Origin of the sequence: Streptomyces gottesmaniae (assembly GCF_031845845.1) — a bacterium.
Classification (GTDB): Bacteria; Actinomycetota; Actinomycetes; order Streptomycetales; family Streptomycetaceae; genus Streptomyces; species Streptomyces akebiae.
Genome location: NZ_JAVRFJ010000019.1, coordinates 1 through 56,628, shown reverse-complemented (window position 1 = coordinate 56,628; position 56,628 = coordinate 1). Strand labels below are relative to the sequence as shown.

The 56,628-nt window shown below is 69.7% G+C and carries 50 protein-coding genes and 1 pseudogene (1 of these 51 only partly in view); 29 read left to right on the top strand and 22 right to left on the bottom strand.

Annotated features, from left to right (window positions below):
* The 3 genes from pulA to RM704_RS22085 form a co-directional block, all read right to left on the bottom strand.
* A protein-coding gene (gene pulA, locus RM704_RS22095; RefSeq protein ID WP_033527439.1) for a pullulanase-type alpha-1,6-glucosidase crosses the window boundary here: on the bottom strand, window positions 1-5,210 show its 5' portion. It extends 217 nt beyond the left edge of the window; 5,210 of the gene's 5,427 nt are visible here — the first part of the coding sequence; it begins with the start codon at window positions 5,208-5,210; its stop codon lies off the left edge, out of view.
* A gap of 162 nt (window positions 5,211-5,372) precedes the next feature.
* Entirely contained in the window at window positions 5,373-6,755 is a 1,383-nt protein-coding gene (locus RM704_RS22090) for an alpha-amylase (protein WP_033527438.1), read from the bottom strand.
* 227 nt (window positions 6,756-6,982) lie between these two features.
* Entirely contained in the window at window positions 6,983-7,357 is a 375-nt protein-coding gene (locus tag RM704_RS22085) for an aldo/keto reductase (protein WP_438828941.1), read from the bottom strand.
* Between RM704_RS22085 and RM704_RS22080 the strand changes: the two genes are divergently transcribed.
* Window positions 7,331-7,795 (top strand): response regulator transcription factor, encoded by a 465-nt coding sequence (locus RM704_RS22080; RefSeq protein WP_052146027.1) that lies wholly within the window; start codon window positions 7,331-7,333, stop codon window positions 7,793-7,795. The two genes, RM704_RS22085 and RM704_RS22080, sit on opposite strands and share 27 nt — an antisense overlap.
* A 44-nt stretch (window positions 7,796-7,839) precedes the next feature.
* Here RM704_RS22080 and RM704_RS22075 read toward each other — a convergent pair whose 3' ends face one another.
* The 5 genes from RM704_RS22075 to RM704_RS22055 form a co-directional block, all read right to left on the bottom strand.
* On the bottom strand, window positions 7,840-8,094 hold the full coding sequence (locus RM704_RS22075; RefSeq protein ID WP_157856696.1) for a hypothetical protein: 255 nt from the start codon (window positions 8,092-8,094) through the stop codon (window positions 7,840-7,842).
* A gap of 160 nt (window positions 8,095-8,254) precedes the next feature.
* Entirely contained in the window at window positions 8,255-9,931 is a 1,677-nt protein-coding gene (locus tag RM704_RS22070; protein ID WP_033527436.1) for a glycoside hydrolase family 13 protein, read from the bottom strand.
* Between the two features lie 119 nt (window positions 9,932-10,050).
* Entirely contained in the window at window positions 10,051-10,974 is a 924-nt protein-coding gene (locus RM704_RS22065) for a sugar ABC transporter permease (RefSeq protein ID WP_033527435.1), read from the bottom strand.
* A gap of 13 nt (window positions 10,975-10,987) precedes the next feature.
* A complete protein-coding gene (locus tag RM704_RS22060; RefSeq protein ID WP_033527434.1) occupies window positions 10,988-11,992 on the bottom strand; it encodes a carbohydrate ABC transporter permease in 1,005 nt (334 codons plus the stop codon).
* Window positions 11,993-12,131: 139 nt separating this feature from the next.
* Complete coding sequence (locus RM704_RS22055; RefSeq protein WP_033527433.1) at window positions 12,132-13,403, bottom strand: extracellular solute-binding protein; 1,272 nt, start codon at window positions 13,401-13,403, stop codon at window positions 12,132-12,134.
* 466 nt (window positions 13,404-13,869) lie between these two features.
* Between RM704_RS22055 and RM704_RS22050 the strand changes: the two genes are divergently transcribed.
* Together RM704_RS22050 and RM704_RS22045 are read left to right on the top strand one after the other, a co-directional pair.
* Window positions 13,870-14,904 carry a LacI family DNA-binding transcriptional regulator gene (locus RM704_RS22050; protein WP_033527432.1) on the top strand — a complete coding sequence of 345 codons (1,035 nt, stop codon included), beginning with the start codon at window positions 13,870-13,872 and terminating at the stop codon, window positions 14,902-14,904.
* 132 nt (window positions 14,905-15,036) lie between these two features.
* Window positions 15,037-15,900 (top strand): phosphatase PAP2 family protein, encoded by an 864-nt coding sequence (locus tag RM704_RS22045; RefSeq protein ID WP_033527513.1) that lies wholly within the window; start codon window positions 15,037-15,039, stop codon window positions 15,898-15,900.
* Here the strand turns inward: RM704_RS22045 and RM704_RS22040 are convergent.
* Complete coding sequence (locus RM704_RS22040) at window positions 15,890-16,786, bottom strand: LysR family transcriptional regulator (protein ID WP_033527431.1); 897 nt, start codon at window positions 16,784-16,786, stop codon at window positions 15,890-15,892. The two genes, RM704_RS22045 and RM704_RS22040, sit on opposite strands and share 11 nt — an antisense overlap.
* Window positions 16,787-16,858: 72 nt before the next feature.
* Between RM704_RS22040 and RM704_RS22035 the strand changes: the two genes are divergently transcribed.
* Window positions 16,859-17,833: a DMT family transporter gene (locus RM704_RS22035; protein ID WP_052146037.1), complete on the top strand. Its 975-nt coding sequence runs from the start codon at window positions 16,859-16,861 to the stop codon at window positions 17,831-17,833.
* A 23-nt stretch (window positions 17,834-17,856) separates the two neighbouring features.
* Here RM704_RS22035 and RM704_RS22030 read toward each other — a convergent pair whose 3' ends face one another.
* Window positions 17,857-20,859: a bifunctional [glutamine synthetase] adenylyltransferase/[glutamine synthetase]-adenylyl-L-tyrosine phosphorylase gene (locus RM704_RS22030; RefSeq protein ID WP_033527430.1), complete on the bottom strand. Its 3,003-nt coding sequence runs from the start codon at window positions 20,857-20,859 to the stop codon at window positions 17,857-17,859.
* Window positions 20,860-21,199: 340 nt separating this feature from the next.
* On the opposite strand from RM704_RS22030, the gene RM704_RS22025 reads away from it, so the two are divergent.
* The 5 genes from RM704_RS22025 to RM704_RS22005 all read left to right on the top strand — a co-directional run bounded on the left by RM704_RS22025 (window position 21,200) and on the right by RM704_RS22005 (window position 24,024).
* On the top strand, window positions 21,200-21,643 hold the full coding sequence (locus tag RM704_RS22025) for a hypothetical protein (RefSeq protein WP_107072290.1): 444 nt from the start codon (window positions 21,200-21,202) through the stop codon (window positions 21,641-21,643).
* 117 nt (window positions 21,644-21,760) lie between these two features.
* Complete coding sequence (locus RM704_RS22020) at window positions 21,761-22,276, top strand: pyridoxamine 5'-phosphate oxidase family protein (protein ID WP_033527429.1); 516 nt, start codon at window positions 21,761-21,763, stop codon at window positions 22,274-22,276.
* Between the two features lie 36 nt (window positions 22,277-22,312).
* Window positions 22,313-22,756: a VOC family protein gene (locus tag RM704_RS22015; protein ID WP_033527428.1), complete on the top strand. Its 444-nt coding sequence runs from the start codon at window positions 22,313-22,315 to the stop codon at window positions 22,754-22,756.
* Between the two features lie 63 nt (window positions 22,757-22,819).
* On the top strand, window positions 22,820-23,383 hold the full coding sequence (locus RM704_RS22010) for a DUF4291 domain-containing protein (protein ID WP_033527510.1): 564 nt from the start codon (window positions 22,820-22,822) through the stop codon (window positions 23,381-23,383).
* Window positions 23,384-23,460: 77 nt separating this feature from the next.
* Window positions 23,461-24,024 (top strand): dihydrofolate reductase family protein, encoded by a 564-nt coding sequence (locus tag RM704_RS22005; protein ID WP_033527427.1) that lies wholly within the window; start codon window positions 23,461-23,463, stop codon window positions 24,022-24,024.
* Window positions 24,025-24,108: 84 nt separating this feature from the next.
* Here RM704_RS22005 and RM704_RS45615 read toward each other — a convergent pair.
* The 5 genes and pseudogenes from RM704_RS45615 to RM704_RS21985 all read right to left on the bottom strand — a co-directional run.
* Window positions 24,109-24,195: pseudogene (locus RM704_RS45615) on the bottom strand (glutamine synthetase); the annotation flags it as partial.
* A 218-nt stretch (window positions 24,196-24,413) separates the two neighbouring features.
* Window positions 24,414-25,568 carry a helix-turn-helix domain-containing protein gene (locus tag RM704_RS22000; protein WP_157856695.1) on the bottom strand — a complete coding sequence of 385 codons (1,155 nt, stop codon included), beginning with the start codon at window positions 25,566-25,568 and terminating at the stop codon, window positions 24,414-24,416.
* Between the two features lie 562 nt (window positions 25,569-26,130).
* Complete coding sequence (locus RM704_RS21995) at window positions 26,131-27,069, bottom strand: SUMF1/EgtB/PvdO family nonheme iron enzyme (protein ID WP_052146026.1); 939 nt, start codon at window positions 27,067-27,069, stop codon at window positions 26,131-26,133.
* A gap of 49 nt (window positions 27,070-27,118) precedes the next feature.
* A complete protein-coding gene (locus tag RM704_RS21990) occupies window positions 27,119-27,904 on the bottom strand; it encodes an aminotransferase class IV family protein (RefSeq protein ID WP_033527425.1) in 786 nt (261 codons plus the stop codon).
* 153 nt (window positions 27,905-28,057) lie between these two features.
* Window positions 28,058-28,441, bottom strand: coding sequence for a GntR family transcriptional regulator (locus tag RM704_RS21985; protein ID WP_033527424.1), 384 nt, complete (start codon window positions 28,439-28,441; stop codon window positions 28,058-28,060).
* A 525-nt stretch (window positions 28,442-28,966) separates the two neighbouring features.
* Here RM704_RS21985 and RM704_RS21980 point away from each other — a divergent pair.
* The 13 genes from RM704_RS21980 (at window position 28,967) to RM704_RS21920 (ending at window position 39,127) form a co-directional block, all read left to right on the top strand.
* Window positions 28,967-29,236, top strand: a complete 270-nt coding sequence (locus RM704_RS21980) for a DUF6284 family protein (protein ID WP_033527423.1) — start codon at window positions 28,967-28,969, stop codon at window positions 29,234-29,236.
* Window positions 29,233-29,685, top strand: coding sequence for a Pycsar system effector family protein (locus RM704_RS21975; RefSeq protein ID WP_033527422.1), 453 nt, complete (start codon window positions 29,233-29,235; stop codon window positions 29,683-29,685). Before RM704_RS21980 ends, RM704_RS21975 begins: the two co-directional genes overlap by 4 nt.
* Complete coding sequence (locus RM704_RS21970) at window positions 29,682-30,566, top strand: hypothetical protein (protein WP_033527421.1); 885 nt, start codon at window positions 29,682-29,684, stop codon at window positions 30,564-30,566. Before RM704_RS21975 ends, RM704_RS21970 begins: the two co-directional genes overlap by 4 nt.
* A complete protein-coding gene (locus RM704_RS21965; RefSeq protein ID WP_033527420.1) occupies window positions 30,566-30,961 on the top strand; it encodes an RRQRL motif-containing zinc-binding protein in 396 nt (131 codons plus the stop codon). The genes RM704_RS21970 and RM704_RS21965 overlap by 1 nt, the downstream gene beginning before the upstream one ends.
* Window positions 30,958-31,131, top strand: coding sequence for a hypothetical protein (locus RM704_RS21960; RefSeq protein WP_192829659.1), 174 nt, complete (start codon window positions 30,958-30,960; stop codon window positions 31,129-31,131). Before RM704_RS21965 ends, RM704_RS21960 begins: the two co-directional genes overlap by 4 nt.
* A 2-nt stretch (window positions 31,132-31,133) precedes the next feature.
* Window positions 31,134-31,451: a hypothetical protein gene (locus RM704_RS21955; RefSeq protein WP_033527419.1), complete on the top strand. Its 318-nt coding sequence runs from the start codon at window positions 31,134-31,136 to the stop codon at window positions 31,449-31,451.
* 113 nt (window positions 31,452-31,564) lie between these two features.
* Window positions 31,565-33,682, top strand: coding sequence for an FtsK/SpoIIIE domain-containing protein (locus tag RM704_RS21950; RefSeq protein WP_033527418.1), 2,118 nt, complete (start codon window positions 31,565-31,567; stop codon window positions 33,680-33,682).
* Window positions 33,683-33,889: 207 nt separating this feature from the next.
* Window positions 33,890-34,348: a hypothetical protein gene (locus RM704_RS21945; protein ID WP_033527417.1), complete on the top strand. Its 459-nt coding sequence runs from the start codon at window positions 33,890-33,892 to the stop codon at window positions 34,346-34,348.
* Between the two features lie 15 nt (window positions 34,349-34,363).
* The gene (locus RM704_RS21940) at window positions 34,364-34,654 is read left to right on the top strand and encodes a hypothetical protein (RefSeq protein WP_033527416.1); all 291 of its coding nucleotides are present in this window, start codon (window positions 34,364-34,366) and stop codon (window positions 34,652-34,654) included.
* Between the two features lie 90 nt (window positions 34,655-34,744).
* Window positions 34,745-35,590 (top strand): bifunctional DNA primase/polymerase, encoded by an 846-nt coding sequence (locus tag RM704_RS21935; RefSeq protein ID WP_033527415.1) that lies wholly within the window; start codon window positions 34,745-34,747, stop codon window positions 35,588-35,590.
* A 3-nt stretch (window positions 35,591-35,593) separates the two neighbouring features.
* Window positions 35,594-37,069 carry an AICE element replication initiation protein gene (locus RM704_RS21930; RefSeq protein ID WP_033527414.1) on the top strand — a complete coding sequence of 492 codons (1,476 nt, stop codon included), beginning with the start codon at window positions 35,594-35,596 and terminating at the stop codon, window positions 37,067-37,069.
* 468 nt (window positions 37,070-37,537) lie between these two features.
* The gene (locus tag RM704_RS21925) at window positions 37,538-37,780 is read left to right on the top strand and encodes a helix-turn-helix transcriptional regulator (RefSeq protein ID WP_033527413.1); all 243 of its coding nucleotides are present in this window, start codon (window positions 37,538-37,540) and stop codon (window positions 37,778-37,780) included.
* A gap of 78 nt (window positions 37,781-37,858) precedes the next feature.
* The gene (locus tag RM704_RS21920; RefSeq protein ID WP_033527412.1) at window positions 37,859-39,127 is read left to right on the top strand and encodes a tyrosine-type recombinase/integrase; all 1,269 of its coding nucleotides are present in this window, start codon (window positions 37,859-37,861) and stop codon (window positions 39,125-39,127) included.
* 75 nt (window positions 39,128-39,202) lie between these two features.
* Here RM704_RS21920 and glnA2 read toward each other — a convergent pair whose 3' ends face one another.
* The gene (gene glnA2 / locus RM704_RS21915) at window positions 39,203-40,564 is read right to left on the bottom strand and encodes a gamma-glutamylpolyamine synthetase GlnA2 (protein WP_033527411.1); all 1,362 of its coding nucleotides are present in this window, start codon (window positions 40,562-40,564) and stop codon (window positions 39,203-39,205) included.
* A gap of 406 nt (window positions 40,565-40,970) precedes the next feature.
* On the opposite strand from glnA2, the gene RM704_RS21910 reads away from it, so the two are divergent.
* From RM704_RS21910 to RM704_RS21900, 3 genes are all read left to right on the top strand, one after another.
* A complete protein-coding gene (locus RM704_RS21910; protein WP_033527410.1) occupies window positions 40,971-41,636 on the top strand; it encodes a thioredoxin-like domain-containing protein in 666 nt (221 codons plus the stop codon).
* A gap of 27 nt (window positions 41,637-41,663) precedes the next feature.
* Complete coding sequence (locus tag RM704_RS21905) at window positions 41,664-42,284, top strand: DUF305 domain-containing protein (protein ID WP_033527409.1); 621 nt, start codon at window positions 41,664-41,666, stop codon at window positions 42,282-42,284.
* 119 nt (window positions 42,285-42,403) lie between these two features.
* Window positions 42,404-44,182 carry an NAD+ synthase gene (locus RM704_RS21900; RefSeq protein WP_033527408.1) on the top strand — a complete coding sequence of 593 codons (1,779 nt, stop codon included), beginning with the start codon at window positions 42,404-42,406 and terminating at the stop codon, window positions 44,180-44,182.
* Between the two features lie 91 nt (window positions 44,183-44,273).
* On the opposite strand, the gene RM704_RS21895 is transcribed toward RM704_RS21900, so the two are convergent.
* Window positions 44,274-44,816: a GNAT family N-acetyltransferase gene (locus tag RM704_RS21895; RefSeq protein WP_033527509.1), complete on the bottom strand. Its 543-nt coding sequence runs from the start codon at window positions 44,814-44,816 to the stop codon at window positions 44,274-44,276.
* Window positions 44,817-45,119: 303 nt separating this feature from the next.
* Here RM704_RS21895 and RM704_RS21890 point away from each other — a divergent pair, with 303 nt between their 5' ends.
* The gene (locus tag RM704_RS21890; RefSeq protein WP_033527407.1) at window positions 45,120-45,515 is read left to right on the top strand and encodes a hypothetical protein; all 396 of its coding nucleotides are present in this window, start codon (window positions 45,120-45,122) and stop codon (window positions 45,513-45,515) included.
* A gap of 146 nt (window positions 45,516-45,661) precedes the next feature.
* On the opposite strand, the gene RM704_RS21885 is transcribed toward RM704_RS21890, so the two are convergent.
* The 4 genes from RM704_RS21885 to RM704_RS21870 form a co-directional block, all read right to left on the bottom strand.
* Entirely contained in the window at window positions 45,662-46,891 is a 1,230-nt protein-coding gene (locus RM704_RS21885) for an MFS transporter (RefSeq protein WP_033527406.1), read from the bottom strand.
* 190 nt (window positions 46,892-47,081) lie between these two features.
* Window positions 47,082-48,131 carry an endonuclease/exonuclease/phosphatase family protein gene (locus tag RM704_RS21880; protein ID WP_033527405.1) on the bottom strand — a complete coding sequence of 350 codons (1,050 nt, stop codon included), beginning with the start codon at window positions 48,129-48,131 and terminating at the stop codon, window positions 47,082-47,084.
* Window positions 48,132-48,340: 209 nt separating this feature from the next.
* Window positions 48,341-48,973, bottom strand: a complete 633-nt coding sequence (locus RM704_RS21875; protein WP_033527404.1) for a TetR/AcrR family transcriptional regulator — start codon at window positions 48,971-48,973, stop codon at window positions 48,341-48,343.
* 59 nt (window positions 48,974-49,032) lie between these two features.
* Complete coding sequence (locus RM704_RS21870) at window positions 49,033-50,610, bottom strand: MFS transporter (RefSeq protein WP_033527403.1); 1,578 nt, start codon at window positions 50,608-50,610, stop codon at window positions 49,033-49,035.
* Between the two features lie 190 nt (window positions 50,611-50,800).
* Between RM704_RS21870 and panB the strand changes: the two genes are divergently transcribed.
* From panB to RM704_RS21855, 3 genes are all read left to right on the top strand, one after another.
* Window positions 50,801-51,667: a 3-methyl-2-oxobutanoate hydroxymethyltransferase gene (gene panB / locus RM704_RS21865; RefSeq protein ID WP_033527402.1), complete on the top strand. Its 867-nt coding sequence runs from the start codon at window positions 50,801-50,803 to the stop codon at window positions 51,665-51,667.
* Between the two features lie 363 nt (window positions 51,668-52,030).
* Window positions 52,031-53,056 carry an ATP-binding cassette domain-containing protein gene (locus tag RM704_RS21860; protein WP_033527401.1) on the top strand — a complete coding sequence of 342 codons (1,026 nt, stop codon included), beginning with the start codon at window positions 52,031-52,033 and terminating at the stop codon, window positions 53,054-53,056.
* A complete protein-coding gene (locus RM704_RS21855) occupies window positions 53,053-53,871 on the top strand; it encodes an ABC transporter permease (RefSeq protein WP_033527400.1) in 819 nt (272 codons plus the stop codon). Before RM704_RS21860 ends, RM704_RS21855 begins: the two co-directional genes overlap by 4 nt.
* A gap of 2 nt (window positions 53,872-53,873) precedes the next feature.
* Here the strand turns inward: RM704_RS21855 and RM704_RS21850 are convergent.
* Window positions 53,874-56,628, bottom strand: a 2,755-nt coding sequence (locus RM704_RS21850; protein WP_438828940.1) for an ATP-binding protein, incomplete at its 5' end; no start/stop codon positions are given.

Sequence of the window (56,628 nt, the reverse complement as noted above, 5' to 3'; positions counted from 1 at the left end):
ATCACGCCCGGGGTCTCGTCCTTCCCCGACAGCGGGAAGGACAGCTTCGACTGGACCTGTCCGGCCGTGTCGAGGGAGAAGACGTCCTCCGTCGTACGGATCCGCAGCAGGTCACGGTACGCGGCCGAGGTGGCCTCGATCTGCTCGCAGCCGACCTTCACCGAGGTCAACAGGGGCTTCGCGTAGGGCCACTTGGACCGGTTGTCGGCCGCGAGGGGCAGGCCGCGCCCGAAGCCGTTGCCGCCGCGGCAGTCCCAGTGGATCGCGTTGAACCAGTCCCCGCTGTCGTAGGAGTTGCGGTCGAGGGACTTGGACCGCAGCAGGTCGGTGCCCGCCTGGGAGAGCGCGGGGCCCTGCGACAGGACGGCCGTCGCCATGGCGAGGACCTGCATCCGGGCCCGGTCGGCCGCGTTCGTCGAGGCGGGCAGTTTGAAGGCGAGCGCGTCGAACAGCGACTCGTTGTCATGGGCGTCGACATAGGCGAGGGCGTCGCCGGGGGCGTCCGCGTAGCCGGCGGCTGCCCCGTTGTAGTCGACCTCGGAGCCCTTGACCTCCTTGCCGTCGGTGTCGGTGAAGCGGTAGTTCGCGAGGTTGCCGCTCAGGCCGACCTTGATGAGGTCCTGGTAGTGCAGCAGCCGGGCCTTCTGCTCGGCCGGAGTGCCGTTCTCCTCCGAGGAGTTGGGCTCGGTGTGCAGACCGGAGGCGAAGCCCTGGACGCCCGGGTCCTCGTCGAAGGGGCCGCCGCCGCGCACCGCGTCCCGGGCCCGGTCGGAGAAGGTCGCGATGCCCGTCCCGGCCATGTTCTTCTGGGTGGCCTGGACGAAGCGCGCGTCGTCGGCGACCTCGCCGAAGTTCCAGCCCTCCCCGTAGAGGATGATCCGCTTCCCGTCGACGCCGTCCTTCTCCGGTGTCAGGGCGTCGAGGGCCTTGCGGACGGCCAGGATGTTGGCCTTCGGGTGGTGGCCCATCAGGTCGAAGCGGAACCCGTCGACCTTGTACTGCTTGGCCCAGGTGACCATCGAGTCGACGACCAGCTTGCCCATCATGGTGTTCTCGGGCGCGGTGTTGGCGCAGCAGGTGGAGGTGGCGACCGAACCGTCGGCGAGGAGCCGGTGGTAGTAACCGGGGACCACCTTGTCGAGGACGCTCTTGTCGGCCTGGCCGCTGGCCGGGGTGTGGTTGTAGACCACGTCCAGCACGACGCCGAGACCGTCGTCGTTGAGCGCCTTCACCATTTTGCGGAACTCGACCGTGCGCCGCGTCCCGTCCGGGTCGGTGGCGTACGAGCCCTCCGGGACGGTGTAGTGGTACGGGTCGTAGCCCCAGTTGAAGCCGTCCTTCGCGGCGGCCTTCGCGACGCACTCCTGCTGCTGGTCGGAGTCGGCGGCGTAGGAGCCGAGGTCGCAGTCGACGGTCGCCTGGTCGGCCTTCTTCTCGGGGATGGTGGCGATGTCGGCGACGGGGAGGAGGTGCACGTACGAGGTGCCCGCCGCCGCCAGCTTCCGCAGGTGCTTCGAGCCGTCGCTGTCCCGGTCGGTGAAGGCGAGGTAGGTGCCCTTGTCCTTCGCCGGCACGGTGCTGTCACCGATCGAGAAGTCCCGGACGTGCAGTTCCTGGATCTGCGCGTCCTTCAGCGGGACGGCCTTCGGCTTGGTGTACGACGACCAGCCGCTCGGCGCCAGGGCCCTGTCCGCCAGGTCGACGACGAGGCTGCGCTCGGAGTCGGCGGTCAGGGCGACGGAGTACGGGTCGGTGACCTTGTTGGTGACGATCTCGCGGACGCTGGGCGCCCACACCTTCACGACGTACCGGTAGGGCTTGTTCTTCCAGGACTTCTCGCCGGTGACGGACCAGACGCCGGTGGTGTCGTCCCGCTTCATGGCGATCCGCTGGCCGTCGAGGTCGAGGGAGACCCGCTGTGCGGTGGGCGCCCAGACGGCGAGCGTGGGGCGGCCGTCGCGGAAGGTCGGGCCCAGGTCCGCCTCGGACGCGTCGTACAGATCGTCGAGCACGCCGGCGATCTGCACGCCCGTCGCCGCGAGCACCGCGCCGTTCGCCGCGCGCTGGGAGGCGACGAGCTGGCCGCGCAGGGCCTCACGGACCCGGTCGCGGTCGCGGGGGTCGACGGTCCACGCGGTGGACGACTTCAGGTGCGGGAACCTCGCCTTCTGGGCGTCGGTGAGAGCCGACTTGGTCAGCCGCAGCCACCGCTCGTCGGTGCTGGTCAGCGCGCCGTCCTTCGCCGTGATGGAGCCGGTGCGCGAGTACAGCAGCTGGGTGGAGGCGGCCGTGTCGACGCCGCCCCAGGCCACGGTGTTCCGGTCGATCCAGACGGCCTTGGAGGTGGTGAGGTCGAGGGCGGCGGCGGCACCGGCCGGCTGCGGGAGCAGGTACTTCTCCTGCCCGCCGAGCAGCCACACCTCGTGCCCGTCGGCTCTGAGGTCGAGGGCCTGGTCGGCGGAGAGGTCCTTCTCGTCGCCCTTGTGGACGATGTAGCTGAGGCTGGTGGCCCCGTCGGTGAGGGGCACCTCGAAGACGGCGCCGTAGGCGTCGGTCCGCACCGGCTCCAGGGGCTTGGACCAGTCGGTGGGGTTCGCGGCTCCGGACCAGACGTGCAGGCCCCAGCCGTCGTGGTTCCCGTCGGCGCGGTGGTAGTGCAGGACGGCCTTGGACGTGTCCGGCTGCGGGTAGTCGGCCGTGGGCCTCTCCGTGAGCACGGCCTCCTTGCCCTGCTCGACCCAGATCTCGCCCGTTCTGGTGACGTCGATCGAGCGGTCGACGGAGACGTCCTTGGTGCCGTCCTTGTCGATGACGAGATAACTGACGTTCGAGGCCCCGGGCTTGAGCTTGACGTAGGCGAAGGCGCCGTACGCGTCCCGCCCGACGAAGTCGTGGCCGTCGGGCCAGGTGGTCCCCTCGCCCTCGGCGATGTCACCCCAGGCGTACAGCCGCCAGTCGGTGTAGTCGTCGTCCGCGCGCTTGTAGTGGACGATGGCGTAGTCGCGCGAGGAGGCGGTGGGGACCTCGGGGGCGGGCGGGGTGCCCGTGGTGGAGGTCGCGGTGGCGCTCGACGTACGTCCGGTTCGGTCGATCACCACTGCTTTGTACCGCAGGGCGGTTCCGGCGGGTACGTCCTCGCCGAGCGTCTGGGTGACCTTGTACGGGGCGTGGTCGGCGGAGCCGAGGGTCTTCCACCTGCCGTTGCCGACCTGGGCGGCGAAGACGACCCGGTTGAGCTGTCCGCCGTCCACTTCGGCGCCGATCTCGACCGTGCCGGTGGCACCGGCGGCCGGGGCCTTCAGCGTGAGGGACGGCTCCGTCGCGGGCTTCGCGAGGGGGCCGGCGGCCTTGAGGACGATCGCCGAGCCGGCCGGGACGGTGACGGTGACCTTCTTGTCCGTGCCGCTCGTCACCTTGTCGTCGGTCCCGTAGAGACCCTTGAAGGTCATGCCGGCCGAACCGGTCGCGAAGCCGGCCGACTTGGCCTCGCTCGCGTTGTTGAAGGCGACGACGTACTCGGTGCCGGTCCGGACGTCGGTCCGCGAGAAGGCGTAGACACCCGCCCCGTCGGCCGCGTACCGCTCGGTCTGGACGCCGTCGGCGAGGGCCGGGTGGGCCTTGCGGAGCTTGGCGAGCGCACTGATCCGCCGGTAGAGCGGCGCGCTCGTGTCGTACGCGTCCGTGGCGTGCGTACGGTCCGTGCCGAGCAGGTCGTCGTCCAGGTAGTCGGCGGTCTTCGAGGCGAACATCGTCTGGCGGGCGTCCTTGTCGCCGCCCGCGCCGGTGAAGCCCTGCTCGTCGCCGTAGTAGACGACCGGGTTGCCCCGGCTGAGGAACATCAGCTCGTTGGCGAGCCTGTCCTTGGCGAGCAGTTCGGCGTCGGAGGCCTTCGGGTCGTCCTGCTTGAGGAAGGTCCCGATGCGGCCCATGTCATGGTTGCCGAGGAAGGTGACCTGCTCGTACGCGTTGGCCTTGTCGGTCGTGTACCTGTAGTCGTCCCCGAAGACCGAGGCCAGCTTCTTCGCGCTGCCGCCCTGGGAGGCGTACGAGCGTGCCGCGTCCTGGAAGGGGAAGTCGAGGGTGGAGTCGAGGCGGCCCCGGGTGACGTACGGGGAGGTCACGGAGGTGTCGGCGGAGTAGACCTCGCCGAACATGAAGAAGTCGTCGCGGCCCTTCTTCGCGGCGTACGCGTCGAGCGCGGTGGCCCACCGCGTCCAGAACTCCATGTCGACGTGTTTCACGGTGTCGATCCGGAAGCCGTCGATGTCGAAATCCCTGACCCACTTCTCGTAGATCTTCTCCATGCCGGAGACGACCTCGGGGCGCTCGGTCCACAGGTCGTCCAGCCCCACGAAGTCGCCATGGGTGGCTGACTCGCCGGCCCAGGTGGAGTCGCCCCGGTTGTGGTACATCGTCGGGTCGTTGAGCCAGGAGGGGACCTTGGCGTTCTTCTTCGCGGCCGGGACCACGGGGGTGCGGGGGAAGGAGTCCCGGTCGACGGACGGAAAGCCGCTGCCCCCGCCCGCGTGGTCGGTGTCGTCGAAGGGCTTGCCGTCCTTCGTCAGATAGGGGAAGGCGCCCTTGGAGAGGTAGTCGTATGACTTCTCCTCGTTGTCGACGACATCGGCGGTGTGGTTGGTGATGACGTCGAAGAAGACCTTCATGCCCTTGGCGTGGGCCTTGGAGATCAGGGTCTCCAGGTCCTTGTTGGTGCCGAAGTGCGGGTCGACCTGGGTGAAGTCGGTGATCCAGTAACCGTGGTAGCCGGCGGAGGCGTTCTCACCGGTGCCCTGGACGGGCTGGTTCTTGAAGATCGGCGCCAGCCAGATGGAGGTGGTTCCCAGGCCCTTGATGTAGTCGAGCCGCTTGGTGAGGCCCTTGAGGTCGCCACCTTGGTAGAAGCCCTTGTCGGTGGGGTCGTGGCCGGTGGCGAGGCGCGAGCCGGTCAGACCGCCCTTGTCGTTCGCCCTGTCTCCGTTGGCGAAACGGTCCGGCAGGACGAAGTAGAACTGCTCGCGGGTGAGGTCGTGACGGGCGGCGGTCTTCGCCAGCTTCGCGTCGGACGGCGGTGCGGGCGCAGTGGCGGCCCCCGCGGAGAAGGGCTGGACGAGCGCTGCGGTCAGCGCGGTCACGGTGACCGCGCCGATTACGGCGGTCCGGCCGGCGTGGGCGGTTGGGCGCCTCGACGGCGTCGGCCATCTCGGTATCACAGATGGGCTCCTTGCGATGACGGCTCTGGTGGGTCCGACCCCGCGCGACCGTATCGCCGCCGTAAGCTTTTCAGCAAGAGGCTTGAAAGTAACGGAAACTGCTTTCAGGTGGCGCGGGGCGAGGTGAGGTGCCCGGCGCGCGTCCACGCGCCGGGCGGTGGCTCAGCAGCTGGTCCTGCCGACGTAGATCGCCAGGGCGGTGTGGGGGCCGAGGGCCGCGGTGAGCCGACCGGAGTCGTTCACGGTGACCGTCGTGTTGTTCTGCACGTTGCAGTAGGTGCCGGCCGCGAGGGAGGTCTGGTACGTGCGGCTGAGGCTGCCCGACTCGTGGTTGATGGCCACGAAACCCTTGCCGCCACGCCCGAAGGCGATCGCGTCGCCCCCGTTGTCCCACCAGTCGGTGACGGCCTCACCGCGGGTGGCGTTGCGGAAGGGGACCATGCGCATGATCTCCGGCCAGGCGTGCTGGCACTTCCACCCGTTCTGCCAGCAGGCGTTGACCGTACCGCCGTTGGGTGGGCCCGCGTCGTGGTCGGTGAACTCGTACCCGGAGTTGATGTCGGGCGCGCCGTACGGGTAGGCCAGCATGAAGACGTTGGCCAGCGTGTAGGTGGCGTTGTCCTTGTAGCTGAGGGTGGAGCCGTTGCGCTCGGTGTCGTGGTTGTCGACGAAGACCCCGGCGACGGAGCTGTTCAGGTAGCCCCAGCCCTCGCCGTAGTTCTTGAGGTAGGCGAGGTTCTCGTTGTGGAAGACCCGCTTGAGGTCGAAGGCGTACCGGAACTCCTGCACGTCCCCGTTGCCGGTGTACTCGCTCGGCTTCACGGCCTCCCCGGCGCCGTGGATGGCCTCCTGCTTCCAGTACACGGAGGGGTTGGTGAGCCGCGACTTGATGTGGGCGAGGTCGGCGGCGGGGATGTGCTTGGCGGCGTCGATCCGGAACCCGTCGACGCCGTACCCGAGCAGGCTGTTCATGTACCCGGCGACGGCCGACCGCACGTACTCCTCACCGGTGTCCAGGTCCGCGAGCCCGACGAGTTCGCAGTTCTGGACGTTGGCGCGGTTGCCGTAGTCGCCGATGGTGGCGGTGCAGTCGTCGAAGTCGAAGGAGGAGTAGAGGCCGGGGTAGGTGTACTTCGTGTACGACGAGCCGCCTGTTCCGGTGCCGCTCCCGGCGGACATGTGATTGACGACGGTGTCGACCACGACCTTGACGCCGGCCGCGTGACACGTGTCGACCATGTTCTTGAAGGCGGTGGCGTTGCCGAGCCGTCCGGCGATCCTGTAGCTGACGGGCTGGTACGACGTCCACCACTGCGAGCCCTGTATGTGCTCGGCGGGCGGTGAGACCTGGACGTAGCCGTACCCGTTCGGGCCGAGTGTGTTGGTGCACTCCTTGGCGACGGAGGCGAAGTTCCACTCGAACAGGACGGCGGTCACGTCCTTGGTGCCGGGCGGCGAGGCGTACGCGGTTCCCGTGGGCACCGCGAGCGCGATCGACGCGCCGGCCGCGAGAGCGAGCGCACCGGAGAGGGTTCTGCTGGCCATGTGTGGGGTCCTTCTCCGTTGAAGGGTTCCGAGGGGGAGTTTCTGGGCCGTGGAGGGGCCCGCTTGCGGCAGGAGCGTTGCGGATTCTTGCTGCAAGATGGCTGAAAACTTTCAGCCGAGAGGAAAGTACGAGTCGCTTGTCAAACGGTCAACCCTCCGGACACAGCTTCTTCACGCGCGCGAAATCTCTTCACAGGCAAGGGTGTTGAGGGAACACGATCTTCGACTCAGGCGAGGACGGACAGATCCTCGTCGGTGAGGGTGATCGACCCGGCGGCGGTGTTCTCCTCCAGGTGGGCGAGAGAGCCGGTGCCGGGGATGGCGAGGGTGTGGGGGGAGGTGGCCAGGAGCCAGGCCAGGGCGATCTGCGGGACGGTGGCGCCGTGGCGTGCCGCGACCTCGGTGACGCGTTCGTCGCCGGTGAGGTCGGTGATGCCACCGCCCAGGGGGAAGAACGGCACGAAGGCGATGGACGCGTCCTCGCAGGCGGCCAGCAGGTCGGTGTCGTCGCGCTCGGCGGCGTGGAAGTGGTTCTGGATCGCCGCGACGGGGGCGATGGCACGGGCCTCGGTGAGATGGCCGACGCGCTGGCCGACGAGCACGACCGCGCCCATCTCCGGGAACTCACCGAGAGGGGCGCGGAGGTGAGGATCGCCGCGACCGCCCTTCCGCACGAGACGATCGTCATCGACCGACGGGTCGCGATCCTCGCCGGGCTGGACTCCCCCGCAGGCCGCGAGTACACCCTGACCACCGCCCCCGCCCTGGTCGGCGGCGTGTACGCCCTCTTCGAAGCCGCCTGGGAGACGGCCACCGTCCTCAAGGCCTTCCTCCACGGCGACCGGCCCCGCCTCGACCGCGAGAGCCGGCGGGTCCTGCGGGCCCTCGGCTCGGGCGCCACCGACGAGACCGCCGCCCGCGAACTCGGTATGTCCGTACGCACCTACCGCCGCCGCGTCGCCTCCCTGCTCCACGCCCTGGAAGCGGGCTCACGCTTCCAGGCGGGGGTGCGGGCGGGTGAACTCGGGCTGAGCGGCTGAGATCTCACCGGCCGTCCCGCCCGAGGGCGAGGAGGTGCTCGGCCTCAGGCGGGGAACTCTTCGCGCGGAGCGCCGCCGGGGTGGGGCGGCGGATCCGGGTCGGGGCCGGGCGTGTGCGGCACCGCCCTGGCCGTATGCGGTGGGGTGAACTGGGCGTTGTGCTCGTCCGCGCCCCGGTCGGCGTCGTCCTTGCTGTCGAACAGCAGGATGACGGCGACTCCTTCCTCCGGGCAGTGCACGTCCCACGTGCTAGCGGAGAGCGGCTCCGCCGGGGCTCGCTGCTCGCTGGGTCTCGTCATGGCGGGCACACCTCCCTGCCGAGCGCGACTCCCTTGTCCGGCCGGGGAAGCGGGCCCGCCACCGGGAACACGGCACGCACCGGGGACCCGGCACGGACCGGAGCAGTGGACCCCCGGACGCCGACCGCGTACGCACCACGGTCGGCGTCCCGCGGGAGCGTCAGCCCGTCGTCCACCAAACCGTCGTGTCCCCCGGCAGCTTCGCCTCGTCGTCGGCCACCGTCAGCTCACCGCTGGCGACCAGGACGCGACCGTACGCGGGGATCCGGACCGCCTCGCTCGTGGTGTTGGCGACGCACACGAAGTCGCCCCGGCGGAAGGCCAGCACGCCGGCGGGGGCCTTCAGCCACTCCACCGAGTCGCCCGCGCCGAGGGCGCGCTGTTCACGGCGGACCGCCAGGGCCGTGCGGTACAGCTCCAGGGTCGAGCCCGCCTCGCCCGTCTGGGCCTCGATGCTGAGGTCGCCCCACTCGGCGGGCTGCGGCAGCCAGGAGCCGCCGGGGCCGAAGCCGTACGACGAGCCGTCGCGGGTCCACGGGATCGGGACGCGGCAGCCGTCGCGGAAGCCGTCCTGGCCGGCGCCCCGGAAGTACGCGGGGTCCTGGCGGACCTCGTCCGGGAGGTCGACGACGTCGGGGAGGCCCAGTTCCTCACCCTGGTAGACGTAGGCCGAGCCGGGCAGCGCCAGCATCAGGAGCGAGGCGGCGCGGGCGCGGCGCAGGCCCAGCGCGCGGTCGCCCGCGAGGCGGATCTGCGTGCCGAGGCCCGGCTCGTTGGCGAAGCGTGTCGCGTGCCTCGTCACGTCGTGGTTCGACAGCACCCACGTCGCGGGGGCGTTCACCGGACGCATCGCGTCCAGCGTGCGGTCGATGACGACCTTCAGCTCGGCCGCGTCCCAGTCCGTGCCCAGGTACTGGAAGTTGAAGGCCTGGTGGAGTTCGTCCGGGCGGACGTAGTTCGCGGTGCGTTCGACGGTGGGGGTCCACGCCTCCGCCACGAAGATGCGCTGACCGGCGTACTCGTCCAGCACCAGGCGCCATTCGCGGTAGATCGCGTGGACGCCGTCCTGGTCGAAGAAGGGCATGACATCGTTGCCCAGCAGCTTCAGCTGGTCGTGGGCGCCGAGGTCCGGGAGGCCGTCCGCCTTGACCAGGCCGTGGGCGACGTCGATACGGAAGCCGTCGACGCCCATGTCCAGCCAGAAGCGGAGGATGGAGCGGAACTCGTCGCCGACCGCCGGGTGGTCCCAGTTGAAGTCGGGCTGCTCCGGGGCGAAGAGGTGGAGGTACCACTCGCCCGGGGTGCCGTCCGGCTCCGTCACCCGCGTCCAGGCCGGGCCGCCGAAGATGGACTCCCAGTCGTTCGGGGGGAGTTCGCCGTGCGCGCCCTTGCCGGTGCGGAAGTGGTAGCGGTCGCGCAACGGCGAACCAGGACCCTCCGCGACGGCCCGCTTGAACCACTCGTGCTGGTCGGAGGAGTGGTTCGGGACCAGGTCGACGATGATGCGCAGGCCCAGCTCGTGGGCGTCGCGGATCAGGGCGTCCGCGTCCAGCAGCGTCCCGAACATCGGGTCCACCGCGCGGTAGTCGGCGACGTCGTACCCGGCGTCGGCCTGCGGGGAGGCGTAGAAGGGGCTCAGCCACACGGCGTCGATGCCGAGGTCGCGCAGGTAGGGAAGTCGGGAACGTACACCCTCCAGGTCGCCCATGCCGTCGCCGTTGCTGTCGGCGAAGCTGCGCGGGTAGACCTGGTAGATCACCGCGTCGCGCCACCAGTCGCTGCGCTCAGCCTTGGCGGGGGTTGCGGTGGGGGTGACGGTGGAGTGCTGATGGCTCATGACGTCCTTGATACGTGACGGGTCGTCCGGGCAGAGGCAGGGAGAGGTTGACGAGGCGGCCGCGGTGACAGCGGGGTCGGATGGACACCGCGACCGCCTCGGGTTCCGGGGAGGGGGCGTCACCCCTTGGTGCCGCCCGCGGTCAGGCCGGTCACCAGGTTCTTCTGCACGAGGTAGAAGAACGCGGAGACGGGGATCGCGACCAGCACGGCGGTGGCCGCCATCAGGTTGCGCTGGGCGTCGTGTTCGCTGACGAAGCTCTGCAGACCGACGGCGAAGGTGTACTTCGTGTCGGACAGCATGAACGTCGAGGCGAAGGCGACCTCCCCGAACGCGGTGATGAAGCTGTAGAACGCGGCGACCGCGAGTCCCGGCTTGGCGAGCGGCAGGATCAGCCGTGCGAAGGTACCGAAGGGGCTGAGCCCGTCGACGCGTCCGGCCTCGTCGATCTCGAAGGGGATCGTGTCGAAGTAGCCCTTGAGCAGCCAGGCGCAGTACGGCACGGCCGTCGAGCAGTAGACGAGGATGAGGCCGAGGTAGCTGTCGACGAGCCGCAGTTCCGACAGGATCTCGTACATCGGCACCATCAGGACGGCCACCGGGAACATCTGCGTGACCAGCAGCACCCACATGAACTTCCGGTAGCCCGGGAAGCGCATGCGGGAGACGGCGTAACCGGTGGTCGCCGCGATCAGCACCCCGATGACGGTGGTGCCGAGCGAGACGACGAGGGTGCTGACCAGCCAGTCGAAGAACGGTGTCTCCTGAAGCACGTGCGAGTAGTTGGCAAAGGTCATTTTGCCGAAGATGCGCCCGGGATGCAGGTAATCGTCCTTGTCCGGTCCGAGGGACAGGAAGACCAGCCAGGCGATCGGGAAGAGCGCGGCCAGGCTCGCCACTATGAGGATGGCGTGGGAGGCGAGCGAGCCGGCGAGGCTGTTCTCGCCGCGTCGGCGGGTGCGGGGCGCCGAAGGGGTCTGCGGGGCCTGCCGGTCCCCGGCGCCCGTGGTGCCGCCGGTCGTCGTGGGCGTCGTGGTGCTCATGGGGGCTCCTGCCTCAGATCGCGAGCTGCTGCTCATCGCGGTTCAGCCAGCGGCGGTAGAAGGAGGTGAAGACGATCAGGATGGCCAGCAGCAGGATGCCGTAGGCCGCCGACTGCGCGAAGTCACGCGGCTGCTGCCCGAAGCCGAGGTAGTAGGCCCAGGTCACGAGGATCTGCGCCTCGGGCGCGGTGTCGCCGAACAGCAGGAAGATGACCGCGAACTGGTTGAACGTCCAGATGACGCCGAGCAGGACGACGGTGGAGCTGACCGAGCGCAGACCTGGCAGGGTGACGTAGCGGAAGCGCTGCCAGGCGCTCGCGCCGTCCATCTCCGCCGCCTCGTACAGCGTGGAGTCGATGGACTGCAGCCCGCCGAGCAGCGAGACCATCATGAACGGCACACCGCACCAGGTGTTGACCATGATCGCGGCGAACCGCTGCCAGAAGGTGTCCTCCAGCCACAGCGGGGCCGGCAGGTGCAGTGCTTCGAGGCCGGCGTTGATCACACCGCCGTCGGCGAGCATGAAACGCCAGCCGAACACGGTGACGAAGGTCGGCACGGCCCACGGCAGGACCAGGATCAGCCGGTAGAAGGTGCGGCCGCGCAGCTTCTGGTTGAGCAGCAGCGCGAGACCGAGCCCGATGACGTAGTGCAGGGCGACGCAGAGGGCCGTCCAGACGATCGTCCAGATGAAGTGCGACCAGAAGCGGTCGTACGACGTCGGACCCCACAGGATGTCGGCGTAGTTGTCGAAGCCGATGAACTCGTAGGTGGCCTCGATGTGGTTGGCGCCGATCGTGCGCGCCGAGTTGAGGCTGTTGGCGTTGGTGAGCGTGAGGTAGAGGCCGCGCGCCAGCGGATACAGCACCAGGACGCCGAGCACGACGACCACCGGGGCGATCATCGCGTACGCGTACCAGTACCGCTGGTACGACTGCTTCAGACGCGACAGCGGGCCCGGGCGCCCGCCCGGTTCACCTCGGCGCTTGCCGGTCGCTCGGTCGATGGCGACTGTCATCGTTCGACACCTTCTGGAAGATCACTGGAAGATCGGGGGCTGGGCTGCTCGGGGGCCGGGCCGCTCGGCGGCCCGGCCGGCGGCCGCCGCGTCCGGCCCCGGCCGGAGCCGGGGTGAGGGACACGGCGGCCACCCGGGATCACTTGCTGTAGTCCGGGACCAGCTTGGCGATCGCGGTCTCCGCGTTGCCCAGGCCCTTGTCCAGGGACTCCTTGCCACCGGCGATCGCGAGCAGCTCGGTCTCCAGCGGGCCCCACAGGGAGCTGTACTCGGGCAGCTCGGGGCGCGGCTGGGCGGCGGCCAGCACGGTCTGGTAGCCGGCGATGCCCGGGTCGGCCTTCACCTCGGCGGTGTAGGCGTCGTCGCGCGTGGGCAGCGTGGAGTTCTTCAGGGCGATGGTCTCCTGGGACTTCGCCGAGGTCATGAAGTTGACGAACTTCAGCGACGCCTCCTGGTGCGCCTTGTCCGAGCCGGCGTACACGGAGAGGTTGTGGCCGCCGGTCGGGGCGCCCGCCTTGCCCGTGGAGCCGGCCGGGACGGTGGCGATGCCCAGGTTGGCCTTGTCCTTGAACGCCGAGCCCTTGTAGAAGTTCGTGATCTCCCACGGGCCCTGGACGATCGAGGCGACCTTGCCGTTGACGAAGGCGTCCTGGATGTGGGCGTAGGCGTCGGCGGTGGTGTCCGCCTTGTGCAGGCCCTTGCCGTCGAAGAGGTCCAGCCAGGTGCCGTACGCCTTCTTCGCCTCGGCGGAGGCCACGGTGATCTTCTTGGCGGCGACGTCGACGGTGTCGGTGCCCTCGCCGTAGAGGAAGGACTGGGCGTAGTAGGCCTGGGTGGAGCCCCAGTAGCCGTCGACGCCGGTCTTCTCCTTGATCGTGGCGGCGGCCTTCTTCAGGTCGTCCCAGCTCTTCGGGGCCTCGGTGATGCCGGCCTTCTCGAAGAGCTCCTTGTTGTAGACCAGCGCGAGGGTGTCGGTGACGAACGGAACGCCGTAGGTCTTGCCGTCGTACTGGGCCTGCTTGATCAGGCTGGGCTGGAACTTGTCCTGGTCCTTCAGGGCCTCGGTGCCGTCCAGCGGCAGGAAGAAGCCCTTCTTCGCGAAGGCGGGGGTCCAGCCGACCTCGGAGCGCAGGATGTCCGGCGCGCCCGTGGCGCCGGCGGCGGTGTCGAACTTGTTCTGCGCCTGGTCGAACGGCACGTTGACGTACTTGACCTTGATGTCCTTGTTGGCGGCCTCGAACTCCTTGACCAAGGCCTTGTACGTCGGCGCCTCATTGGTGGCGTTGGAGGTGTCCCACCAGGTGATGGTGACCGGACCGTCGGCCGAGTCGCCGCTGTCACTTCCGCCGCAGGCCGTCGCCGTGAGGGCGATCGACGCCACCAACGCGGTGGCCGCTATGCCACGCCGCATGAGATCTCCTTGAGGGTGAAAGCCCGTGTGCTGGGCGGAGGGCCCCGTCCGCCGCTCCTGCCGAGTTCCGGCCGCGCCATCGCCGCCGCCGGGCGAGGCCGAACGTAACAGCGTTGTAAGCGCGACGAAAGACCTTGCTGCAAAAAATTGCAACGGAGGGGGATGGTTACCGGCCCGTGACCTGTGCTCGACATGGCCGAAACCTGATATCAGGGCCGCTCAGCGGGGGTTCACGGGGCTGTGCAAGACTCTGCAAGCTCTTGCCACCACTGGTGGTGGCGGCCATCATCACCCTGTCAGCGCCTTGCGAAGGTCACCCCTTCCGCACTCGGGGCGCCCCCACGGACACCGACCAGAATCACGAGGGACCGCGATGACGCAGCAGCCCGCAGTGGGCCGCATCCCCGCCCGCCCCCGACGCCGGGCCGGTGTGCAAGCGCAGGTCCGGCCGGTACAGTCCAGTGCTGTGACCACACGGCTTGCCGACATCGCAGCCCAGGCGGGGGTCAGTGAGGCGACTGTCAGCCGCGTCCTGAACGGGAAGCCGGGCGTCGCCGCGACCACTCGCCAGTCCGTTCTGGCCGCCCTCGACGTGCTGGGCTACGAGCGGCCGGTCCGGCTGCGGCAGCGCAGCGCCGGCCTGGTGGGCCTCATCACCCCGGAGCTGGAGAACCCCATATTCCCGGCCCTGGCCCAGGTCATCGGCCAGGCGCTGACCCGGCAGGGGTACACCCCGGTGCTCGCCACCCAGACCCCCGGCGGATCGACGGAGGACGAGCTGACGGAGATGCTCGTCGACCGGGGGGTCGCCGGCATCATCTTCGTCTCCGGTCTGCACGCCGACACTTCGGCCGACATGCAGCGCTACGAGCAACTGCGCGCCCAGGGCGTGCCGTTCGTCCTCGTCGACGGTTTCTCGCCGAAGGTCCAGGCCCCCTTCATCTCGCCGGACGACCGGGCGGCGATGTCCCTGGCGGTGACGCATCTGGTGTCGCTGGGGCACACCCGGATAGGTCTGGCGCTGGGCCCCAAGCGCTTCGTGCCGGTGCAGCGCAAGATCGAGGGCTTCGTCCGCACGATGCAGGACCAGTTGGGGCTGGCGGCCGCGGCCGTGGAGTCGGAACTCGTCCAGCACTCCCTCTACACCCTGGAGGGCGGCCAGGCGGCGGCCCTGGCGCTCATCGACCGGGACTGCACGGCGGTGGTGTGCGCGAGCGACATGATGGCGCTGGGCGCGATCCGGGCGGCCCGGCAGCGGGGCCTGGAGGTCCCGGACGACGTCTCGGTCGTCGGCTTCGACGACTCCCCCCTGATCGCCTTCACCGACCCTCCGCTGACGACCGTCCGCAAGCCGGTCCCGGCGATGGGGCAGGCGGCGGTGCGTACGTTGCTGGAGGAGATCGGCGGGACCCCGGCGCCGCACAGCGAGTTCGTGTTCATGCCGGAACTGGTGGTGCGGGGGTCGACCGCCTCGGCGCCCGGGGACCGGTCTCGTACCTGAGACGGAGAGATGGGGGAACGATGCGGTACGTACGGAGGAGAAGGCCCTCAGCGCCACCCCGACGGATGTGCGTGATGAACCCGACCAGAGGATGATCGGTGGGGTACCGCTTTTCTGGCAGACTCTGTGCCCATGGGTGAAACGACCGTGACGACACTGGAGGAAGGCCGGGAGCAGGCCGCTCCGCGGTCCGTCACGGACGCGCCGGAGCAGAGGTATCTGCACCGGCTGAGGGTTCCGCGCAGGCCCCGCCTCTGGTTCGAGATCCTGCTGATCGCGGTGAGTTACTGGACGTACTCCCTGATCCGCAACGCGGTCCCGGAGCAGAAGACGCAGGCGCTGCGGAACGCCGACTGGATCTGGAAGGTGGAGCACCACCTCGGGATCGCGGTCGAGGAGACGATCAATCACTCCGTGAACTCGGTCACATGGCTGATCGTCGGCATGAACTACTACTACGCGACCCTGCACTTCGTCGTCACGCTCGGTGTCCTCGTGTGGATCTACCGTAGTCATCCGGGTCGTTACGCGGCGACGCGACTGGTCCTGTTCGCCACCACCGCCGTGGCCCTGGTCGGCTACTACTTCTACCCGCTGGCCCCACCCCGTCTGATGACCGGCGAGAACTTCATCGACACCGTCGTCGTCCACCAGACCTGGGGTTCGATGGCCTCGGGCGACCTGAAGAACATGTCGAACCAGTACGCGGCGATGCCGTCCATGCACATCGGCTGGTCGCTGTGGTGCGGGTTGACGATCTTCGCGCTGGCGTCGGTGCCGTGGGTGCGCGTGCTGGGCCTGCTCTATCCCACGCTGACGCTCGTCGTGATCGTCGCCACCGCCAACCACTTCTGGCTGGACGCGGTCGGCGGCATGCTCTGCCTGGCCTTCGGCTTCGCCGTGGCCCGGGTCTGGTACGGCACGCTGCCCTACGCGCTGCCACGCCAGGTGACGGGGAGCATCCGGGAACCGGAGCTGGAACCGGTCAAGGCGTAGCGCCGGCGGCTTCCCGCAGTGCCCTGACGAACGTCCGCAGGGCGGGCTGCGGCGGGGCCGTCGCGCGTACGGCCGCGTGGAGGGAACGCCGGGGTTCCGGGCCGGTGAACCGGCGGACGACAACGTCGGGATGGGTGCTGCCGAGGCCGAGCCGGGGGATGAGACCGACCCCGAGACCGGCCGCGACGAAGCCCTGCGCGGTCGCGTAGTCCTCGCTCTCCACCACGAACCGGGGCCGGAAACCGGCCTCGGCGCATGCCTCCAGCTGGGCGTCCAGGCAGGGCCCCGGCCATTCGCTGCCGACCCACGGCTCGTCGGCCAGGTCGGCCAGCGCGAGGCCGGGCCGGCCGGCGAGGGGGTGCGCGGCGGGCAGTACGGCGACGTAGGTGTCGTCGAGCAGGTGCAGCAGCCGTACGCCGTCCGGGTCGGCGCCGCGCGGCCGTACGACGAGCGCGAGGTCGGCCCGCCCCTCCCGGACCGCCGGGAGCGGGTCGTCGGGGTCGATGAGCTTCAGCTCGAGCCGGACGCCGGGGTGCTCGGCGCGCAGCCGGGCCACGGCGGGAGCCACCAGGGACGCGCCGGCCGTGGCGAAGTACCGCACGGCCAGTCGCCCCGTGCGTCCGGTCCGCAGATCGGCCAGCGCGGCCTCCGCCTCGGCGACCTGCCGCCCGATCGCGTCCGCGTACTCGGTGAGCAGCAGTCCGGCCTCCGTGGGCCGCACCCCGCGCCCGACCCGCTCCAGCAACGCGATCCCGGTCTCCTTCTCCAGCGCGGCGATCTGCTGGCTGATCGCGGAGGGCGTGTAGCCGAGAGCGGTCGCGGCGGCCGTCACGGAGCCGCTGGTCACCACGGTTCTGAGCACCTGCATCCGGCGCACATCAATCATGCAGCTCAGCTTAAAGGTCCATGCACGATTCTTCGCTTGTCCTTACGTATCCCGTCCCCGACCGTGGTGCACATGCCTCTCGCGTCCACCCTCCGTATGGCCCTGCTCGCCCTCCTGTGGGGCTCGGGCTTCCTCTGGATCAAGCTCGCCCTCAACCACGGCCTCTCCCCGCTCCAGATCACGGTCGCGCGCTGCGCGCTGGGCGCGGCGGTCCTGCTGGTCCTCGCCCTGGCCGCCCGCCAGCGCCTGCCGCGCGACCGGCGGACCTGGACCCACCTCCTGATCGCCGCCTTCTTCTGCAACGCCCTGCCGTTCGCGCTCTTCGGCATCGGCGAGCAGACCGTCGACTCGGGCACGGCGGGCGTCCTCAACGCGACCACCCCCCTGTGGGCCCTGCTCCTCGGCCTCGTCCTCGGGACCGACCGCCCCCTCTCCCCCGCCCGCCTCACCGGTCTCCTCCTCGGCTTCGCCGGAGTCCTGCTGATCTTCGCGCCCTGGCAGCGGGCGGGGCTGATGACCTCGGGCGCGCTCGCGCTCCTCGGGGCGGCCGTGAGCTACGCGGTGGCCTTCGCGTACATGGGCCGCCATCTGACGGGCCGCGACGCGCCGCTCGCCGTCTCCGCCGCGCAGCTCCTGGCGGCGACGGGATGGGCGACGACCGGCTGGGCGGCGACGGGATGGGCGGCGGACGCCCCGCCCGCAGCGAGCGCAGGCCCGTCCGGGGCCGACCTGACCGCCCTGCTCGCGGTGGCCGTCCTGGGGATCTTCGGAACGGGGGTCACCTTCTACCTCAACTACCGCCTGATCGCGGACGAGGGTGCGACGAGCGCGGCGACGGTCGGCTATCTGCTGCCCGTGGTGTCGGTCGCCCTGGGGGCGCTGTTCCTCGACGAGCGGGTGGGGACCCGGGTGATCGCGGGGATGGTGGTGGTCCTGGCGGGGGTGGCCCTGACCAGGCCGCGGCGGACCTCGGCACGCTCTGCCGCCGACGGTGTGGAAATCCGGCGGCCCGCGACCGCGACAGGCCGGCAGGCCCTGCGGCGGTGAAGGCGCCCACCCGGACTGGGGGGTCACCCCCCGTAGAACAGCTCGTCCACCACGGCCCGAGCCCGTCGTGTGATGCGGCGGTAGTCGTCGAGCATGTCGCCCACGTGGCCGGGGCCGTACCCCAAGTACCTCCCCACGGCAGCGAGTTCACGGCCGTGGGAGGGGAAGGTGTCGCCCGCGCGGCCTCGTACGAGCATCACGGCGTTGCGGACGCGGGTGGCCAGCACCCAGGCCTCGTCCAGTATGGCCGCGTCCTCGGCGCTCACCAGATCGGCCTCGCGGGCGGCGGCCAGGGCCTCCCGGGTGCGGGTCGTGCGGAGCCCCGGCTCGCGGTGCCCGTGCTGGAGCTGGAGGAGCTGGACGGTCCATTCGACGTCGGAGAGGCCGCCGCGGCCGAGCTTGGTGTGGAGGGTCGAGTCGGCGCCGCGCGGCATCCGCTCCGACTCCATGCGGGCCTTGATGCGCCGGATCTCCCGTACGGCGTCGTCGCCGAGGCCACCGACCGGGTAGCGGAGCGGATCGACGAGTTCGAGGAAGCGGCGGCCCAACTCCTCGTCACCGGCGACCGGTTCGGCGCGCAGCAGGGCCTGCGACTCCCACACCAGCGACCACCGGCGGTAGTAGGCCTCGTAGGAGTTCAGCGTCCTCACGAGTGGGCCGGTCTTGCCCTCGGGGCGCAGGTCCGCGTCGATGAGGAGGGGCGGGTCGGCGCTCGGGAGCTGCAGCAGGCGGCGCATCTCGGAGACGACCGCGTTCGCGGCGCGGCCCGCCTCCTGTTCGTCGGCGCCCTCCCGTGGCTCGTGGACGAACAGGACGTCGGCGTCGGAGCCGTAGCCCAGTTCGTGGCCACCGAAGCGGCCCATGCCGATCACCGCGAAGCGGGTGGGGAGGGTGTCGCCCCAGCCCTCGCGGACCACCGCCCGCAGGGTGCCCGCGAGGGTCGCGGCCGTGATGTCGGAGACCGCGCCGCCGACGAGGTCCACGAGGGCGCCCTGGTCGGCGGTGGCCGGGGACGCCTCGGTGCCGTAGGAGCCGACGATGTCCATGGCGGCCGTACGGAAGAGCTCCCGGCGGCGGACGCCGCGCGCCGCCGTGACACCCTGCTGGGCGCCGTCGGCCCGGCCCACGGCGGCGAGGATCTCCTGTTCCAGGTGGGCGCGTTCACGGGCTTCGAGACCACCGGCGCCACCGTCCCCGTCGCCGAGGAGGGAGACCGCCTCGGGGGCGCGCATGAGGAGGTCGGGGGCCAGGCGTCCCGCGGAGAGGACGCGCGCCAGGTTCTCCGCCGCCGCGCCCTCGTCGCGCAACAGGCGTAGATACCAAGGGGTTCGGCCGAGCGCGTCCGAGACCTTGCGGAAGTTGAGCAGGCCCGCGTCCGGATCGGCGGAGTCGGCGAACCAGCCCAACAGGACCGGCAACAGGGTGCGTTGGATGGCTGCCTTGCGGGAGACGCCGGACGCCAGGGCCTCCAGGTGGCGCAGCGCCGCGGCGGGGTCGGCGTAGCCGAGGGCGACGAGGCGCTCGCGGGCCGCGTCGGCGCTCAGCCTGATCTCACCGGGGGCGAGCTGGGCGACGGCGTCGAGGAGCGGGCGGTAGAAGAGCTTCTCGTGCAGCCGTCGCACGACGGCCGCGTGGCGGCGCCACTCGCGGTTCAGCTCGGCGACCGGATCGGCGCGCAGGCCGAGGGAACGGCCGATGCGTCGCAGGTCGTCGTCGGCCTCGGGGACGAGGTGGGTGCGGCGCAGCCGGTAGAGCTGGATGCGGTGCTCCATCGAACGCAGGAACCGGTAGGCGGCGTCGAGCCCGGCCGCGTCCGTCCTGCCCACATACCCGCCGGCGGCCAGCGCGCCCAGCGCGTCGAGGGTGGTGCCGCTGCGCAGGGACGTGTCGCCGCGTCCGTGCACGAGCTGCAGCATCTGGACGGCGAACTCGACGTCCCGCAACCCGCCGGGCCCGAGCTTGAGTTGACGGTCCACCTCGGCGGCCGGGATGTTCTCGACCACGCGGCGCCGCATGCGCTGCACGTCGGTGACGAAGTTCTCCCGTTCGGCCGCCTTCCAGACGAGCGGTTCGAGCGCGGTGACGTACGCCTCGCCCAGTTCGAGGTCCCCCGCGACCGGCCGGGCCTTGAGCAGCGCCTGGAACTCCCAGGTCTTCGCCCACCGTTGGTAGTACGCCAGATGGCTGCTGAGCGTCCGCACGAGCGGGCCGTTGCGCCCCTCCGGCCGCAGGTTGGCGTCGACCGGCCAGATGCTGCCCTCGACGGTGGTCTCGGAGCAGATCCGCATCATGTGCGAGGCGAGCCGGGTGGCGGCCCGGATCGCCTTCTGCTCGTCGGCCCCGTCGGCCGACTCCCCGACGAAGATGACGTCGACGTCGGAGACGTAGTTGAGTTCGTGGCCGCCGCACTTGCCCATCGCGACGACCGCGAGCCGGCACAGCTCGGCGTCCTCCGGCGCGGCGGCGCGGGCGATCGCGAGGGCGGCCCGCAGCGTGGCGGTGGCGAGGTCGGCGAGCTCGGCGGCGGTCTGGGCGACATCCGTCGTCCCGCAGACGTCACGGGCGGCGATGGAGAGCAGACAGCGGCGGTAGGCGACACGGAGGGAGACGGGGTCGGTGGCCTCGGCAAGGCCCCGTTCGAACTCCTCGACGCCCGGATGCAGATCCCGCGGCTCGTACGTCACGAGCGCCTGCCAGTCCTGCGCGTGCCGGGCCAGATGGTCACCGAGCGCGGCGGACGCGCCGAGCACCCCCAGCAGCCGGTCCCGCAGTGGCTTGGCCGCTATCAGCGTGTCCAGCAGCACCCGCCGGGCCGTACGGTCCGGCTGCGCCTCCAGCAGCCGTACGAGGCCCAGCAGCGCGAGGTTCGGGTCGGCGGTCGCCCCGAGCGCGTCCAGCAGCACCGGGTCGTTGCGGACGCCGGACAGCTCCTCGCTCTCCAGCAGCCGCTCGGCGGCGCTCGGATCGGTGAAACCGTGCCGCAGCAGTCGCGAGAACGTGCTGCTCCTGCGCCCCGGCGCCGTCATCCCAGGCCTCCCGTCGGATCAAGCCCGCTCATCCACTCGTCCGCCCCTCCGATCGCCGGACTTCGCCGATCAAGGTCGTACGGGCACGAGCCTAACCGGAGTGTCCGGGGGAAGCGCCGGTCGGCCGGGGGCGGGTGCGGGGCGTCGGCCGATTCCGCCGGGCTCCGGGGCAGGTCGGCGACCGGTGCTCCGATCCGGACCGGCCGCATCCGCCGTGCCCACGGCTAGTGCCGCGGCAGGCAACGTTTGCCCGTCAAGGAGCGGCGTCCGGTGCGTGCTCTCGGTGTGCCGGGCGTCGCGACGGGGCGAACGTCGCCTGTCGCGGCACTAGTGTGCGGAGGTGGCCGGGGAAGAGGACGCGGAGGACGGCGGGGACGGTGTCGTACGGCGCCCTTCGTGGGGTGCGGTGCCGGCGTCGGAGCCGGTGGTGACCACCGTGCTGCTGGAGTTCGTCGGTCTCGTCCTCGCCGGTCCTGCGGCGCTCGCGGGGTGGCCCTTCGGATGGCTGCCCGACCCCGGTCTCCTCGCCGCTATGGCCGCCATCGTCTCGTGCGGGCCCGCGGTCGAGGTGTTCCGCGCGGGGCGGCCGCCGCGCGGGCTCGCGGTCGCCGCCGCGTCCCTGACGCTCGGAGCCGTGGCCCTGCTGGTGGCCGTGGCGATGAGCTGGGCCCTTCCCACGGCGGCCGGCCAGGGCACCGGACTCGCCGTCTGCTTTCTCGTCGGGATGCCCGCCGGTGTGGCCGTGCTGGCGCGGCTGCTCGGCACGGTGGACGTGGATGAGTGACGCGGGATGAGTTTCCGGGTGCCGCGGAGTCTGCACTTGTGACGAGAACCGTCGGCCGACGGCCGACGGTTGACAGCCGACGGTCGACGGCCGCCGGCTCACCGGAGGTGACATCCCATGCCCGACACCAGCACCCCGCGGACCCGGCTCGACCCCCGCTACAGCGATCCCGCCGCCGTGCCGGTCCCCTGGCCGGAGGCCGAGGCGCGGCTGGCCGGGGCCGAGCTGTTCTGGATCTCGACGGTGCGGCCGGACGGGCGGCCGCATGTGACGCCGCTGCCCGCGGTGTGGTCGGAGGGGGCGCTGCACTTCTGCACGGGGCCTGAGGAGCGCAAGGCCAGGAACCTCGCGGCGAACCCGCGCGTCGCGCTGACGACCGGCACGAACACCTGGGACGAGGGCTACGACGTGGTGGTGGAGGGCGAGGCCGTACGCGTGACGGACGACGGCCGGCTGCGGGAGCTGGCCGCCGCGTGGGAGGCCAAGTACGGCGGTTTCTGGCACTTCGACGTACGGGACGGCTGTTTTCGGCACGGTTCGGGGCGGGCTTTCGTCTTCTCGGTGGCGCCCGGCACGGTTTTCGGCTTCGGTAAGGGTGAGCCGTTCAGCCAGACGCGGTGGCGGTTCGGCTGAGGCGGAAGAGCCCACAGGCGACTTGGAGGACCAGGAATGCAGTACACGCTCGAAGTGATTCCGCTGCCGGTGAGCGACATCGACCGGGCCCGGGACTTCTACCGGGACAAGGTCGGTTTCCACGTCGACATCGACCAGGAGGTCATGCCGGGCATGCGGATCGTCCAGCTGACTCCCCCGGGCTCCGGCTGTTCGATCGCCCTCGGTGACGCCATCTGGGACATGGCCCAGGGTGCCCGGCCGGCGCCCGGCTCGTACCAGGGGCTCCAGCTCTGCGTCGCCGACATCAAGGCCGCCCACGCCGAACTCCGCGAACGCGGCCTCGACGTCTCCGAACCGGTCCAGTACGCCCCCGACGACGGCGCCACCTTCATGTACTTCAAGGACCCGGACGGCAACGGCTGGGCGATCCAGGAGTACCGGCGCAGGGTCACCGAGCCGCTGCACCAGGTGCTGGCGGACCTGGCGGCGCGGCAGTAGCCCGGCGGCGGCCGGAAGGAATTCACTCGCGGCTCCCGCCCGGCGGCTGGCAGGGTGCCGCGCATGGCTTCCCCGTACGAGATCCGTGCCGACTACGACGCCCGCACGATCGTGGTGTACCAGGCGTACGCGCCCGCGATCGCCGACGCGGCGCTGCGGGCCGGCCGTTTCGTCGAGCCGTTCTCGTTCGGTCGGATGACGTGGATCAAGCCGTCGTTCCTGTGGCTGATGCACCGCAGCAACTGGGCCCGCAAGTCCGGCCAGGAACGGGTGCTCGCGGTGCGGATCACCCGTGAGGGGTGGGAGGAGGCCCTGTCGCGGGCCGTGCCGACGACGGCGGACCCGACGGCGGTGGCCCGGGCCGCCGTCCATGTGCAGTGGGACCCGGAGCGCTCGGCGCGCGGGGCCGCGCTGAACCACTACAGCATCCAGGTGGGCATCGGCCGCCGGCTGATCCGGACCTTCGCCGACGAGTGGGTCGTCGGCCTCACGGACCTCACCCCTCAGGTGCGCAAGGCCGCCGCCCTGCTGCGGTCCGGGCAGCCCGCGAAGGCCCGACGGCTGTTCCCCGCCGAACGCGTCTACCCGCTGCCGCCGACTCTGGCGAACCTCCGCACTCCGAGCTGACGGCGGGGCTTCCCCGAACGGGACGCGGCCGACGTCCGATGGTCGTACTGTCGAAGCCGTCACCGAGGAGGCTCCTGATGCGCAGCGTGACCTATTCGATGAGCGTCTCCCTCGACGGCTACATCGTCGGGCCGGACGGCGATTTCGCCTGGCCGGGGTTCGACGAGCAGGTCTTCCGCTTCTGGATCGACGAGATCCGGAACGTCGGCGTCCACCTGATGGGACGGCGGCTGTACGAGACGATGCTGTACTGGGAGACCGCCCCCCAGGACCCCTCGCTCGGCGAGGCGGAGCGGGAGTGGGCCGCGCTCTGGAACCCGCTGCCGAAGGTGGTGTTCTCCAGGACGCTGTCGGCGGTGGAGGGCCGGGCCCGCCTGGCCTCCGGCGGCCTGGCGGAGGAGATCGAGCGGTTGCGCGCCGAGCCGGGAGAGGACGAGATCGCGATCGGCGGCGCGACGCTCGCCGCCCAGGCGTCCGACGCGGGCCTGATCGACGAGTACCGCACCATCGTCTACCCGGTGCTGGTCGGCGGCGGCACCCCCTTCTTCCCGCGCCACGAACACCGGCTGGACCTCGACCTCGTCGAGACCCGCGCCATCAGCGAGAAGGTCGTCTGCCTCCGCTACCGCGTGGTCCGCTAGGCGGTGCCTCACGGTGCGGGGGCCGACGGTCCACGACCGTCGGCCCCCGCACCGCAACCAGCGGTGGACCGCTCAGACCTGCGCCTACAGCACCGGCAGGTTCTTCCGCAGCTCGAAGGCCGTGACCTCGGAGCGGTACTCCTCCCACTCCTGGCGCTTGTTGCGCAGGAAGTGATGTTGCGGCGCCGCTACCTTGAAGCCCTGTTCGCGAAGTCGCTCTGACCAGCGGGAACGCTGTCGTTGTCTGTCGTTGTTGGTAGTCGTTGGCCGTGCTCGGACGGCCCAGAGACGGCCCGGCAGTCACTCACCGGCAACAGATTTCCAGACGGCCGTTGCGGTCCCTGGCCCGAGCTGCGCAGAGAGCCACCTACTGATGACTTATCGCCGGTTCAAGCTGAATCTTCTTCATAGATTCCCTTGAGCACTTCGATACCCTTTTCTATCAAGCCTTCCCTCAGGAGAGTATTGCCGTACTCGCTTTCTAGAGTCTTTATGCGAGGGTAAAGAGGGCTCGACTTGATCGCGCCGCGCGCTTCTTCAAACTTCCCCTGGAAGCAGAGCACTCGGGAAAGCGAAATGAGCGCTGCCGAGGCATAGAATTCTTCATCGGTTTCCCTGGCTACGGCATCCCTGGCGACCGACAGAGCTTCGTCTTTCTTTCCGCACATAAGCAGGCACTCTATGTAGTTCTCGAAAAGATCACAGAGGGAATCCCCGGTGGCACTTTCGTATTCTGCTCGCAAAAATTTTTCTAGCTTGTGGAACTGGCGAGTGAGCTTAAGGAGCTTAGCGAGGTCTGAATACCAGAAGTCTGATTCGAGGCTGGTTTCGTGGGCAGCGAACAAAACTTCTTCCGCCTCTTTGTATCTTCCCATACTGGTGAGAATTCGCCCATGGAGTCGCCAGTGCCAGGGCTGAGTGGGATTAATCTGAATTGCACGTTGCACGAATTCGATAGCTCGGGCGTGATTCAATGAATCGTATGCGCGTTCAGCCAGCCAATGGGCCGTTGGAGAGTACTCAATGTCAAGCACTTCTCCATGCTTGACGAAGCTCTCAACATACTCCCCATACTTCTCTTTGACGTCCGCATATCTATACGAGTAATTACTATACAAGTAGATAGCGGCCGTTGCATCTATGCTCTTTCCGGAATCGACATAAGACAATAGCATCGATTTCGCTTCGTCATGCTTATTTTGAGACGCATACGCTCCCGCCAGGTTGAGGATGCCGGTCGTTTCCGGGTCCATCCGAGGTCGGAAAGCAGCATCCCAAGTCGGGGTACCAGCAGAGTCAATTTCAGTACCCCGGCGAGCCTGGAGCCACAGCCTCTTGAAGTCTTCGACGCTCTCCCCTAGAGCCGCCACCACCGGCTCTAGGGACCTCCATGAGGGTAGCCCGTCGCCTCGTATAACTTGGTGTGCCGTCGTGTGGCTCACGGCCCCGTGGCACCGCTTGGAGATTTCGCGCATGCTCACCTCGCCCGCCTCCAAGTGAGCAGCCCTGAGCCGCTGCTTAAGGTTCTTTAGGGCCTCTTCCATGCGTCCCCCTGTAAGTCTCTGTAAAAAAACGTAAGGCAAGCGAGGTGCCACGCAAGATCTCGTACGCATCTGTACGAGAATGCTGTCAGCCGGAAAACGTACGCAAATTTCTTTTCCGATCTGCCAAATTGATGCCATGAAGGAAAAAGGCAGAAGCTTTCAAAGGTTCCGTTCGCGTGTGTCTCGAAGTGCGCGCAGCGGCACGGAGGCGGCGAGGTCCCTAGTTATTCCGACCGCAGGAGAGAGGGTGACATTCAGCAAAGTAAACGCTGTTAGGGTGACGCTCCTTGCTATGTGGGGCGGTGCTGTGAAGTATGGGACATTCACCTTGCTGGGATGGGTGGACTCGTACCTCTAGTCACGGCTAGTGGAAGCGTTTAGGTTGGCGTAGCGGCTTTGGTGCGAGTGCTCACGTCCCCATAAGCTTCCGCCGGGCAGTCTGTGGACCTGTCCGGTAAAGCGCGACGTTGGGGTCATGACCTTCGAGGCTCGTACCAAAGTGGCTGCCTTAAACTCGTGGAGTCGAAAACCCCAGCCGCAGAGGGCGCCTGGGTAGGTCTCGTCACCGTTTGTGGGACTTTATTTGACTCGACATCGCCACGCAGCGGAATCCGGTGTCATCGTCATGCATCATGTCGCTGGCATCGTTGGGGACGGCCGGGACTCCACGAAACAGAGGACTCGTGAAGGCGCTGCCACGCAGTTCGTAGCGACCGGGCGTAGTCGCCGTTGCGAGCCATTCCCACACGTTGCCCACCAAGTCGTAGACCCCGAAGGGCGAGACGCCGCTGTGGTACCGAGAGACGGAAGTTGTGTGCTCCACACCGGTCTCTCTGACATTGCACTTGGCGGCGGTCATCTGATCCCCCCACGGGAAAGTGCGCCCGGCGGTGCCACGCGCTGCCTTTTCCCACTGCTCTGCCGTCGGCAGCGACTTCCCCGCCCACGTCGCGTAGGCGTGAGCGTCCCGCCAAGTCACGTGCACAACAGGGTGGTCGTACAGGTGTCTGGGACATCGCCCGCTCTCCCAATGCTCGGGCGTGGCGTGCCGAGTGGCCGCGCAGAATCGCGCGTAGTCGGCGTTGGTCGTCGGAAACGTGTCTATGTGGAATTCATCCACCCACACGGGCTCGTTGTCCTCCCCCGATAGGAAGATTCCTTCCGGGACGCACGCCATGAGCTTCCCGTCGCCGGGGTGCTTCACGTAGTCGCCGCTGCTCGTCTGGTCGTCGTCGGGCTCGATGATGGCGTGTGCAGGAACGTCGTCCACCGCCAAGATGCCGACGAAGCGACCTTGGGCATCCTTGTCCGCTTTGGCAAGCAGAGTGTCCAAGGCTGCTTGGTTCACCATGCGGAGAGAGGCTTCTTCGCCATCCGCCTCCCACCGGGACACGATGCGATCGGATACCCCGAGCTTGTCGGCGAACTCCATGAGACTCATGCGTACGGCTTCACGCAGTGCCTTAACTTCTCGTCCGGTCCATTTCGTAACGAGTGGCATGGGCTACCTCTGTCGTGAGTCGCCGCCCGGTGAGGGCGGCGGCAGGTGACTACAGACGCTCGCCGGGGATGCCGGCGTAGGCGTCACGAAGTGCTGCGAGCACGGGGTGGTCCTGCGGGAAATGCACGTCGTCGATCGCGCTGACGGAGCGCACACCGATCGTCACGTTCGTTGCGAATGCCGCTGCCATGTTCGGGATGTCGGCGAGCCGCACTGGAGCAGTGATCTGCTTCGGGGCATCGAGGCCCCGAAGCAGCAGCATTGTTGTGCCGGGGAGCACGGGGGCGTCCGGCCAGATGACCGTGCCGTTCTGGTCGACGAAACCGAGGTTCCAGGTGCCGCCCTCGGAGACTCGGCCGTCCGGTTCGATGAACACGGCATCGTCGAATCCGGCGAGCTGGGCGTCACGGCGAAGCCGCAGCTGCGGGTGAAGGCCGATGTGCTTCACCTCCGCGTTGTCGCGAGTGAAGTTGAAGGTCTTTGCCGTGAGGGGCGGCGGCGGCATGGCGCCCGCGGGCCGCAGGTTCACCAGGATGTGCGGGTCTTTGGCGTCGCTGGGGCGCCCCATGTCTAGCGCGGGGTCGAAGACTGTGACACGGAGACCAGCGACGCCAGTGACGCCCTTGGCTGCCTTGCGGATGTACGCCAGGGTCTGCTCTCGGTCCAACTCGACGCCGAAGACGATGCGGCAGTCCCGCACCAAGCGGTCCAGATGGAGCGACAGGCCTCGGACGGTGCCGTCCTCCATCCGCATTGATGTGAAGTGCCCGTAGTTCGTGAGGGCGAGGCTCTGAAGGTCTTCGAGGGTGACGGGATTTCCGTTGAGTTCGGCCATGCGGCCAGTCTTACAGCCGGTTAGGCTGCGCCAACACTCCATCCTGAGCCAAAAGTTCGGATTAGTTCGGTGCGACGGCGGTGGGAGTACGTACTCACGGCACGCTCGCCGGGACACGCTATGTGCATGACGACAAGCACACCGCGAGAGGCACTAGCCGCTGGCCTTCCCCTCAGTGGGACCCACGACCGCCTCAAGCCGCTGGACACGCTCGACGAGGCCGGCCAGTTCGGTCGAGACGCGCGCGACCTCGGCTTGCAGGTCGGTCAGGCGCTGAGCTGCCTCGCGGGGCCCCGGCTCACCGGGTGCAGTGTCGCGGACGTAGGTGCCGCTCCCCGAGACACCTTCCACCAGCCCCTCTTCCCGGAGCTGCGTGTATGCGTTCTGCACGGTCATCAGGGACACGCCAAGTTTCTTGGCGTAGGCACGACCGCCGGGGAGGCGGTCCCCTGGGCCGAACGTCCCGGCGGCGATCTCGCCTCTGATCCGGGCGGCGATTTCGCGGGCGTTGGGCTTCCTCTTCGGTTGTGAGTCCACCCCGAAAGCGTACTTGACCTAGGTCGTTTTCAATGAGGTCGCCGAAGCACTTGACGCTCCAAAGCGACCTAGGTAGCTTTCGCATCACGGCAAGCGACCTAGGTCGCTTGGTTCAGGGTCATTTCGACCTGTACGGACAGCGCCCGGATGTACGGCCCGGAGCACGCGCTGTGGAGAACTCAACAGAGTGCCGACCCAGCCGCATGAACACGTGCGGTCGATGGGTGCGGGTCACCATCCCGACCGCCCATGTCGGGCCGGGTGACCTGCCCGGATCCGCCCCTCCTGGGCGGTGACTGGCATTGCTTGATCTGAATGCACAGAACCTTCGCGGGCCATCTGAGCCCGCCCGGAGCACCAGTGCTCACGGTCCCCGACACCAACGCCATAAACAGCGCTTCGTGCCGGGTGGCCGTGGCCGCTCGTGCCTACGAGAGGTCCTCACCACAACGGCGCGCGGCCCCGGAGGTGCAACTCCGGGGCCGCTGTTCGGGCCGTTTCCACCTGCTAGGGAGATCACGACCCATGAAGACCATCGTCACTGTTCAGGACGCTGTTACCGCGTTCGCCGACTGGATCGAGCCGACGGACGCGGAGTTGGACGCGATCGAGCAGGAGTCGCCGCTGATCTTGGCGGAGGTCGACCTGTTGGACGCGCAGATCATCACCCTCGACCACACCCCGAACGAGCTGGACGCCCGCCGCGTCCGCCGGGCCCGGAACAAGGTGCTGGCCGCCCGCCGGGACCTGCTCAACCGCACCGCCGACGAGCGCACGACGGGCGGTGCCGCATGAGTGCCAGCGACCAGAACCTGACCGCCGCGCACGCCGAGGTAAAGGCGGAGATTGCACGGACGGACACGAAGACCGGTCTGCTGCTGGCGTTCATCGGCGCGGTGCTGGCCGGTGCGTGGACGGTCGCCAAGGACATGCCGCTGAACCTGCCCGCGTACATCGTGGGCGGGGCCGGGATGGTGGTGCTGGTGGTAGCGGCGGGTCTGCTGCTGCGGGCGGTGCGGCCGAACCTCAAGGGCCGTCACGGTTTCCCGCTGTGGGCGACGCTCACCGCCGAGGAAATCACGGCCACGCTCGCGCAGGTCGACCGCAGCGCGGACATCGCGGGCCTGTCTCGTCTCGCGGTCGCCAAGTTCACTGGCCTGCGCCGCGCCATCGACCTCACGTGCATCGGCGGGGCGCTGCTCGCCCTCGCGGTGCTGCTCGCTGTGGTGGGGGGTGCGGCATGAGCCGGGCCAAGGCCGTGCGGTCCGCGCTCGGGAATGCCAAGACGGTGCTTCCGGCCGTGGCGATGACGGCGGTGTCCATGGTGCTCACGCTGGCCGTGGTCGTGATGTGGCTGGGCACGGCGATGCCGTGGCAGGTCGCCGTGGTCGTCGGGTTGGGTATCGACGGGGGATGGCTGGCCACCCTCGCCTATGACCGCCGTCTCGCCGCGCAGGGCGATCACAACTGGTGGGTGACCGGCATCGGCTGGGGCTTCGGCGCCCTGGCAACGGGCGTTCTGGTCGCCCACGCCCTGATGACCGAAGCGTCCCCCGGCGCGTGGCTGGCCGTGGCGTGGCTGCCGTTGGCGGCCAAGGCTTTGTGGCTTGTCCACAGCCTGTGGGAGCGCACCGCCCTCACCCCCGCCGCCCTCGATGCGATTCAAGGAATCCAGCAAGAGGCCCGCGACGAGGCGGCCGTTGCCCGTGCTCGGTTGCGGGCGGAAGCGGCGACCGAGGAGACGCGGCTGACGGCCGTGACGCAGGCCGGGGCCCGCGTCGCACGCGTCCAGTCAAAGACCGCGCAAACCCTCGCCGACGCCTGGTCGACACTGGAGAAAGCGCGGACCGGTGAGGACACCGGTAGGGCGCTGACCAGCGTGACGAGTCGCGTCACACCCGACGTCACACCCCGGTGGGAACTGCCCGTGTGGGGCCCCACCGAGACCCTCGCGCTGGAGTCGGCGCCCGCGCTCACCGACGCTCAGCTTGACGCGCTGGTCGACGAGATCCGCCACAGCCAGACCCCCGCCCTGTCCTACCGCGAGATGTCCGCCCGCTTCCGCGCCGCCGGCCACTCCGCCTCCGAAGTCCGCCTGCGGGCCGCATGGAAGCGGGTCGCCTGATGGTGGCCCGCGCCGCGTTCTTCGACCCGACCGGTGCCACCTACGGCATCCCCACCTACCCGTGGCGGTGTGCCCCGGACGGCTACGCCACCCGCCGGACACTGCGCGCGCTCGGGCTTCGTCCGGGCGGTCAGCCGGTGGCCGCTCAGGTGATGCGCGGCCGGCACCGGCGCGGCCCGCTGGTCGCCCACCTCTACCGGATCGACCTCGCGGTGCCGGTGCGGCCGATGACCTCGCGCAAGTGGGGCGCGCTCGCGCTGGCGATGCTCGCCCGCCGCACCTGCCCGAAGTGCCGGATCACCTACAGCTACTGCATCCCGACCTCGCTCGGCACGTGCGTGCCCTGCGCCTACCCCAACCCGCACGGACCCGTTGACCAGGGAGGTCAGCCGTGAAGCGGTTCACCTGCGAGACCCGCCGCGAGGACGCCGAACGCACGGGGCGGCTGCTGGACGCCGCCGACATCGCCTTCGAGTGCGAGGCGGTCGTCATGGAGGGCCTGCTCACCGACCAGGCCGTCGAGGTCTACCCGCCCGCCGGCCACACCTACCCGAAGAGGGGCTGACCATGAGCAACTCCGAGACACGCCGCCTGGACCGCGAGATCAGCAAGACCGTGAAGAAGCTGGAAGCGGTCCGGCGGGGCGAGTGGTGGCCGCTGACCAGCCGTGAGCGTCTGTCGATGACGCGTGCCATGGCGAGCGGTGCGCGCAGCGTCCACAAGGGCCGCAGCACGGCCGGTGCCGAGGACCGCATGGACTCCATCGGCTCCGCCGTCGAGATGCGGCTGAACGCGGAGCTGGCCGCACTGCACGGCGAGCGTCAGCGCCTGATCACCGAGGCCGCCCGCGCCAAGGCCGCCAAGAAGAAGTCCGGCTGGTTCTGAGACCAGCCAACCCCTCTCAAGGCCGGGGTGGCCGCTCTTTCCACGGACCCGACCACCCCGGCTCTCTCCCCCAACTCCCGCCCCGTATCGGGGCAGTCAGGAGCAGTACCAGCATGTCTGAGAACGTCGTTCACCTCCACAAGCCCACCGACTCCCCGGCCATCGACGGCACGGCGCCGACCGTGCTCACCGTGGTCCCGGACGCTCCGCCGGCGCGGCCGGTGCCGCTGTGGGTGCGCTCCGGTCGCGCGGTCAAACGGGTGGCCACCGATGAGCGCACGAAGAACACCGGCCGCGTGGTCGTCCGCCACACCGCCTACGTCGCCGGTGGGGCGCGGATCGTGGCCCGCCGCACGTGGGACGGCCGTACCGGGTCCCGCTACGAGCGGATGATCCGGGCGGCGGAGGCGGCGGGGAATCTAGAAGCGGCGGAGGAGTGGGAGGAGCGGTTGCAGCGTTTCCGTGCCGCTCGCCACCACCGCCGCATGGATCTGCTGCACTCGCCGGTGGAGGCCGCCAAGGGCGTGGCCGTCGGCGCCGGGATGAGCATCGGCGTGCTGGTCGCGCTCGGGGTAGTCATGGCCATCAACAACGGCGACGTCAAGGACGTGATCACCCCGCTGTCGGCCACCATCGACTTCATCGCCCTGCTCATCCGGATCGTGCAGATCGTTTGGGGCCCGGCGCTCACGATCGGTCCGTTCCTCGCCCTGCTCGCCCTGTGGGCCGTCGGCAGCAAGCAGCAAGCCGCACCCCAGTGGGCACTTCCCGCCAACGCCCGCAGCAGCGAGGGTGAGCCGATCACTCCGTCCATCGTGGTCAAGGCCCTGCGCGACCTCGGCGTGCCCGCCCTGCGGAACGCCATCAAGGAGATGGGGGATGCCGGCGCGTCCATGCTCGGACCGATCCGCATCGCCGGATGTGGCATCGAGGTCGACGTCACCCTGCCCTCCGGGGTGTCGACCAACGAGGTGCAGCAGCGCCGCCGGAAGCTGGCGGAGAACCTGACCCGGCACGAGCACGAAGTGTTCATCACCATCCCCGAAGCCGCCCGCACGGTCCGGCTGTGGGTGGCCGACTCCGGGGCCCTGGACGAGCCGATCGGCCCGTCCCCGCTGGTCACCGACGAGACCATGACCGCCGACTACGCCAAGGGCAAGGCCCCATGGGGGCAGGACCTGCGCGGCGACGCCGCAGCCCTCAGTCTCTACCAGCGACATTTGCTGATCACGGGGTTGTCGAACCAGGGCAAGACCGTGGCCCTGCGCTCTCTCGCCCTGTGGGTCGCACTCGACAAGTCGGTGCAGTTCCTCATGGGTGACCTCAAGGGCGCGGGTGACTGGGCCATGTTCGACGGCCTCGCCAACACCCTCATCCAAGGGCCGACCGATGAGCACGTGATCGAGGTGACCGAGATGGTCGAGGGCGCGGTGGAGGAGATGAACCGCCGTCTCCAGGCCCCGCCCGGCACCGTGTTCCCGCCGCTTATCGTGATCGTGGACGAGGCGCAGGTGGCGTTCATGTGCCCGGCCGTGGACGAGGACAAGCGCCCCTACGGCGGGTCCAAGGCCAAGTCCCGGTACTTCACCGCCGCCCGCAAGCTCCACAACCAGGGCCGCGCGGTGAACGTGCTGCTGTGGCAGGGCACCCAGGACCCCACCGACCAGAACCTCCCCAAGCTGGTGCGCGAGGGCGCCCACACCCGCGCCTCCCTCGCGCTCGGCACCGAGTCGCAGGCCCGCATGGCGCTCGGGGACAAGGCCGTCGACGGCGGCGCCGCCCCCAACCTGCTGCGTCCGGGCCTGGACCAGGGAACGCTGGTCGTCGCCTCCTCCGGGATCGACATCCCCAAGGGCCAGTCGTCCATCACGGTGCGCACGCACTACATCGACGACGACGCGGCCACCGCCATCACCGACCGTGCCAAGGCGATGCGCGACGGTGTCACCACCCTGCACGCCATCGACCGAGGCGAGGACCGCGACCCGCTCGCCGACATCGCCACTGTCGTCGGCGACGCCTCCCGCGTCCTGACTCAGGACGTCCTCAAGCGCCTCGCCTCCCTCAACGCGGACGCCTACGGCAAGTGGTCGTTCATCGACCTCAAGCGCGTCCTCGACGGCACCGGCGCGGAGCCGTACAAGTCCGACGGCCGCATGGTCATCGGCCGCGACCGACTCACCCGCGCCCTCACCAACCGCAACGACGACCGTTCCGCTTCCACCCTCTGACGGCAGGGAGCGCACCCCTCGCGGGTCAGGGAGGCAGGGAGAACTCCCTGAACCCCTCCCTGACCCGCATCCCTGCCCTTGACCTGCGCGAATGATCAGCCAGGGAGGCAGGGAGGCCCGCAGGTCAGCACCACTGAAACCCCCTCCACACGCCCCCGACAAGGGGGTGTCTCTGCCTCCCTGACCTACCGCCGGAAGGGATTCCGCATGTTCCCCGAGAACGGCCACCACACGCCCGCACAGCGGGCCGTGGAAGTGCACCACCCCACGCCCATCACCCCCGCCGTACCTTCGCCGCTCGTGCCGGTGCAGCCGGGCGCGGTCCCGGCGGTGGCGAGCATCGTTCTGCCGGACGGGCGGGTCGTCACCGGCTACGCCATCGACCACGCCCGCCCGGAGCCGGTGGCCGCCAAGCCCGCCGTTTCCCGCGCGGCCGTGAACGTCGCGCTCGGGGGCGTCGGGTTCGCCGCGGTCTGCGGCGGGCTGCTGATGCTCACCTCGTTCATCACCGCGCTGACGGCGTTCGTCACCCAGCTCATCACCCTCGCCGCTGTCCTCTTCGGCGGATACGTCGCTGTGCAGATCTTCAAGGGCGACGACCGCAAGGGCAGGACCACGGTCAACATCCGCAAGGCCGTCATCAAGCGGAACAAGTTCTACGGCTGAACAGGAGCCAACACCGTGATCCGACTCCGTATCAAGGTCGTCTGCTGGTCGCGCCCCGCGCTGGCCCTGACCGACACCCCGCGCCCCGACTGCCCGCAGTGCCGGGGCGAGGGCGGTCACCACTACGACTACGGCGACCACAACGGCGAGTACGCCGGTACCGAATGGGTGTCCTGCACCTGCTGGGACGAAAACCGGAGCAGGGTCCTGCTGCCGCTCCCGCGCCGCCCTCGGTGGCTACGCCGCCGCGACACCGGCCGTGACCCGTGGGGCCCCGACGGCTACAGCGACGAACCGCCCTTCTAGCTACGCCAAGGGCGGCCCCCCACTCTCGCCAAAGAAGCGGGGCCGCCCTTGCCAACCAGTCCTCAACAGACCTGTTGGAGGTCACCCAGCATGACGCAACCGACCCCCCTCCGGCGAGCCCTCGCCCTCGCCGCGCACGGTGTCCCCGTCCTGCCCCTGCGGGCTGAGAAGGTGCCGTTCGGCAACTGCCCCGACTGCGTCGACAACACGTGCGGCGGGCGGCCGAACATGAAGAACCCCGGCCCCTGCACCTGCCCGCGCCCGTGCCACGGCTGGGCCGCTGCCACCACCGACGCCCGTGTCCTCACCTCCCCCGCGTGGGCGTCCGCGTGGCGCAGGGCCGCCGCCGTCGCCTACCATCCCGGCGGCGCCGGGGTGACCGTGGTTGACCTCGACAACCCGGACGCCGTCGACTGGGCACGCGCCACCCTGCCCACCACCCTCACCGTGCCGACCACGCGAGGCGAGCACTGGATCTATCAGGGCGTCATGCGGTCCGTGAACGCCGTCCGCGCCGGTGTCGACATCAAGTCGACCATGTCCTACACCCGTTGGCTCGGTTACGGCGTCGGCGACACAGCCGCTCTCCCGGACGCTGTGCGGACCCTGGCAGTAAAGGAGCCGTCCACCGCTCGCAGGGCCCCACAGACGGTCACAGTGCCCATGCGGGGTGGACAGGCGCAGTGCCCTCACCGCACGCCCACCTATCTGGACCGTGGCATCGCCATGGCCGTACAGCGCATCAGCGGGGCCCGCAGCGCGGTGCACGCGACCGTCTACCGGACGTTCCTCGCGGTGCTGTCGACGCACGGCCGGTGCGGGTGCCTTACCGACACCCACATCGGGCGGCTGTTCACCGCCGCGCAGGCCAAGGGCGAGTCGCCCCGGCACTGCACGGACGCGTGGACCAACGCCCTGACCGTTCTGGGGATGTGAGCCATGTCGGACGACGAGAAGACTCCCGCTCGGCAGGTCATCACCGACTACGCGCAGTCCCACTTCCGGTACTTCCGCACCGTGGACGGGACCGTGTACGCGCAGCGCACCGGCCACCCCGTGGCCCGCCCGATCCGCTCCCAGGGCACGACCGGGAGTCACCGCCAGGAACTCATGGTCGGCCTCTTCCGCGACGGGGTCGGCGTCTTCAACGGAACCGCCCTCAAGGAGGCGTTGGACTTGATCGAGGCACTCGCCCTCACCGAGCAGGTACAGCCCACCCACATCCGCGTCGCCCCCGGCTTCGACGGCGCCACCTGGCTCGACCTCGGCCGCGACGACGGCCGGTCCGTCCGCATCCACCCCACCGGCTGGGACGTCCGCATCCCCGACCCCGAAGAGGTGTGCTGGCGGCGCACCCAGCTCACCGGGGAACTCCCCCTGCCCGCCAAGGACACCAACGGCAAGGGCATCGACCTGCTGATGCGGCTGTGCAACTTCGCCGACGCCAAGACCGAAGCCCTCGCCATCGCGTGGCTCATCGGCTGCCTGGAACCGTCCGCACCCGTCCCAGCCCCGTTCCTCACCGGCCCTCAGGGCGCCGGCAAGTCGACCGCCGGGCGGATGCTTGTACGGATCATCGAGGGCATCACCGGCGACCTGCGCAGGGCGCCCAAGGACGAAGAGAACATGATCACGGCGGTCGCGGCCGGATGGATCACCGCCCTGGACAACCTCTCCCACCTGCCCCCGGACCTGTCCGACCTCATGTGCTGCATCATCACCGGAGCCGAGAGCATCAAGCGCGCGCTGTTCACCGACGGCGACGTCGTCCGCTCCCGCTACCGCCGACCCATGCTGCTCACCGGCATCGACGTCGGCGTCATCCGCCCCGACCTCGCCGAACGACTCCTCACCCTGCGCCTGGAACGCCCCCGAGTGCGGCGCACCGAAGCGGAGCTGTGGGCGGAGTACGCCGAGATCCTGCCCGTCGTCCTCGGCTCCCTGCTCGACCTGACCGTCAAGGTCCGCGCCGTACAGGCCGAGACCCCGACCGATCTGCGCATGGCCGACTTCGCCCACCTGTGCGCCCAGCTCGACACCGCCACCGGCTTCGGGACGCTGGAGGCATACCGGGCCAGCCTGGACGACCTCAACGACGACGTCATCGAGGGCGACCTCCTGGCACAGACGGTCCTCAAGCACGCCGCCGAACTCACCCCCGGCGAAGAGGTACGGATGACGTCGGCAGAGTGGCTGCACGCCCTGACCGCCCTCTACAGCGGCGAGGACTACCGCCCCCTGCCCAAGGGCTGGCCCACCACCGGCAAGGTCCTCTCCGACCGGCTACGGCGCATCCAACCCACCCTGGCCGCGCGGGGCGTCCTCGTCGACTGGGGCCGCACCAGCGCCGCCCGCTACATCGAACTCAGCCGCCAGGCACCGCCCCCGCCGCCCAAGCAGCAGACCGCGTTCTGACCGCGCCCGGACAGACGGACAAGCAAGAGGAGCACGCCACGACGGGGGGGGGGTGCTCCTCTTGCCGTTCGGCGGCGACAGCCGCCCTGCACGGTCGCGCCGCGAAGCGGCCCGTTCTTCAAGCCCTGAGCGGTGACGTAAGACCACAGACACCACCCCTTTCTCTTTCCTAAGTAGGGAAGATCTGCGTCACTGCGTCACCACGGGCCCGGCAGACGGCCGCTGACCTGCGGCAACAGGGGGTGACGCAGACGGTGAATCCTGCGTCACCCCGCGTCATCAGCGTCACCCGGTGACGAGCGCCCGTGTCATCGGTGACGCAGGGCCCGCCCCGCTGCGTCACCGGAAACCGCAGGTCAGAAGCCTGATTGACGCACGTGACGCTGTGACGCAGAAATCCCAGCTTCGGACAGCACAGACCACTGCGCCCCCGAAACAAGATCCCCGCCCGCGCCCGAAGGACATGCCATGAGCACCGCACGTGAACAGCCGGACCCGCGCGCCACGCTCCGCGGCGGGTTGCCGGACCGCTACCTCACCGCCGACGACATCGCCGTGATCTTCAAGGTGCCCAAAGAGACCGTCTACCAGTGGCGAAAGAAGCGCATGGGGCCGCCCGGATTCCGCATCGGCAAGTACATCCGCTACGACCCCGCCGACGTGCTCGCCCACGTCGCCGAACGCAAGCGCACCGACCAAGACGCCGCCTAACCCAACACCCACCACAGACAGCAGGGAGAGCCGCTACCAACGGCTCTCCCTGCTGCATGTTGAGAGGACCGCCGCCACGTGGCAGGCCACATCCAAGACCGCTGGTTCAAGACCGAGACCAACTCCGACGGCAAGACCGTCCGCGTCAAGAGCGACCGCCACGGCAGCGGCCTGCGCTATCGGGCCCGGTACATCGGCCCCGACGGCACCGAGAAGTCCAAGAGCTTCCCTGACGGACAGAAGCGACTCGCCGAGAAATGGCTCACCCACATCGAGGCCGACATGTCGCGCGGCCAGTACGTCGACCCCGCCGCCAGTCGCGTGACCTTCCGGCAGTACGCGGAAAAGTGGCTGAGCACACAGACCACCGCCATGACGACTCGGGAGTCCGTCCAATCGTCCCTCAGGGGTCACGCAATCCCTTACCTCGGACCGCGCCCACTCGGTTCCTTCAAGCCGGAACACATCCGGGACTGGCTGAGCAACCTGGAGTCCGCAGTACCCGCGTCGTCGTACCGGCGCGTGATCTACAACAACGTATCGACGGTCCTTAACGCCGCCGTCGACGACGGTCACCTGTCGAAGAACCCGTGCCATGCGCAGTCTGTTCGTCCCCCGGCACCCGGGACGGGCCGCATTGTGCCGTGGGACACCGAGCGCGCCTTTGCCGTACGCGCGGCCCTCCCCGAACGCTTCCGCGCGACGGTCGACGTCGGCGGCGGATGCGGCCTGCGGCAAGGTGAGATCTTCGGCCTGCCTGTCGAAGCGATCGGGTTCGACACTGGATGGCTGCACATCGCCAATCAGGTGAAGGTGGCCAGAGGCCATCTCGTGTTCGCCCCGCCCAAGCGGGAAAAAGAGCGCGATGTTCCCCTGCCGGACCGCGTAGCGCAGATCCTCAAGCAGCACATGGAGGACTTCCCGCCGGTCGACATCACCTTGCCCTGGCTGCGGCCGGACGGTCCGCCCGTTACGAAGCAACTCGTATTCACCCGCCTCGACGGGGCCGGCGCAGTTCGACGAACCGACTTCAATCTTCGGGCATGGAAACCCGCGCTCGTCGCCGCTGGCGTCATCCCCGCGCCCAATCCTGGCGAGCGTCACCAGGCGGCCCGCGAGCACGGCATGCACGCTCTCAGGCACTTCTACGCGTCCGTTCTGCTGGACGCTGGCGAGAACGTCAAAGCGCTGAGCGCCTACCTCGGACACAACGATCCTGGGTTCACGCTCCGGGTCTATACGCACCTCATGCCGAGCAGCGACGCGCGGGCCCGTAAGGCCGTGGACAGTCTGTACGAGGGCACCGTTCCGGGGCCGGACGGCCCACAGACGGCCCAGGGCCAGTGAGACACCGTGGGGCCGACGGTCGATGACCGTCGGCCCCACGCATCGTCACAGCAGAAAACCCGCCCTGACCTGCCCTTAAAGCACCGGCAGGTTCTTCCGCAGCTCGAAGGCGGTCACCTCGGAGCGGTACTCCTCCCACTCCTGGCGCTTGTTGCGCAGGAAGAAGTCGAAGACGTGTTCGCCGAGGGTCTCGGCGACGAGGTCGCTGCGTTCCATGAGGGAGAGCGCCTCGCCGAGGTTCTGCGGGAGCGGCTCGATGCCCATGGCGCGGCGCTCGGCGTCCGAGAGGGCCCAGACGTCGTCCTCGGCGCCCGGCGGCAGCTCGTACCCCTCCTCGATGCCCTTGAGGCCGGCGGCCAGGAGCATGGCGTAGGCGAGGTAGGGGTTCGCGCCGGAGTCCAGGGAGCGGACCTCGACCCGTGCCGAGCCCGTCTTGCCGGGCTTGTACATGGGGACGCGGACCAGGGCCGAGCGGTTGTTGTGGCCCCAGCAGATGTACGAGGGGGCCTCGCCGCCGGCGCCGGCGGTGCGCTCGGAGCCGCCCCAGATGCGCTTGTAGGAGTTGACCCACTGGTTGGTCACGGCGGCGATCTCGGCGGCGTGCTTCAGCAGGCCCGCGATGAAGGAGCGGCCGACCTTGGAGAGCTGGTACTCCGCGCCGGACTCGTAGAACGCGTTCCGGTCGCCCTCGAAGAGGGAGAGGTGGGTGTGCATGCCCGAGCCCGGGTGCTCGGAGAACGGCTTGGGCATGAAGGTCGCCTGGACGCCCTGCTCCAGCGCCACCTGCTTCATGACCAGGCGGAACGTCATGATGTTGTCGGCGGTGGAGAGCGCGTCGGCGTAGCGGAGGTCGATCTCCTGCTGGCCGGGGGCGCCCTCGTGGTGGGAGAACTCGACCGAGATGCCCATGGACTCCAGCATGGTGATCGCCTGACGGCGGAAGTCCATGCCGACGTTCTGCGGGGTGTGGTCGAAGTAGCCGGAGTTGTCGGCCGGGGTCGGGCGGGAGCCGTCCGTCGGCTTGTCCTTCAGCAGGAAGAACTCGATCTCCGGGTGGGTGTAGAAAGTGAAGCCCAGGTCGGAGGCCTTGGCCAGGGACCGCTTCAGTACGTACCGGGGGTCCGCGAAGGACGGGGAGCCGTCCGGCATGAGGATGTCGCAGAACATCCGGGCGGTGCCCGGGGCCTCCGCGCGCCACGGCAGAACCTGGAAGGTCGAGGGGTCCGGCTTGGCGATCATGTCGGACTCGTACACCCGGGCGAAGCCCTCGATGGCCGAGCCGTCGAATCCGATGCCCTCGTCAAACGCCTGTTCCAGCTCGGCGGGGGCCACGGCCACGGACTTCAGGAAGCCCAGCACGTCCGTGAACCACAGGCGTACGAAACGGATGTCGCGCTCCTCCAACGTACGGAGCACGAACTCCTGCTGCTTGTCCATCTTCCGCTTCCACCCATTCCTTGCTGGTCAGGCCGCCTGGCTCCCGAGCCACGGGAGGCGGTCGGGCACCTGAGCATCCCACCACAACACCATTTCGCGCGCGTTGCGCACCTTGATCGGCATGCGGACGTCCCGCTGAACGCCCGGCTCACGGCAGGTGTACCGCTCGCTCCGCCGCTCAACCGCTCTGCTGCCCATCTTGCCTGCTCGCGCCGACATCCGTAACGCCCACGTGGACCGACATCCGCCGGGCGTCCGTCACGCCTGCCCCGAATCCCGGGCGGCATCCGTGGCCGACGGGCAGCATGGGAGGCGGGATCCCTCGTTTACGAGGGGGAGCGGATCAACTTACGATCAGTTGATCCGACCGTCCCATCCGAACCATCCCCCACTAAGGACACATCCCATGGCCGCCAAGACCAACAGCAGCGGGGACCGCAAGGCGCGCATCGAGGCGATGCGCCGTGCCGAGCGCTCCCGTGAGCGCCGGAACCGGATCCTCACGATCGGCGCCAGCGTGCTGATAGTCGCCGGCCTCGTCGTGGGCGGGACGGTCCTGATCCGCTCGCAGTCCGACGACAACGGCAGCGGCACCGCGGCCGGTGACTCCAAGTCGACCGGCAAGTGGGAGACCGGCTCGGACGGCGTGAAGACCTGGAGCACCAAGCTCGCCCAGAACCACGTCACCAAGACCGTGAAGTACCCGATGGAGCCCCCGGTGGGCGGCGACCACAACCCGGTCTGGCAGAACTGCGACGGTGACGTCTACGACAAGGCCATCAAGAACGAGAACGCCGTGCACTCGCTGGAGCACGGCGCGGTCTGGGTGACGTACAACAGCAAGGCCTCCGAGGCCGACGTCAAGGCGCTCGCGGAGAGGGTCGAGAAGACCCCGTACACGCTGATGAGCCCGGTCGACGACCAGAAGGACCCGATCATGCTCAGCGCCTGGGGCCACCAGCGCACGGTGACCGGCGCGAAGGACCCGAACCTCGACAAGTTCTTCGAGACCTACGTCCAGGGCGAGCAGACGCCCGAGCCGGGGGCCGCCTGCACCAACGGCATCTCCTAGGGCCGGCGGTCTGGGACAGTGGGAAGCATGAAGCACATCGGTTGGATCGCCTCCGGGGCCGCGGCGGCGCTCGTCGCGGCCGGGGCGATCACCTACGCGGTCGCCGACGGGGACGAGTCCGGGCTGAAGGCCCCCGCCGTCGACTCCGCCGACGCGGGGTTCGCCCGGGACATGGCCGTCCATCACCAGCAGGCCGTCGAGATGTCGTACATCGTGCGCGACCGGACGGAGGACGAGGAGGTCCGGCGGCTCGCGTACGACATCGCGCAGACGCAGGCCAACCAGCGCGGCATGATGATCGGCTGGCTCGATCTGTGGGGTCTGCCGAAGGTGTCGTCGGACGAGCCGATGGCCTGGATGGGCATGGGCGGCATGGCCTCCGGCGAGGACGGCGCGCTGATGCCCGGCATGGCCACCGACACCGAGATGGAGAAGCTGAACAAGCTCGACGGCAAGCAGGCCGAGATCTTCTTCCTCCAGCTGATGACCGACCATCACAAGGGCGGCGTCCACATGGCGCAGGGCTGTGTCTCCAAGTGCACGGTCGGCGTCGAGAAGAAGCTCGCCCAGGGCATGGTGAACGCCCAGGAGTCCGAGATCTCGTTGATGACGAAGATGCTCAAGGACCGGGGGGCCGCACCGCGGTAGCTCCCGCCCGGGACGGCGGGGGTGCGGGACGCGAGGGTGCGGGACGCGGGGCGGGGGCGGCGGCGAACGTGGGGCGCCCCACACCCCATAGCGTCGCTCTGACGATTACACTGGGCCGCGTGCCTCAACTTCGTCTCGCTTTGAATCAGATCGACTCGACCGTCGGCGATCTCGCCGGGAACGCCGAGGCGGTGGTCCGCTGGACCCGGCACTCGGCCGAGCAGGGAGCGCATCTGGTGGCGTTCCCGGAGATGGTGCTGACCGGGTACCCCGTCGAGGACCTGGCGCTGCGCCAGTCCTTCGTGGAGGCGTCCCGGGCCGCGCTGAAGGCGCTCGCCGCGCGGCTCGCCGACGAGGGCTTCGGGGAGCTGCCGGTGATCGTCGGCTACCTCGACCGTTCCGAGTCCGCCGCGCCGAAGTACGGCCAGCCGGCCGGGGCGCCGAGGAACGCGGGCGCGGTGCTGCACCGGGGCGAGGTGGCACTCACCTACGCCAAGCACCACCTCCCCAACTACGGCGTGTTCGACGAGTTCCGCTACTTCGTACCCGGCGACACCATGCCGATGCTGCGGCTGCACGGCGTCGACATCGCCCTGGCCATCTGCGAGGACCTCTGGCAGGACGGCGGCCGCGTCCCGGCCGCCCGGTCCGCCGGAGCCGGGCTGCTGCTCTCCATCAACGCCTCACCGTACGAGCGCGACAAGGACGACACCCGGCTCGAACTGGTGCGCAAGCGCGCCCAGGAGGCCGGCTGCACGACCGCTTACCTGGCGATGATCGGCGGCCAGGACGAACTGGTCTTCGACGGTGACTCGATCGTCGTCGACCGGCACGGCGAAGTGGTCGCGCGGGCGCCGCAGTTCGCGGAGGGGTGCGTGGTCCTGGATCTGGACCTCCCGGCGGCCGCCGCCGAGCCGGTCACCGCCCGCGGCGAAGCCGCTGATGGTCAGCGTGTGGACGACGGGCTGCGCATCGACCGGCTCGTCCTGTCCGAGGAGCCGCTGCCCGCGTACGAGCCGGAGCTGGCCGGCGGGTACGCGGAGCGCCTCGACGACGACGAGGAGGTGTACTCGGCGCTGGTGGTGGGGCTGCGGGCGTACGCGGCGAAGAACGGCTTCTCGTCCGTACTGATCGGGCTCTCCGGCGGTATCGACTCGGCCCTCGTCGCGGCGATCGCGTGCGACGCGCTGGGGGCGCAGAACGTGTACGGCGTGTCCATGCCGTCGAAGTACTCCTCGGACCACTCCAAGGACGACGCGGCGGAGCTGGCCCGGCGGACGGGTCTGAACTTCCGCACGATCCCGATCGCGCCGATGTTCGACGCGTACATGTCGTCGACCGAGCTGACGGGTCTGGCCGAGGAGAACCTCCAGTCGCGCCTGCGCGGCACGCTGCTGATGGCGATCTCCAACCAGGAGGGCCACATCGTCCTCGCGCCCGGCAACAAGTCGGAGCTGGCGGTGGGTTACTCGACGCTCTACGGCGACTCGGTGGGCGCGTACGGCCCCATCAAGGACGTGTACAAGACGTCGATCTTCCGGCTCGCCGAGTGGCGCAACCGGGCGGCGGCGGAGCGGGGCCAGACCCCGCCGATCCCGGAGAACTCCATCACCAAGCCCCCGAGCGCGGAACTCCGCCCCGGCCAGGTCGACACGGACTCCCTGCCGGACTACCCGGTCCTGGACGCGATCCTCGCGCTGTACGTCGACCGCGACCAGGGCGCCGACGCGATCGTCGCCGCCGGCTTCGACCGGGAGCTGGTCACCAGGACCCTGCGCATGGTCGACACCGCCGAGTACAAGCGCCGTCAGTACCCCCCGGGCACGAAGATCTCCCCGAAGGGCTTCGGCAAGGACCGCCGGCTGCCGATCACGAACCGGTGGCGCGAGCAGGCGTAGGTGCCGGGTCGAGGCCCGAGGGCGGGTCCCTCGGGCCTCCGGGCCCCTCATACCTCCGGATACCTCCGGGCCCCTCAGGCCTCCGGGCCCCTCAGGCCTCCGGGTCGCGCAGACCGACGCAGTCGAAGGCCCAGAAGACCTCCGAGTAGACGAAAGTGCCTGTCATCCACGGTTCGTGAGCGGACAGACGGGCGACCTGGAACGCGGCCTCGGGTATGCGCAGCGACGGTGAACGGAAGCCCGCCGCGCCGGCGTTCTCGAAGCCGCGTGTGCCGTAGTAGTGGGGTGACCCTTCCAGGAAGACCAGCGGCACGCCCTGGCCCTCCGCCGCCGCGAGGGCGTGCGCGACGAGCCGGGCGCCGATGCCCTGACGCTGGAACTCCGGGAGCACGCCCAGCGGCGACAGGGTCAGGACGTCCACGATCCGGCGCGGGGCGTCCAGGCGTGCCGCGCTCAGCAGAACGTGTCCGACGACCCGGTCGTCCACGGTGGCGACGAAGGAGAGCGGTGCCGTCGCGGCCTTCGCGACGCGCAATGCCTCCACGAGCCCGGGAATCCGCTCACCGTCGCCGAAGGCGCGCGTGTGGACCCCGCGCACCGCTCGGTGGTCGTCGGGGGTCTCCCGCCTGATCACCGGCCCCCCGCCGCTCGGAGCGAGCCGCGGCCGGCCGGACGTGTCCTGTGCTGTCATGACCGTGAGGGTAGGGCCGGGAGCGGATCCCGGGCGAGGCGATTTCACAATCACCGCCCGAGATTACCGCCCGGTAAAACTCGCGAGTACTCGACCATTCACTGTTCATTCACATGCATTCAAAGATCTTTACACTTCAAGCAACGCCTTTGTGACGGTCACTCACTTTCGATATGGGAAGATGCGATTGCCACCCCCCACATGGGCGGCAATTGTTTATCGGAACAACCGCAAAGGACCGCCTCAATGCGAGTCGAAAAGCCCGCACGCAAGACCGCTGTCATACGCTCCGCCGCCGCCCTCTGCCTGGCGGCGGTCGTGGCCGGCGCCGCCGCGGCACCCGCCCTGGCCGACGCGCCCGGCCACCCTGGGAGGCACTACCTGCAGGTGAACGTCCCGTCGGACGTCGGCACCATCGGTGTCGTCGGTGGTGGCGTGCAGCAGTGCTTCACGGTCACACCGGGCACCTGGAACGACACCCGGGCGCTCGTCAACAACGGCGCCAGGGTCGAGGTCTGGGGTTACACCACGAACAACTGCGCCGACCGCACCACGGCGAACCAGAAGTACTACGACAGGGCCAACGTCCCCTCGGATTCGCTCACCAATTTCTGGTTCACGCTGAAGAACCTGCGCGCCTGAACAACTGCCGATGGCGCAAATCCGCCCCCGGCCGCATTCCGGCCGGGGGCGGTCGCCTTACAGAACGATCCTTGCTCGCGTGAAAAATGGCTGGTTCCTTCTTCAGGAGCGCGCGTCGGTCCTCGGTGTGTCGGTCCCGTACCGCCTCAGACCCCCACCGTCTCCGACTCCCCCGGCACATGGGACGCCACCACGCGGCCGCGCCCGGGGACGGGAGTGGTCACTCGGCTCCTGCGGGTGTCGACGGTGTAGGCCGCCGCCGCGACCGCCAGTCCGATCAGCGCGAGGGCCGCGCCCGCGGTCGCCGGGGCCGTCGTGCCGAGGCCGGCGGTCAGGGCGAGTCCGCCGATCCAGGCGCCGCCGGCGTTGGCGAGGTTGAAGGCGGCCTGGTTGGCGGAAGAGGCGAGGGAGGGGGCGGCGGCGGCCTTCTCCATGACCATCAGCTGGAGGGGCGAGCCGGTGGCGAAGGCGGCGACGCCGAGGAGGAGGACGGCCAGGGCGGCGCTCCACTGCGCGGCCATGAGGACCGGGAAGAGGGCCAGCACGAGGATCAGGGACACCAGGCCACCGAAGAGGGTGCCCCGGAGGGAGTGGTCGGCAAGGCGTCCGCCGGCCAGGTTGCCGATGGTCGCGCCGACGCCGAACAGCGCGAGCAGCATGGTCACGCTGGTCTCGGCGTACCCGGCGGAGTCCGTGAGCATCGGCGTGATGTAGCTGTAGGCGGAGAAGAGGGCACCGAAGCCGGCGACGGTCGTGCCGAGGGCGAGCCACACGGGCAGGGAGCGCAGGGCGCCCAGTTCGCCGCGCAGGCCGGAGGAGTGGTTCTCCGCCCGGTCGTCCCGCAGCAGGAGGGCCAGGGAGGCGATGGCGGCCAGGCCGATCGCGCTGACGCCGAGGAAGGTGATCCGCCAGCCGAAGTGCTGGCCCACGAGGGTCGCGGCCGGGACACCGGCGACATTGGCGATCGTCAGGCCGAGGAACATCAGCGAGACCGAGCGGGCCTTGCGCTCCGGCGCCACGAGGCCGGTCGCGACGACCGCGCCGACGCCGAAGAAGGCACCGTGCGGCAGACCGCTGAGGAAGCGGGCGGCGAGCAGCCAGTGCTCGTCGGGGGCGAGCGCGGAGAGCGCGTTGCCGGCGACGAAGAGGAGCATCAGCCCGATCAGCACCTTGCGGCGGGGCATCCGGGCGGTGGCCGCGGCGAGCAGCGGGGCGCCGATGACGACGCCGAGCGCGTACGCCGAGACGAGATGGCCGGCGGCGGGGATCGAGATGCCGAGGTCGGCGGCGACCTCGGGGAGGAGGCCCATGATGACGAACTCGGTCGTGCCGATTCCGAAGGCGCCTACGGCGAGAGCGAGCAGGGCCAAAGGCATGGCGGAGAGACCTTTCAAAGGGTGCAGGAGGGCAGAGGGAAGGAAAGGAAGGAATCGGTTCCGTTCCATCGTATGTTCCCTAGCGGAACAAACCCGAACCGGGGGTTTGTTCCCGCGACCCGCTCACCCGCCCCACCTGCGTCGTCAGCCCGCCGTCAGCCCTCGGACGTGTCGATCGTCACCCGCACCGTCAGCCGCTCGACGTCTCCGTCGTCACCCGCGCCGCCACCGGCAGATGGTCGCTGCCGGTCTCCGGCAGGGTCCAGGACGCCTTGGGTTCCATGCCGCGGACCATGATCTGGTCGATGCGGGCCATCGGGAACGACGCCGGCCAGCTGAAGCCGAAGCCGTTGCCCGCGGCGCCCTGGGTGGAGCGCATCTGGGCGGTGACGGCGTTCAAAGCGCGGTCATTCATGGTGCCGTTGAGGTCACCGAGGAGGACGACCTGCTGGATCGGCTCGTCCGCGATGGCCTCACCGAGGGCGTCGGCGCTCTTGTCGCGCTGGCGGGCGGTGAACCCGGCCTCCAGCTTCACCCGCACCGAGGGGAGATGGGCGACGTAGACGGCGACGGGCCCGTCCGGCGCCGCCACCGTGGAACGCATCGCGCGCTCCCAGCCGAGCTTGATGTCGACGGCCTTGGTGTCGCTCATCCGGTACTTGCTCCACAGCCCGACCGTGCCGACGACCTCGTGGTACGGGTACGTCGCCGCCAGCGCCTTCTCGTACACCGGCACCGCGTTCTCGGTGAGTTCCTCCAGGGCCACCACGTCCGCGCCGGAGGCGGCGACCTCGCGGGCCGTGCCGGACGGGTCGGCGTTGTCCGCGTTGACGTTGTGGGTGACGACGGCGAGGTCGCCGCCGCCGCCGGTCTTGCTGGTGACCAGTCCGCCGAAGATGTTCAGCCAGACGACCGTGGGCACCAGGAGCGCGATCAGCGCGGTCGCCGACCTGCGGACCAGCGCGAGGATCAGCAGCAACGGGATCGCGACGCCGAACCACGGCAGGAACGTCTCGGTCAGACTGCCCAGGTTTCCGACCGCGTTGGGGACCTGGGCGTGCAGCACCATCACCAGGGCGACGAGAACCGCGAGGACCGCGAGGACGATGCCGCGCCGCCAGATCCCCCGGTCCCCTCTCCAGCCGCCGAAGAGGCGGCCGAACAGGCGCCGGAACCGGGATTGTTCGCGGCCCTGCCCCGTGCCGCCGCCGCCCGTCTCCGTCATGTACGCCTGCGCCATACCGTCGCCTCACTGCCTGCCGTGCACTTCTTCCCCCCGCGCTCTCAAAACCCTAGGGGATGATCGCCGTCGTTCCCGCCGTCACCGGGCGGTCGTACGGGCAGGAGGACGCACAACTTGCTGTTCGGAGTTCCGAACCGGCGGACAGGTCCCGACGTCTGTAACGAAACGCGCACATCACTGTGACTCACTTCGCAGACCGTCAGCGGTCAGTCGGGCGGGCGAAGCCCTTCGAGCACCGCGTCGACGATGTTCTCGGCGAGATCCTCGGGGAGCGGGGCCTCCGGACGCATGACGGTGCGGACCAGCATCGGACCGAAGACCAGGTCGCCGACGAGGTCGATGTCCACGTCCGGGCGGAGTTCGCCGTTGTCCCGGCCCCGGCGCAGGACGTCGGCGAGGGCCCGGCGGCGGGGGGCGACGACGTCCGCGTGGTAGGCCTCCCAGATCTTGGGGCTGCTCTTCATCTGGGCGATGACGTTGTGCAGGATCGCCGAGGGCCGGTTGAGCAGCCCGCGTCGGCGGGCCGCCTCCAGGAAGACGACCAGGTCGTCGCGCATCGAGGTGCCGGGCAGTACCGGGTCCGGGGGTTCGGCGGCGCGCAGTACGTCGACGAAGAGGGCCTCCTTGCCGCTCCAGCGGCGGTAGATGGTCGCCTTGCCGACACCGGCGGTGCGGGCCACCCGCTCGATCGACAACTCGGCGAGCGGCACCCCCTCTTCGAGGAGCCTCATGACGCCCTCGATGATGGACCGCTCCACGGCCTCGCTGCGGGGCCGCCCGCGTCCGGGACCGCCGTCCCGGACCCGCCCGTCTCCGGCGTGGCTCTCGGCGAGGCTCAAGGTCGACTCCGTCTCTCGTGTGCCGGCCCGGCTCTCATCTGGGCCGGCCCGATTCTCCGTCAGTGCTCGGCGACCACCAACTCGGCCTCCTCCTCGCCCTCTTGGCCGCCCTTCTGCCGTCCCGGCAGGAACACCGCCATGGCCACGGCGCCGAGGAGGGCGATACCGGCTCCGCACAGGGCCGTCACGTGCATGGCGTGCAGGAAGGCGTCGTGGGCCGGGGCGACCAGGGCCTCGCCCCGCTCGCCGAGCCGGGCGGCGAGTGCCAGGGTGGCCTCGACGGACTCGGCGGCGGCGTGCGGGGCGCCGGCGGGCAGCTCGCCCTCGATGCCGTTGCGGTAGGCGGCGGAGAGCACCGAGCCGAGGACGGCGATACCGAGGGCGCCGCCGACCTGCCGGAAGGTGTTGCTGAGCGCGGACGCGGAGCCGGCCTTCTCGCGGGGCAGCGCCTGCATGACCACGACGCTCAACGGGGTCATCACATGGGCCATGCCGACACCCATGAGGAAGAAGACGACTTCGAGGATCCAGATCGGGGTGTCCGCGTCCAGCACGGCGAACGCGGCCAGCGTCGCGGCGATCAGCGTCATGCCCGCCGTGCACACCGCGCTGTTGCCGAACCGGTCGACGAGGAGGCGGGCGCGGGGCGCGAAGACGAGCTGCGCGACGGCCAGCGGGAGCATGAGCAGGCCGGTCTGGAGCGGGGAGTAGCCGCGTACGGTCTGGGTGTAGAAGACGGAGAAGAAGGTCACGCCCATCAGCGCGAAGAAGACCAGGCCGATGACGCCGATGGCGGTCGAGAACACCTTGTTCCTGAAGAACGACATGTCGATGGAGGGGTGGTCGCTGCGCTTCTCGAACACCACGAAGGCGGCGAGGACCGCGAGGCCGGCTCCGGTGGGCGCGAGGACCGTGGCGTCGGTGAAGTCGGCGAGCTGGCCGCCGCGGATGATGCCGTAGACGAGCAGGACGAGGCCGACCACGGAGAGCAGTACGCCGATCGGGTCGACACGGCCGGGGTGCGGGTCGCGCGAGTCGGGGACCAGCCAGAGCATCAGTCCGAGGGCGAGGACGACGATCGGCACGTTGATCAGGAAGACCGAGCCCCACCAGAAGTGGTCCAGGAGGACGCCGCCGGTGATCGGGCCGATGGCGATGGCCAGGCCCACGCCGCCCGCCCAGATGCCGATGGCCTTCGGCTGCTCGTCACGTTCGAAGACGTTCATCAGGACGGCGAGGGTGGCGGGCATCACGAAGGCGGCGCCGAGGCCCATGACCGCGCGGAAGGCGATCAGCTCGGCCGGGGAGCCCGACAGGGCGGCCAGCGCGGAGCCGATGCCGAAGACGACCAGTCCGCCGAGCAGGACCTTCTTGCGGCCGAGCCGGTCGCCGAGGAGACCGGCGGAGAACAGCAGCCCCGCGAAGACCAGGGTGTAGGCGTTGATCGCCCACTCCAGCTCGCTCTGGGTGGCGCCGAGCCCGGTGGGCTCCGGGGTGGAGATCGTCTTGATGGCGACGTTGAGGATCGAGTTGTCGAGCACCACGATCAGCAGGCTCAGCATCAGCACGCCGAGGATCACCCAGCGGCGCCGGTGCACCGCCGCCGGTACGCGGGAGTCAGGGACTGCGGTAGTCATGTCGTCGACCCTAGACCTATTTCGATACGGGACCGTCTCGTATCGAAATTCTTTTACCCGGCTCTTACGCGCCGTATGCCTGAACGGTCACATGTACCCGCCCTAGCCGTCCCCTGCCCTAGGTGCCACCATGGAAGTGGTCCGGGGACACCGTCAGGGTGCCTCGAGATGACATGAAGGAGCTGGAGCCATGACGCAGCTTTCGGCTGCCCAGACGAAGCCCTCCGACGGCAGCAAGGCGCTGTACGGGGGCAAGGGCACACGCCGTATCACCGTCCGGGACATCGCCCTCGCCAAGGAACGCGGCGAGAAGTGGCCCATGCTCACCGCGTACGACGCGATGACCGCGTCCGTCTTCGACGAGGCCGGCATCCCGGTCATGCTGGTCGGCGACTCCGCGGGCAACTGCCACCTCGGCTACGAGTCGACCGTGCCCGTCACCCTCGACGAGATGACCATGCTCTCCGCGGCGGTCGTACGGGGCACCAGCCGCGCCCTGATCGTCGGCGACCTGCCCTTCGGCTCCTACCAGGAGGGCCCGGTGCAGGCGCTGCGCTCGGCGACCCGGCTGGTCAAGGAGGCCGGGGTCGGCGCGGTCAAGCTGGAGGGCGGCGAGCGGTCGCACCGCCAGATCGAGCTGCTGGTCGAGTCCGGCATCCCCGTCATGGCCCACATCGGCCTCACGCCGCAGTCCGTCAACGCGATGGGCTACCGCGTGCAGGGGCGCGGGGAGGAGGCCGCGCAGCAGTTGCTGCGCGACGCCAAGGCCGTCCAGGACGCGGGCGCGTTCGCGGTCGTCCTGGAGCTGGTTCCGGCGGAGCTGGCGGCGGAGGTCACCCGGGTGCTGCACATTCCGACGGTCGGCATCGGGGCCGGGGCCGAGACCGACGCGCAGGTGCTCGTGTGGACCGACATGCTCGGGCTGACGGGCGGGCGGGTGCCGAAGTTCGTCAAGAAGTACGCAGATCTTCGTACGATCATGGGTGACGCGGCGAAGGCGTTCGCCGAGGACGTCGTGGGCGGAACGTTCCCGCTGGAGGAGCACTCCGTCCACTAGGACGGAGGGCGCCGCATCGAGCCATTGCGGTACCACCCACCCGCAGCCCGCCGATCTTCCCCCGTCGGCGGGCTGCGGTGTGTTCGGGGGCGTGGGGTTGGGTTGGGGGCGCGGGAGGGGGTGGGGGGTCACGGGTTCGTCGGCGGGCGCGGGTCCGGTGGGGGTTCTCGCGCAGTTCCCCGCGCCCCTGAAAAGCAGGGGCTGCGCCCCGTGCTTTTCGGGCCCGTAGTCCCGTGCCTCTCCGGCCCGTAGCCCCGTCGCCGTGAGCTCGACAGTGCCCGTCTTTTACGCGTGTCGGTGAGCCGTCGGGCCTGTCGGTGGGTTGTCGGTGGGTTGTCGGTGAGGGCTGGGACCTTCGTCCTCATGACACGAATCGACAAGAACGCCAGCGGCGCGAAGGGCGCTGTCGCCGTGCGGGGGCTGGTCAAGCACTACGGGGAGACCAGGGCGCTGGACGGTGTCGACCTCGACGTGCGGGAGGGCACGGTGATGGGCGTGCTCGGCCCCAACGGGGCGGGCAAGACCACGCTCGTGCGGTGCCTGTCCACGCTGATCACACCGGACGCGGGGCAGGCGACCGTGGCCGGGTACGACGTCGTACGGCAGCCCCGCCAGCTGCGCCGGGTGATCGGCCTGACCGGGCAGTACGCGTCCGTGGACGAGAAGCTGTCCGGCTTCGAGAACCTGTACATGATCGGACGGCTGCTCGACCTGCCCCGGAAGGAGGCGAAGAGCCGCGCGACCGGTCTGCTGGAGCGGTTCTCGCTCACGGAGGCCGCCGGGCGCCCGGCGGGGACGTACTCCGGCGGTATGCGGCGGCGGCTCGACCTGGCCGCGTCCATGATCGGCAGCCCGGCCGTGCTGTACCTGGACGAGCCGACGACCGGTCTGGACCCGCACACCCGCAACGAGGTGTGGGCCGAGGTGAAGCGGATGGTCGGCGACGGCGTGACCGTGTTGCTGACCACGCAGTACATGGAGGAGGCCGAGCAACTGGCCTCGGAGCTGACCGTGATCGACCAGGGGAAGGTGATCGCGGGAGGCCGGATCGAGGAACTGAAGGCACAGGTCGGCGGGCGTACGCTCCGGGTCCGGACGGCCGATCCGGTGCAACTGCGCCCGCTGGCCGCGAATCTGGACGACCTGGGGATCACCGGGCTCGCCACCACCACCGTGGACACCGAGACCGGCACCCTCCTCGTGCCGATCCTCAGCGACGAGCAGCTGACCGCCGTCGTCGGGGCGATCACCGCGCGCGGCGTCACCATCGCCTCGATCAGCACCGAACTGCCCAGCCTGGACGAGGTGTTCCTGTCCCTCACCGGCCACAAGACCAGTGCGGCGCAGGACGCCGTCCCGTCCCCCGCGTACGAAGAGGTATCCGTATGAGTGCCGCCACCCTGCCCACCACCGGCGAGGCCGACGGCCGGATCGGGCCGCGGGCCCACGCCCGGCACACCGGCGCGCTCATTCGGCGCAATCTGCTGTGGATCCGGCAGAACCCCGAGTCGATGTTCGACGCGGTTCTGATGCCGATCGTCTTCACCCTGCTCTTCGTGTACGTCTTCGGCGGCTCCATCGGGCAGGCGCTGGGCGGCGGCCAGGAGCAGTACGTGCAGTACGTGGTGCCGGGCCTGATGGCGATGACGGGCATGAACATGGCCATGGGGGTCGGCACCGGGTTCAACGAGGATTTCCAGAAAGGCATCATGGACCGTTTCCGGTCCCTGCCGATCGGCCGTTCCTCGGTGCTGCTCGCGAAGATCTCCGTCGAGCTGCTGCGTAATCTGGTCGCCACGACGATCCTGCTGACCGTCGGTGTCCTCGTCGGCTTCGACGTCACCAGCTGGCCGGGGCTGTTCGCGGCGGTGGGCCTGTCCGTCGTCTTCGGCTCGTCCCTGATGTGGATCTTCCTGGTGCTGGGCGTGACGCTGAACAGCGCGCAGTCCGTGCAGGGCGTCGGCTTCCTGGTCCTGTTCCCGTTGCAGTTCGGCTCGTCGATCTTCGCGCCGACGCAGTCCATGCCGGGCTGGCTGCAGGCGTTCACCGACTACAACCCGCTGTCGTCCCTCGCGGACGCGGCACGCGGGCTGATGACGGGCGGGCCCGTCGCCCATGACCTGCTGGTCACCGTCGGCTGGTCGGTGGCGCTGACGGCGGTCATGGCGCCCATCGCGATCCACAAGTTCAAGACCAAGAACTGAACTCAGACGAGGGCGGCGGCCTCCGCGAGGGAGAGGGCGCCGCCCTCGGCGTACGCCCTCTCGTGGGCCGCGTCGTCCAGCAGCGCCCGGACCTCGCGCTCGGCCTGCGCGCGGGCCTCGACCTCCCACGGGCTGGAGAAGTGGCCCGGCGGCAGATGCGCGTCGGCGGCGCCGAGGAGGCGGGCCGCGTCCAGGGCGCGGGCGCCGCCGTCGATCCCGGCGACGGACAGCGCGGCGGTGACGAAGTGGAGGGAGGGCATATGGGGCGTGACCACCAGGGACAGCTTGTCCAGGCTCCGCTCCAGGGCCTGACGGATCAGCCGTAGCGCCTCCTCGTGGCGTCCGTCCGCGCCCTCCAGCCAGCCCTCGACACCGAGGACGTACCCGGCGAAGAGCACGAAGTGGGCGGCCTCGAAGTCCTCGCGCAGCAGGACGAGTTGTCTGCGGGCCTCGGCCAGCCGTCCGGTGCGGCCGAGCCGCACGGCGAGGAAGAGGCGGGCCGCGGGCATCGCCTCCCGGGCGGCGTGCCGGCCGGCGTCCAGGACGTCGAACAGCATCTTCTCGCCCCGCTCGCCCTCGCCGCCCTCCACCAGCACACTGCCGAGCCGGACGCCGAGGATGCCCAACTGGGCGTTGGTGCCGAGCCGTTCGGCGTACTCGATGGCCCGCTCGTAATCCGCGGCCGCGGCCGCGAACTCACCCTGGCGCTCCCGGGCCTCACCGCGCGCCGAGAGTGCCTCGGCGGCGCCCCAGGCGTCCCCGAGCCGGTCGAAGATCTCCAGCGACTCGTCGGCGTCGACGGTGGCGTCGCCGGCCCAGTCGCTGCGGTTGGCGAGGATGTTGGCCCTCATCTGCAGGGTCTGCGCCAGCTCCCAGGTGTAGCCGAGTTCGCGGCAGGTGCGGATGTTGGCGTCCAGGATGGCGCGCAGCCGGTCCATGTCGCCGGTCAGCAGGACGGCGTAGAACCACATGAAGCCGGGGAAGCGGCAGGTCTGCGGCTGGCCCGGCCGGTAGGTCCCGCTGATGACCCGCAGCCGCTCCTGGCCCTCGGGCGTCTCCCAGGCGGGCAGATCCATGTCCATGCAGGCCAGATGGACGAGGTGCGCGCCGCGCCGGGCCTCGTCGAGGACGTCCGGGCTCATCGGCGGCGGACTGTCGACGGCACGTCCGCGCAGGTCCGGCACGGGGCGCGCGGGGGCGGTGAAGGGGTCCGGGCCGAGGTCCTTGACCTGGGCGGACCAGTGCCGGGCCTCGGTCTTCAGGTCGCGCATCTGCCAGTACCAGCACAGCGCCAGGGTCAGACAGAGTGCCTCCTGCTCGTCCCGCTCGGCGACGGCGCGTCTGAGCGCGGTGCGGATGTTCTCGTACTCCAGCTCCAGCAGCTCGATCGCGGCGCGCTGGCCGGATCCGCGCAGCAACGGGTCGGTGGCGCGGGCGAGTTCGCGGTAGTACGTGAGGTGCGCGCGTTCGGCGGCGGGGCGGGTGCCCGTCTCGTCGAGCCGCTCGCCGGCGTACTCGACGACGGTCTCCAGGAGGCGGTAGCGCATCTCGGTGCCCGCGCCCGCCGAAGGAGCCGCCACGACGAGGGACTTGTCGACGAGGGAGCCGAGCGCCTCCAGCGCGGCGGGACCGCAGACGGCCTCGGCGGCGGCCAGGTCGCAGCCGCCGGCGAACACCGACAGCCGTCGCAGGACGTCCCGTTCGTCCTCGTCGAGGAGTTCCCAGGACCAGTCGACGACGGCGCGCAGGGTCTGCTGCCGGGGCAGCACGGTGCGGCTGCCTGAGGTGAGCAGCCGGAAGCGGTCGTCGAGACGGTCGGCGATCTGGCGGGGCGTCAGCATCCGCAGCCGGGCCGCCGCCAGCTCGATCGCGAGCGGCAGTCCGTCGAGGCGGCGGCAGATCTCGGCGGCGGCCTCCGGGTCGGCGTCGACGGTGAACCCGGGCCGGGCGGCCGCTCCCCGGTCGGCGAGCAGGCGCAGCGCGTGGGGTTCGGCCAGCGGTTCCACCGGGCGCAGCAACTCCCCCGGTACGCCGAGGGGTTCGCGGCTGGTGGCCAGGACGGTCAGCCCCGGGCACCGGCGCAGGAGGTGGTCCACGAGGTGGGCGGCGGCGTCCACGACGTGTTCGCAGTTGTCGAGGATCAGCAGCATGTGGCGGCCGGCGCAGTGCTCGGCGAGGCGGACCACGGGGTCGTCGGGGCGGTCCGCCGCGACGCGCATCTCCTCGGCGCCGGCGCCCCTGAGGACGGTCTCGCGGGCGCCGAGGGCGGTGAGGACGGCCTCCGGGACGTTCTCGGGGTCGTCCACGGGGGCGAGTTCGGCGAGCCAGACGCCGTCCGGCATGGCTTCGGCCACCGCGTCGCCGGCTTCTTGGGAGAGGCGGGTCTTTCCCGCGCCGCCGGGGCCGAGGAGGGTCACGAGGCGGGTGGTGGTGAGGTCGTCGCGGATCGTGTCTATGTCGGTGTCTCGGCCGACGAAGGAGGTGCGGCGGGCGCGGAGGTTGCCCGGGGGGCGGGGGGGGGGGGGGTGCCGGTGAGGTTTCTCGACCCCGCCGCCCCTTCCCGTCCCTTCCTCAAGGGGCTGCGCCCCGTCGGCCCCCGGTGCGGGGCCGGTGGGGGCTGGTCGCGCAGTTCCCCGCGCCCCTGAAAGGCGGGGGCGGCGCCCCTCGCCGTTCCGGGGGGCCGGGGCGCTAGGGCTCCCCCGTCCCCCCCCGACCGTGAGCCCCCCTGGGCCCGAGCGCCCCGGCGCCGACGCCGGC

Excerpts from the sequence above, each read along its gene's own strand:
- RM704_RS21990 (WP_033527425.1), bottom strand. The coding sequence starts at position 27,904 with ATGGCCGAACTCAACGGAAATCCCGTCACCCTCGAAGACCTTCAGAGC.
- RM704_RS21955 (WP_033527419.1), top strand. The coding sequence starts at position 31,134 with ATGAGCAACTCCGAGACACGCCGCCTGGACCGCGAGATCAGCAAGACC.
- RM704_RS22045 (WP_033527513.1), top strand. The coding sequence starts at position 15,037 with ATGGGTGAAACGACCGTGACGACACTGGAGGAAGGCCGGGAGCAGGCC.
- RM704_RS21860 (WP_033527401.1), top strand. The coding sequence starts at position 52,031 with ATGACACGAATCGACAAGAACGCCAGCGGCGCGAAGGGCGCTGTCGCC.
- RM704_RS22035 (WP_052146037.1), top strand. The coding sequence starts at position 16,859 with ATGCCTCTCGCGTCCACCCTCCGTATGGCCCTGCTCGCCCTCCTGTGG.
- RM704_RS22015 (WP_033527428.1), top strand. The coding sequence starts at position 22,313 with ATGCAGTACACGCTCGAAGTGATTCCGCTGCCGGTGAGCGACATCGAC.
- RM704_RS22010 (WP_033527510.1), top strand. The coding sequence starts at position 22,820 with ATGGCTTCCCCGTACGAGATCCGTGCCGACTACGACGCCCGCACGATC.
- RM704_RS21910 (WP_033527410.1), top strand. The coding sequence starts at position 40,971 with ATGGCCGCCAAGACCAACAGCAGCGGGGACCGCAAGGCGCGCATCGAG.
- RM704_RS22090 (WP_033527438.1), bottom strand. The coding sequence starts at position 6,755 with ATGGCCAGCAGAACCCTCTCCGGTGCGCTCGCTCTCGCGGCCGGCGCG.
- RM704_RS22000 (WP_157856695.1), bottom strand. The coding sequence starts at position 25,568 with ATGGAAGAGGCCCTAAAGAACCTTAAGCAGCGGCTCAGGGCTGCTCAC.
- RM704_RS22040 (WP_033527431.1), bottom strand. The coding sequence starts at position 16,786 with ATGATTGATGTGCGCCGGATGCAGGTGCTCAGAACCGTGGTGACCAGC.
- RM704_RS22005 (WP_033527427.1), top strand. The coding sequence starts at position 23,461 with ATGCGCAGCGTGACCTATTCGATGAGCGTCTCCCTCGACGGCTACATC.
- RM704_RS21995 (WP_052146026.1), bottom strand. The coding sequence starts at position 27,069 with ATGCCACTCGTTACGAAATGGACCGGACGAGAAGTTAAGGCACTGCGT.
- RM704_RS21870 (WP_033527403.1), bottom strand. The coding sequence starts at position 50,610 with ATGACTACCGCAGTCCCTGACTCCCGCGTACCGGCGGCGGTGCACCGG.
- RM704_RS22070 (WP_033527436.1), bottom strand. The coding sequence starts at position 9,931 with ATGAGCCATCAGCACTCCACCGTCACCCCCACCGCAACCCCCGCCAAG.
- panB (WP_033527402.1), top strand. The coding sequence starts at position 50,801 with ATGACGCAGCTTTCGGCTGCCCAGACGAAGCCCTCCGACGGCAGCAAG.
- RM704_RS22065 (WP_033527435.1), bottom strand. The coding sequence starts at position 10,974 with ATGAGCACCACGACGCCCACGACGACCGGCGGCACCACGGGCGCCGGG.
- RM704_RS22020 (WP_033527429.1), top strand. The coding sequence starts at position 21,761 with ATGCCCGACACCAGCACCCCGCGGACCCGGCTCGACCCCCGCTACAGC.
- RM704_RS21880 (WP_033527405.1), bottom strand. The coding sequence starts at position 48,131 with ATGGCGCAGGCGTACATGACGGAGACGGGCGGCGGCGGCACGGGGCAG.
- RM704_RS21965 (WP_033527420.1), top strand. The coding sequence starts at position 30,566 with ATGGTGGCCCGCGCCGCGTTCTTCGACCCGACCGGTGCCACCTACGGC.
- RM704_RS22060 (WP_033527434.1), bottom strand. The coding sequence starts at position 11,992 with ATGACAGTCGCCATCGACCGAGCGACCGGCAAGCGCCGAGGTGAACCG.
- RM704_RS21945 (WP_033527417.1), top strand. The coding sequence starts at position 33,890 with ATGTTCCCCGAGAACGGCCACCACACGCCCGCACAGCGGGCCGTGGAA.
- RM704_RS21975 (WP_033527422.1), top strand. The coding sequence starts at position 29,233 with ATGAGTGCCAGCGACCAGAACCTGACCGCCGCGCACGCCGAGGTAAAG.
- RM704_RS22075 (WP_157856696.1), bottom strand. The coding sequence starts at position 8,094 with ATGACGAGACCCAGCGAGCAGCGAGCCCCGGCGGAGCCGCTCTCCGCT.
- RM704_RS22080 (WP_052146027.1), top strand. The coding sequence starts at position 7,331 with ATGGCCGACGCGCTGGCCGACGAGCACGACCGCGCCCATCTCCGGGAA.
- RM704_RS21885 (WP_033527406.1), bottom strand. The coding sequence starts at position 46,891 with ATGCCTTTGGCCCTGCTCGCTCTCGCCGTAGGCGCCTTCGGAATCGGC.
- RM704_RS21935 (WP_033527415.1), top strand. The coding sequence starts at position 34,745 with ATGACGCAACCGACCCCCCTCCGGCGAGCCCTCGCCCTCGCCGCGCAC.
- RM704_RS21980 (WP_033527423.1), top strand. The coding sequence starts at position 28,967 with ATGAAGACCATCGTCACTGTTCAGGACGCTGTTACCGCGTTCGCCGAC.
- RM704_RS21925 (WP_033527413.1), top strand. The coding sequence starts at position 37,538 with ATGAGCACCGCACGTGAACAGCCGGACCCGCGCGCCACGCTCCGCGGC.
- RM704_RS21905 (WP_033527409.1), top strand. The coding sequence starts at position 41,664 with ATGAAGCACATCGGTTGGATCGCCTCCGGGGCCGCGGCGGCGCTCGTC.
- RM704_RS21890 (WP_033527407.1), top strand. The coding sequence starts at position 45,120 with ATGCGAGTCGAAAAGCCCGCACGCAAGACCGCTGTCATACGCTCCGCC.
- RM704_RS21970 (WP_033527421.1), top strand. The coding sequence starts at position 29,682 with ATGAGCCGGGCCAAGGCCGTGCGGTCCGCGCTCGGGAATGCCAAGACG.
- RM704_RS21930 (WP_033527414.1), top strand. The coding sequence starts at position 35,594 with ATGTCGGACGACGAGAAGACTCCCGCTCGGCAGGTCATCACCGACTAC.
- RM704_RS22030 (WP_033527430.1), bottom strand. The coding sequence starts at position 20,859 with ATGACGGCGCCGGGGCGCAGGAGCAGCACGTTCTCGCGACTGCTGCGG.
- RM704_RS22055 (WP_033527433.1), bottom strand. The coding sequence starts at position 13,403 with ATGCGGCGTGGCATAGCGGCCACCGCGTTGGTGGCGTCGATCGCCCTC.
- RM704_RS21855 (WP_033527400.1), top strand. The coding sequence starts at position 53,053 with ATGAGTGCCGCCACCCTGCCCACCACCGGCGAGGCCGACGGCCGGATC.
- RM704_RS21950 (WP_033527418.1), top strand. The coding sequence starts at position 31,565 with ATGTCTGAGAACGTCGTTCACCTCCACAAGCCCACCGACTCCCCGGCC.
- glnA2 (WP_033527411.1), bottom strand. The coding sequence starts at position 40,564 with ATGGACAAGCAGCAGGAGTTCGTGCTCCGTACGTTGGAGGAGCGCGAC.